Here is a 56,738-nt window from a genome sequence, read left to right on the forward strand (position 1 = left end):
GGCCGCCTCGCCCGGGGCTGGGACGACGCGCGCTCGACGGCGCGTTCCGAGACGGACGGAGCCTACGCCGACCTGCTCTACTCGCCCGCACAGGAGGCGTCCAACCACGCGATCATCGACGCGGTCGGACAGGCCGCCGACGCCCACGACGTCAGCCGCGCACAGATCGCGCTCGCCTGGCTGCGCCGCCAGCCGGTCGTGACCGCACCCCTGGTCGGCGCAGGCTCGATCCGGCAGATCGACGAGGCCGTGGCCTCCCTCGACATCGAGCTCACCGACGACGACGTACGCGCCCTGGAAGCCCCGTACACCCCCCGCTACGACTGGCAGGGCGTCTCCGACGAGGCCGAGTTGGAGGCCATCCGCCGGCGCGTCCCCGGCATGGCCCTGGCATGAACCCTTTCGTCCGCTCCGGCGCCGCCGCCCGCGCCGGAGCCCTCCTCATCCTCCTCGGCCCGCTCGTGTCCTGGCTCGCCGAGTTCATCACCGCCGCCGCATGGCAGGACCCGCCCTACTCGCCCCTGCACCACTGGGTCAGCCACCTCGGCCTGACCGGTCCGCCGCAGACCGCGTTCGGCCAGCTCGCGAACTCCCCCCTCGGCGCCGTCATGGACGTCGGCTGGGTGCTCTACGGCACCCTCCTGATCGTCGGCGCGTTCCTCCTGTTCGACCCCCGCAAGGGCACCCGCCCGGTCGTCGTCCTCATCCTCGCCGTCCTCGCCGGTGTCGGGGTCTCGCTCGTCGGCATCGTTCAGGGCTCCAACGCCAACGTCGAGAGCGGCCTGATCGCGTTTCACACCTTCGGCGCGCAGGGCGTCATGCTCGCCGGGAACATCATGGCGATCGCCGTCGGAACCGGCGGAGCCGGCATCGGTCTCAGCAGGGGCCGGTCGATCGCGAGCATCGCACTCGGCACCGCCGGACTGATCGCGTTCCCCCTCTTCATGGCCGACGTGTTCACCGGCTGGATGTGGAACGTCGGCATGTTCGAGCGAGCCGTCATCTACCCGATCATGATCGGCCACGCCCTCCTCGGAAGCAGCGTGGCCGCCGCCCAGCGGCGTCATACGACGGACCCGCTGCCCCCTCTTGACGCACGACCTGCGAGCTGAGGAGACACAAAATGACACAGGTACTGGTCACCGGAGGGACAGGATTCATCGGGAGCTGGTGCGTCCTGACCTTGCTCGACGCAGGGCACACCGTCCGCACCACCGTCCGCGACCCGCGGCGCGAGCCGGCACTGCGCTCCTGGCTTCACACGGCCGCACCGTTCGACGACGACCGTCTCACGGTCGTACGCGCCGACCTCGAGCGCCCCGACGGCTGGGACGACGCCGTCGGCGACTGCGACTTCGTCCTTCACGTCGCTTCGCCGACCCTGCGCCATACACCGGCGAACGACGACGAACTCGTGGTCCCGGCACGGGAGGGCGTCTTGCGAGTGCTGCGCGCCTCCCGCGACGCCGGCGTGCGTCGGGTCGTCCTGACGAGCGCCTTCGGTGCCATCGGGATCGGGCACCCCCGGCGCTCGACCCCGTTCACCGAGGAGGACTGGACCAACGTCGACAGCGATATCCCGCCCTACCAGCGGTCCAAGACGCTCGCCGAACGCGCCGCCTGGCAGTTCGTCGAAGAAGAAGGTGGCGGACTGGAACTGACAGCAGTTCATCCCGTGGGGGTCCTTGGACCGCTGCTCGGCCCCGACGACCCACCATCCCTGCGTCTGGTCCGCAGAATGCTCGAGGGACGGGTGCCTGCATGCCCTCCCTTCGGTATGGGCTTCGTCGACGTGCGCGATGTCGCGGATCTGCACCTGCGCGCGATGACCGATCCGGCAGCCGCCGGCGAGCGCTTCCTCGCGACCGCCGGGCACAGCCTTCGCGTCATCGAGATCGCGCGCATTCTGCGCGACCGCCTGGGCGAGCGCGCCGCCAAGGCCCCGGCCCGCGAACTGCCCGTGTGGCTCGCGCACGCCCTGAGCACGGTGAACCCGGAACTGCGACTCCTGAGGCACCAGCTCGGCCGGGATCTCGACGCCACGAGCGCCAAGGCCGAGCGGCTCCTCGGGTGGCGGGCACGACCCATCGAGGACACCATCGAGGACACCATCGCGGACACCGCCGAGACTCTCCTCGCCCAGGGCGTCGGTGAACGACCTGCTCGTAACTGACCGATGCGGCAACAGCCCGTCCGGTCCCGGGCCGCGATCCGGCCCGTCTCGTGGCAACGGAACACTGCCCACCGGGTGATGTCGCAGACGAAGCACCGCCGATGGCGGGACAGTCCCACACGGCCCAGTACTCACCCTCTCCCGAACGGTCCAATTGGTGCTGTTCGCGGCGCACTTGGTGTGGGCGGACCCTCAGCTTGATGCTGGCGGACCCCCGGCGGCATCGGCTCCCGCCGCGGGGGCCTGCCGCCCAGCCCCGGGACCAGCACGGCCGCCACTGCCAGATGCATCAGAGCGAGGGATACCCGGGTGCCGCTGTCCATGCCGTCGCCGATGAACGGCAGGAGGGAAACGACCAGTACGGCGCCGGCCACCCCGGTCCAGATGGCGCGGGCCCGCCGCACCCCGAACCGCTCCAGGGAGGCCAACAGTCCCCAGCCGGAAAGCGACGCGAGCAGTGCGACGACGCCCACGGGCACGGCGTGGATGTCGAGACTCCGCTCGCCGTCCTCGATCCGCAGCCGGTGCCCCAGCAGTGGGTCCGCGACCAGCCACATCAGCACCGGGGCCAGGACGGACAGGGCCGTCACCCCCAGGCGCCTTCTCCGCACGCTCACTTGGCGCCCTCCGAGAACGCCCCGTGCAGGAAGACCTCCACCAGCTCCTGTGGGGTCAGGTCGGGCTGGTCCTCCGTACGCGGCTGGGTGAACAGCAGCCCGAAGAAGAGGGCCGCGATCTGCTCCGGCGGCCGGCGCAGGGCGGCCTTGTCGGGCTCCAGCAGTTCTGCGAGGGCTGCGCGGAGACGGGTCGTCGATTCGGTGCGGCCCGCGCCGCGCACCGTGCCGGGGTGCTTGCCGCCGCCATGCCCCAGCGAGCCGGCGATCGCGCCCATCCTGGCCAGGTGTGCCTGCAGCGCCTCGGCCGCCTCCGCGAGCCGGTCGGGCAGCGGCTGGGACAGGTCGATCGCGTCGAGCTCGCGGACCGCGTGCTCGGGGGAGAGCGCCTCGGCCATGCAGGCCTGCAGCAGCTCGTCCTTGTCGGCGAAGACCCGGAAGATCGTTCCCTCGCCGATGCCTGCGGCGCGGGCGATCTTCGCGGTCGTCACCGCGGCGCCGTACTCGGCGATCAGCGGGATCGCGGTCTGGATGATCATCGCGCGCCGCTGCTCCGGCGACATGGCGGGGGCGCGGCGGCGGGTGGTCTGGTTCTCCCTGGGTGCTGTCATGCCTGTGAGAGTACGGAGTGAGTCCTCACTCCGTCAATGAGTGAGGACTCACTCCGGTGGACATCTTCGCGGGCCGGCCTCGTCCTTGACAATAGGCAGGTGAATACCTGCATAATGTTGAGCGTGAGCCTAGAAGCAACAGCGATGGACTCGGTGTTCAAGGCGCTGGCCGATCCCACTCGGCGGCTCCTGCTCGACCGGCTGCGTGAGCACAACGGGCAGACACTGCGCGAACTGTGCGAGCGCCTTGAGATGGCCCGTCAGTCGGCGACGCAGCACCTGGACATTCTCGTGCGGGCCAACCTCGTCACCGTGGTACGGCGCGGCCGGGAGCGGCTGCACTACCTCAACCCGACCCCGATCCAGGAGATCGAGGAGCGCTGGATATCCGGCTTCGACAGGCCCCGTCTGCAAGCGATCAGCGCCATCAAGCACCAGGCAGAGGAGTACGCCATGACCAACGCACCGACAACCGTGCCGGACTACGTATACGTCACCTACATCCGCGCCAGTGCGGAGCAGGTGTGGCAGGCCCTGACCGACGCCGACCTGACGGCGCGCTACTGGGGACACGCCAACGTCTCCGACTGGCAGCCGGGCTCGGCATGGGAGCACCGGCGAGCCGACGGCTCAGGCAAGATCGACGTGGTGGGCCGTGTCCTGGAGGCCGAGCACCCGACCCGGCTGGTCATCACCTTTGATGACGCCCCCGACGCCGAATCGCCGAGAGAGCCGTCGGTCGTCACCTTTCTCGTCGAACCGCATCAGGACATCGTCCGCCTCACCGTGACCCACGAGAAGCTCCCCAACCTGGAGATGCTGGGCGGCATCTCGGCCGGCTGGCCGGCCGTGCTGGCGAACCTCAAATCGCTGCTGGAGACCGGCGAGGTCCTGCCGCAGGCGCCCTGGGAGATGTCCCGCGCCCACGCCTGAGCCGCGACTCTCCCCTCTTCCCCGTACCGCCCAGAGAGGTGCACGACATGCTGGACACTGCCCCACTCCAGGACGCCTACCGAGCACTGCTCGACGCAGCCGCCACCGTGGCCGACGCCGACGACCCCGCCCCACCACACGGCGAGTGGAACGCCGACCAGATCCTTGCGCACGTCTCTCTCATCGGCGCCGCCACCATCGCCGCCGTCGCAGGTATCGCAGCGGGGGCCAACACGACGTACGACAACCGGATCGCCCTCGACGCCTGGACCATCGAGCGAACCATCGCTCACGCCGGCGGCAACGCTGGGCTCCGGGACCGCATCAGCGGCCAGGCAGCCGCCCTGTGTGCACTCGCCGGAGGTGCGGCGCTCAGCGACGCCGAGCTCAGTACCCTCGCGCCCGCACGGCTCCTGTCCAACGACACCCTCCTGGTCGATCAGCCCATGTCGCTGCGCGACATCGTCACTGGCCTGGCGGAGGCAGAACTGCCCGGCCACACGAAACAGCTCCTCGCCCTCCTCCCCACCCGGCCCACGGCCGAGGCCACGCAATCGGTCAACCATTCGTAGGAGGTGCTCAGGCGATGACGAAGCTGGGGCGCAACAGTCCGGCGGGGTCGTACTTACGGGCCAGCTGCAGCAATCGGTCACGACGCTCGGCGTCGAACAGTTCTGCGGCGGCGCGTTGGTCGGGTCGTCCGAGAGTGAAGTTCGGCGAGCTGCCTACGGCGGTCCCGGACCAGCGGGCCAACAGTTCATCCTGCAGCGCCCGCGCACTTGCCGCGTTCGGCTTGGTTGTCGGGGATACCACACACAGCAGGTACATCGCCTCGCGGTGGCTGACTGCGTTCGGCACCCTCGGCGGAGTGGACAGCGCCCCACCGAGATGACGTACCGAAATGATGGAGCGAACCGACCGGCCTGGCGCTGACAGGGCGATGGCGTCGCGGAGACGTTCCTCGTCGATCGCCCGCAGCAGGACATTGTCGGCGACATACGCGTGCGGCTGATCCGGTTCGCTGAAGACGGTGTCGGACCGCCGGTACGGGATCTCCCGCAAACCGTCGTACGCAGGTCTCAACGCCCGCAACGGGGCCACCAACTCGTCTGCCTCCGCAGCCGAACCCAGGTAGGCGATCTGGACATGGGCCATGTGCCGCTTGGAAACCTCAAGCGTGGTCATCGCCGAGGTCATCTCCGAGGGCATTGTCGCCGTCCAATGCAACCAGGTTGAGACAACCTCCGGCGTCTCGCCCAGGTCGAAGATCAGGCCGCCCCCGACCAGCCCGGCGACCGGCATCAAAGCCATCTCCAGCGCGGTCACGATGCCGAAGCTCCCGCCACCGCCGCGGAGCGCCCAGAACAGGTCCGGCTCCTCGTGTTCCGAAACCGTCAGCAGGGAGCCGTCGACGGTGACCAGCTCCAAGCGCGTGACATGGTCCGCGGCGAAGCCGTAGCGACGAGCCATCAGCCCGATGCCGCCGCCGAGCGTGTAGGAGACAGCGCCGACCCCCGGCATGCTCCCGGACAGCGGTGCCAGATCGTGGCGTGCGGCGGCCTCGATCACGTCGCGCCACCGCGCTCCAGCGCCCACCCATGCGGTGCCGGCACCGGGGTCGACATCGACACTGTCCATCCTTCGCGTCGACACCAATACACCTTCACCGGCGAGCGGGTTGGCGAGTCCATGTCCCGTGGCCTGGACCGCGATCGGCATACCTGACTCCGCGGCGTGCCGGACGGCCGCCACGACGTCGCCGGCGGCCCCTGCCGCCACCACCTGGGCCGGCTGATGTTGCTCCCGCAACTGGAAGCCGGCACGGTGCTCGTCGTACTCGGCAGACCCTGGGTGGTACGCCACCGGTGATGCGGCGTCGGTCGTGTGGGCACTCATCGCGAGCACCTTTCTGGATCGGGGGGTGCGTGCGCGTACCCACTCGGCGAACAGGCAGGTGGTAGGTACGCATCCACCAGCCTCACCGGGATATGCGCCGTATCGTGTCGCAATTCTTGAAAAGATCGGTGTGTGACCCCAGACCGCTTCTTCAGCCTGATGCTGCTCCTCGAATCGAGGGATGCCGTGACCACACAGGAACTTGCCTCAGCGCTCGGGGTGTCCCTTCGAACCATCACCCGGGATCTGAACTGGCTCCGCGACGCCGGTCTGCCGGTGACCGCACACCGGGGCCGCCTCGGAGGCGTGACCATGCTGCCCGGATCCGGACTCGACCTCACGCGCCTCACACCGGGCGAGCGTGATCATCTGTCGCTCACCGGGCTGGATGAGAGGCAACGTGCGGAGCTCAACGCATCGGTCGAGAGCCGGCGCGCGCTCTCCAAGATCGCCGCTACACAGCCACGTCGAGTCGATGAGCTTCTGCCGCTCGCCGACGTAGTGCACGTGGACAGCCGTTCCTGGCGTCAGGCCCGAGCTTCCGGCACGACTCCGGCTTCGCTGATCGGCCCAGTGCGGCGAGGTCGCCGGCTACGGATCGCGTACGACAGCCCACGCGCGTCATGCCCACGCGACCTGGTCGTGGATCCCTACGGGCTGTTGGCCAAGGCCGGCATCTGGTATCTCGTCGCCGACTGTGCCCGGGTGCCGCGGATGTACCGACTCGAACGGATCACGACGTGGAAAGAAGTCGACCAGCCACGACGGATCCGCGAGAGCCAGACCCTGGCCACCGTCGCTGCGGCGCTCATTGATCAGTGGGAACACAACCATGCGATAGAGGTAAGCGCCACCATCGACCAGACCCAGATCGAGCGAGCGCAACGGATCTTTGGCCTACGACTCGTCTGGGACGACCATGAAGAATCCGCCACCGGCAGCAAGGTAATAATCCGCTTCCTGCATCTGGAGGACGTGCGAGCACTACTGCCGTTCGGGAACGCCATCACGGTGCACGGCCCCACCGAAGCCAGGGCTCACCTTCGCGACCTCGCCACCAATCTTGCCCACCACTATGCGCCGTCACCAACGTCCTGACCCGCAACACCTAGTCGGCGCCATCCGACGTGGACTGGCTCCAGCGGCTGCTCAACCGAACTACCCGCCCCGGCCGGGGCGTGACCAGCCCGCGGCGGCAGCCACTTTGATGCGGCTGACGCTGCGGCAGCCCGGCGGACTCATGCGCCCAGCCCAAGGGTGATCACTGCGGCGACTGACGCCCTTCCTTGATCATCTTGCGGAGGCTTCCCCGAGCAGCCGCCAAGTCGTCCTGGGTCTCGGCGAGTTGGGCCTCCAAGGCGCGAACTCGCTCGCGGGCCTGAGCGAGATCGCGGTTCACCTGCTGGTTGTCGCCGACGAGTTCATCGACCCGAGCTGTCAGATCCGCCGTGCCGAGGCGGTCGAAGCGGTCCAGCGCAATCTCGGACAGGTACCCCAGTCGCGCACCGCCCGCATCCTGGGTGCGTCCGGTGCCTGGCGGTGGCCGCAAGCCGTCGGCGCTTGGGATGCCCGCGCCTCCGTCTGCCTTTACCTCCAGCACCTCGCGTACATCGTCGCCGAACACCGACCGCTCGGGCTTCAGTGAGGTGCCGTAGGAGCCCTTGAGTGCCTGCTCGGCGATCGCGGCGCGGTGATAACGCTCCTGTTCATACAGCCCGTGTCGGCATGCCGGCGGACGCCGGTCAGCTCCACCTGACGACAGCCGGTGACGCGGCGCCCGGGATCAGTTCCCTGCTTCGGCTTGTGCTTGGAAACCGATCAGTTTACAGTGAGGTGAAGCGAAACCGATCGGTTTCCAAGAGGGGTTGGGAGTGCATGATGGCGACAAATCGACCGGTGGCGCTGGTGACGGGCGCGTCCTCCGGTATCGGGAAGGAAACCGCGCTCGCGCTGGTCGCAGCGGGTTTCGACGTGGCCGGCACAGGCCGGGACACCTCACGTGTCACGCCGCTGGGCGGCGTGACGTTCCTCGACCTCGACGTGGCCGGCGACAAGTCGGTCAGCGCCGTGGTCCAGCAGGTGATCGAGCGGTTCGGGCGGATCGACGTCCTGGTCAACAACGCCGGCATCGGCTCGATTGGTGCGGCTGAGGAAACCTCCGTCGAGCAGGCCCAGAGCGTCTTCGACATCAACGTCTTCGGGGTCATGCGCATGGTGAAGGAGGTCCTCCCGCACATGCGCGCCCAGGGGCGCGGGCGCATCATCAACCTCTCGTCCGTGCAGGGGTTCATCCCCGCTCCCTACATGGCCGTCTACGGCGCGTCGAAGCATGCGATCGAGGGCTACTCCGAGTCCCTGGACCATGAGGTCCGGGAGTACGGGGTCCGGTCGGTTCTCGTCGAACCCGCGTACACCAGAACCGGATTCGAGTCCAACAGTGCGAAGCCCGACACGCCCCTGCAGCCCTACGCTGAGCAGCGGCGCGTCTTCGACCGCCTGATGGCGGATGCGATCGAGGACGGCGACGACCCCGCCGTTGTCGCCAAGGCGGTCGTCGCGGCAGCGACCGACGCGAAGCCGAAACTGCGCTATGCTGCCGGCCCCATGGCAGGACGCGCGCGCCTACTCCGCTTTGTTCCTGCCTGGGTCGTCGACAGGCAGATCCGCAAGATGAACAAGCTCGCCGGCTGACACCCGCCCCCCCCCCGCAGCCCCATCGCGCCGTCGATACCGGGAGAGACCATGTCCGAGACGCTGCACTCCGCCGCCGCCACCGTGGCGAACTGGCGCTCCGCCGAGGAACGCGGTGACGTCGACGCCGCGGTCGCGTGTCTGAGCCGGGACGTCGTGCTCAGCTCGCCGCTCACCGAGCAGTTCCGCTACGAGGGATCCGATCAGCTGCGCTCCTTCCTGACCTCGGCGTTCGCGGCGGTCGAGGGCGTCCGCTACCACACCCAGACCGGCGAGGGAGACACGTACGCGCTGGTCTACCGGGCGCGGGTGGGGTCCCAGACGTTCGAGGAGGTGCAGTTGCTGCGGCTCGACGACGAGGCACAGATCAGGGAGATCACGCTCTTCGGGCGTCCGATGCCGGCCCTCACCGCCCTGATGACCACCCTGGGGCCGGAGCTCGCCCGCCAACAGGGCCGCCGGGGCCTCGCGGCGCTCATGCGCGCCAGCACCATGCCCGTGCACGCGATGGTCACCTTCGGGGACCGCAGCGTGATTCCGAAGACCCGGCCGACGGCCCCGTAGATCTGAGAAGACCAGGTCCACTGGGCGTTTGGCCCGGCCACTCTTCCGGGAGTTGGCGGTAGCCCCGGGCGATGAAGCCGGAAGAGACCGGGTTTCCGGCGCAGCGGAGACGCGGCCCGCACTCGGGCGATCGGTTGACATCTCTGGGAGAGCGGCTGCCGGAGGCGCTGGCCTCCGCCGGCCACCACACTGTCCGGCCATCTCCTCCACGTGCCGAGGTGATGCGGCAACTCGCCGCGCTCTCCGGTGACTTGACCCGACACGGAGACGCTCGCATGAAGCGACGTACGTTCCTTACGGCGACCACCGCGTCGCTGGCCTCCACCCAACTCGCCGGGCCCGCCTACGCCGCCGGTTCAACGGCCAGAAACTACGAAGTCGGAAACCGATCGGTTTACGATGGCGTCGAGTCCGACCGGCTTCCGAGATCGAACATTCCGAGGGCCGCCGCTCCGCAATGAAGCTGTCCGGCCGTCTCCGGATACGAGTGCGTCAACCCAGACCGGAGTAACAAGTCATGAGTGGGATTCCCCCCTTCCGCGTACTGCGCGCCAAACCCTTGTGGATCGCCAACGGCGTGATCACGGGCGTCCTCGCGCTGCTGTTCACCGTGTTCTACGTCGGCGCCAACATCGATCCCGTCGACCACATGAAGAATCTGCCCGTCGGCCTGGTCAACGCCGACAAGGGGGCTGCTGTCGGTGGCAAGCAGGTGAACCTGGGGGCTCGGATCTCGGGGTCGATCACGAGGTCCAGTGCGAGCGAGGACAAGATCGACTGGAAGGTGATGGACGAGAAGGAGGTGAAGGAGGAACTCGGCAAGGGCAAGCTGTACGGCGCTCTCGTCGTCCCCGCCGACTTCACCTCCTCCACCGTCGCGCTGACCGGCGCCGCGACCGCCGGCACCCCGGCCCGCCCGACGCTGACGGTGCTGACCAACCAGTCCGCCGGCAGCGTGGGCTCCGCCCTGGCCCGTACGGCAACGACACAGGCGGCCGAGAGTGCCTCGCTCCAGGTGGGCAGGGAGCTCAACGCGCAGAGCGGGGCAGGGCAGGCGAAGCTGCCCGCCGCGGCACGCGTCCTGCTCGCCGACCCCGTCACCGTCACCGTCAAGGACGGACATCCGCTCGACTCGCACAGCGGCCTGGGCCTGACGGCGTTCTACTACGCGCTCGTCCTGGTGGTCTGCGGCATGCTCTCCGCCAACGTCATCAGCGGCCAGGTGGATCACGCCCTCGGCTACACCCACAACGACATGGGACCGCTGCGCCTGCACCGTCCGCTGATCCGGGCGACGCGGGTGCAGACCCTCGCCATCGCCGGCACCCTCATGGCCGGGCTGTCCCTGCTGATGGGCACGCTGGTCATGGCGGGCGCGGTCGGCCTCATGGGCATGGACGCCTCCCACTTGCCGCTGCTGTGGCTGTACTCGGTGTGCGCCATCGCGGTCTCCGGCATCGGCGCCCTCACTCTGCTCGCCGTGTTCGGCACGCCGGGCATGCTGGTGGTCACTCTGGTCTTCATCGGGATGGCGGTGCCGACGGCCAACGCCACCACGCCGCTTCAGGCACTGCCCGGGTTCTACCGCTTCCTCGCGGAGTTCGAGCCGCTGCGCCAGATCACCGGCGGCATCCGCGCGATCCTCTACTACGACGCCCAGGCCGACGCCGGCCTGACCCGGGGCTGGGTCATGATGGCCGTCGGCCTCGCACTGGCCGCCCTCTTCGGCTTCGGCGTGCTGGGCTGGTACGACCGCAAGGGGCTGCACCGCATCCCCGCCGAGACGGAGCCCGAGAAGACCGCTGCCCCGGCGTAGCGGAACCAACGCGGCTTACTGGGATGGGGTCATTGCCCCGGGTGGCGCCGGTGTGTGTCGCCCCGGGGGGCGTGTGCAGCGTCTGTCCCTCCTCGGAAACCGATCGGTTTCTATTTCGTCCGATTGGAGTTAACCTCGCGGTATGACCACCAAAGTGAAGCCAAGTCCCAGAGAGCGGCTGCTGGAGGCAGCGGCCACGCTCACCTACCGAGACGGTGTCGGCATCGGCGTCGAGGCGCTGTGCAAGGCGGCGGGGGTGTCCAAGCGCTCCATGTACCAGCTGTTCGAGAGCAAGGACGAACTGCTGGCCGCGAGCCTGCAGGAACGCGCCGCTGACTTCGTGGCCGCGCTCCTGCCGCCGGCGGACGACGGCCGATCACCGCGCGAGCGGATCCTGCACGTCTTCGAGCGGGTGGAGTCGCAGGCGGGTCTCCCCGAGTTCCGGGGCTGCCGGTACCTGGCTGTGCAGATCGAGCTCAAGAATCAGAGCCACCCCGCGAGCCAGGTGGCCCACCGGATCAAAGCGGACCTGACCGGCTTTTTCCGTTCCGAGGCCGAACAGGGCGGCGCGAGCGATCCCGACCTGCTGGCCCGGCAGCTCATCCTGGTCTTCGACGGCGCCAGCGCCCGCGCGGGAATCCAGGCCGACAACCTGACCGGGCTCGTCGCGCCCACGGTGACGACCCTGCTCGACACGGCAGGTGTGCGCTGACGCGCCCCGCCCTCGAGCAGGTCCGGTGACCGAAGCGCTCTTGCAGTAGCCGTACGCGTGTAGCCGAGCATTTGCCGTCGGCGAAGAGGCAGACGGCCGTGGAAGCGCGTGAGGACGTCCTGGTCTTCACCACGGAACCGTTCGCCGAGGACCTGGGGGTGACCGGCCGCGTCCGGGTGGTGGTCTTCGCGGCCACGGACGGGCCCTCGACCGACTGGGTGGCCCGCCTCTGCGATGTCGACGAAAGCGGCGTTTTCCGCAACATGTGGTCGAGCGCACGACCCCTCCCGGCCGTCCCGCATTTTGCGCCCGCATTCGATGACCGTCCTGCCGTCCCGGACCTCAGCAGCAGCCTGCCGTATGCGCGCCCGTGGCCGGCATCGTCGTCCCCGAGGGGGTGGCGGCCTCCTGATCCTGGGCGATGCGGCCGCGCAGCATGGTCTCCACGATCTTCATGAAGCGCTGTGCTGTCGAGGTGCCCACGACGAACGGGTTCTCGCGACGGTTCGGCGCGCTGCGCAGCTGCTCCATGCGCTCGAGGCCGTAGTCGGCGAAGCCGTGGTTGCTCAGCTCGATGTCGACGCCGGCCCGCCTCGTCCGGGAGGCGAAGGTGAGGGCGGAGGAGAGGTAGGTCTCCTTGCTCGCGGTGGCCGCGGGCGGGTTGGTCCCGCCCCACAGCATCGCGGTGTGGGTGCGGCCCCGCCAGCGGGCCGGGAAGATCGGCGACACGGTGCCGGGTGTGTGGCCCGGGGAGTGGTTGAGCGTCACGGTGGTGCCGCCCAGCGTCAGCTTCTGGCCGTCGGCGATGTCCAGGTCGCGGGTGGGGGCATTGGCCGGGGACGTGGAGGCGAGGAGGTCCCAGTCGGCCGGGGCCATCATGACCCGGGCGCCGTACTGGTCGGCCAGGTACTGGGCGCCGCCGAAGTGGTCGCCGTGGCCGTGGGTGACCACGACGTACCTGATCGTCGAAGGGTCGGCCCCCAGGCTGCGCAGTCCGGAGACGATGTACTGCTCTGCCTCGTCCGGGTTGTCGAGGGCGTCGACGAGGATGATGCCGCGTGGGGTGAGGATCGCCGTGGCGGACACGAAACCGACGCTGAGCACGGCGACGTTGTCGAAGATCCGCAGGGGCGCGGGGGCGGCGGGCCTCGGTGGGGTGTAACCGGCGGTGAGCGCGCTGACGATGCTCTTGAGGACCGGGTTGTCGCCGGCCAGTTCGGTGGCGCGGTCGAAGTAGTCCTGTGCGGTGGGGTCAGCGGACACCGAGGTGTCGGCGGAGGCGCGTCCGGGAAGCAGCGACGCAGCGCCGGCGGTGAGTGCCGCGGCGGCGCCGAGCTGCCACAGGCGGCGGCGCGTCAGGGCTCCATGAGGGTGGTCTTCGGGCGATGCCTGATGGATGAGGCCGGGTTGCGGCTCGTTCATGCGGGAGCTCCTCGATGTGTGGGGGACGGGAGTGGAGTGGTGGGGCCGAACGGGCCGAACCGCCTTTCGCCATGGCGTGGGTTGCGTCGGCCGGTCCGAGGGTGCTCAGGCGGTCGCGACCGCCTGCTCGTCCTTCTTGCCGGCCTCGGCCTCGGCCTCGCTGAGCGGCGCGTCCTGGCGCTCGTTCAGGACGAAGGTGACGACGAGTCCGATCACCGTCACTCCCGCGAGGTAGACGGCGACGGAGTACACGGTGCCGGTGCCGGACTGCAGGGCTTCGGCGATCATGGGGGCGAAGGCGCCGCCGAGGACGGCTCCGATGGCGTACGACAGGGCCGCACCGCTGTACCGGACGGCGGTGGGGTACAGCTCCGCGAACAGCGCGGCCTGCGGACCGTAAGTGAGCCCCAAGCCGATGCTGTAGAGGACGAGCGCCACCACGACGAGACCGGTGTTCGCCGTGTTCAGCAGCGCGAAGAACGGGAACATCCAGGCGAGTTGGATGACGAAACCGACTCGGTAGACAAGGAGGCGGCCGAACCGGTCGGACAACCGACCGCCCGCCAAGGTGCTGGCCAGCCAGCCGACCGCGGCGACCATGACGCAGATGAGGATCAGCGTCGGGCCCATGCCCAGATGGTTCACGGAGTAGCTCTGGACGTAGCCGCCGGTGGTCATGTAGCCGACGGCGTTGTTCGCGGCGAAGAGCAGGGCACCGGCCACGACGAGCGGCCAGTGGTTCTTGAACAGCACGGCGATCGGGGCACGCGACTGGTGCCCGGACTCCTTCAGCTCCCGGTAGACCGGGCTTTCCTCGACCTTGCGGCGGATGACGAACCCGGCGGCGACGAGGACGACGCTGAGCAGGAAGGGGATGCGCCAGCCCCAGGCGAGGAACTGGTCGTCCGTGGTGAGCGCGGTGACCGCGGCGAGGGCGCCGTTGGCCAGCAGCAGGCCGAGCGGTGCGCCGAGTTGCGGGTAGGAACCGAACCTTCCACGCTGTCCCGGTGGTGCGTGCTCCACGGAGATCAGCGCGGCGCCGCCCCACTCGCCGCCCGCCGACAGGCCCTGGAGGATCCTCAGGAACACGAGGATGACCGGGGCGCTCATGCCGATGGCGGCGGACGACGGCACGAGGCCGATCAGGGTGGTGGAGATGCCCATGAGCAGCAGGGTGGCGATCAGCATCGCGCGGCGGCCGAGCCGGTCACCGAGGTGGCCGGCGAGTGCGGCTCCGACCGGCCGGAAGAAGAAGCTGATGCCGATGGTCGCGAAGGAGATGACCAGCGAGTCCTCGCCGAGCCCGTCGAAGAACTGGCTGCCGAACACCAGTCCGGTGCACAGGGCGTAGATGAAGAAGTCGTACCACTCGATGGTGGTGCCCGCCATGGCGGCGAGCGCGACCGTGCGGTGCTGACTCCGCGTGCCGGTTGTCCGAGCGGATGCCTGAGCGGATGGGGACATGGGGAGTCCGTTCGTCGGCGGGTCGTCGTTGGCCCGGGGGAGTGGGAGGTGCTGGACAGCGCCGTTCGGTAGGGGGTCAGACGGCGTAGTCGGGGGCGATGCGGTCGATCCTGCGGCGCAGCGCGTCGAACAAGGTCCTGCCCGCCTCCGTACGGTCGCCCATCTGGAAGGACTCCTTGGCCGAGCGCACCGCCGCCTCCCGGCTCACCGGGGTCAGTGGCTGCCCGGACTGCTGGGCGGCGAGCTGGATCTCGCAGGCCCGTTGCATCGTCCACAGGGCGGCGAAGGCGGCGGGGACGGTCGGTCCCACCGCCAGCAGGCCGTGGTTGCGCAGGATCATCAGATCGCGGTCGGCGAGGTCGGCCACCAGCCGTGGCTTCTCCTCGGGGTCGACGGTGATGCCCTCGAAGTCGTGGTAGGCGACCATGTCGTGCAGTTGGGCGGCGTAGAAGTTGTCGGGGTCGAGGCCGTCGCGCAGACAGGCGACTCCGGTGCCGGCGGTGGTGTGGGTGTGCATGACGCAGTGCGCGTCGGGCCGATTGGCGTGGATCACCGAGTGGATCAGCAGCCCCGCCTCGTTGATGGGCCACTCCGAGTCCGACAGGACGTTGCCGTCGAGGTCGATCTTCACCAGGTTCGACGCGGTCACCTCGTCGTACATGAGACCGAACGGGTTGATCAGGAGGTGCCCGTCCTCGCCGGGCACCCCGACGGTGATGTGGTTGAAGATCATCTCCACCCATCCGAGGTGGTGGAAGACGCGGTAGCAGGCGGCGAGTTCGAGCCGCGCCCGCCACTCCGCATCGCTCATGTACGCCGGTTTCGCCGTGCTCGTCGGGGTGTCCAGAACGGTCACTGCCGTGCTCCTTGATTGCTGCGTGGGCATCGCCGGTACCGGGTGAAGGCCTCGGTGTGCAGGAGCATGGGTGCGCGACCGCTCGCCGGCCAATGTCGGGATCGACAGTGAATTCGATGGAGCGGTGGCCGATACGACATCAGCCTCTCGTGGGCGGCTCCGACAGGCCGGCCAGGGCCGTCAGTTCCAGCGTCAGCAGAAGGCGCCGTGTCGGATCGGCGAGCGCTACGTCGAAGAGTTCCTCGGCCCGGCGCAGCCGCAGCCGCAACGTGTTCTGGTGAATGTGCAACTCGGCGCTGGACGCGCCGACATCGCCGAAATTCCGCAGATAGGTGAGCAGCGTGGCGCAGTAGTCGGTGGCGTGTTGGGCGTCGTGTGCCCGCAGGCGTTCCGCGATGCCGGTGCGCAGTTCCGCGTCCTCGCGTACGGCGCCGACGAGCCGTCGCAGTACCAGCTCCGGACGCAGGTCCCCGGCGTGGTACGCGCCGGGGTCGGCGCGCCGCTCCCGTAGGTGGTCGAGCGCGGCGTCGATGTCGCGGCGGGCCGCGAGCAGGCCGGAAGTCGTTTCGACCGTGCGGGAGTCGACCGCCATGAACGACCGGTGCAGACTGTGCCGTGCCCGGTCCAGGAGGTGGTCCAGCAGGACACCGGTGGACACGGAGCCGGAACCGGCGGCCGGCAGCAGCACGTAGACGCGGTCGCCGAGCAGGGCCGCCGCGGGTTCGTACCCGAGGGAGCGTCCGTCGAGGACGGCCAGATCCAGCGCCCGAAGCAGAGCGGCGCGGCGTCGGGCCGCGGTGCCCGTTTCCCACGACTCCTCGTCGCCGCGCTCTTGTACCGCCTCGGCCAGCCCGACCAGCACGGCGGGAAGGCGGCCACCGCCGGGCGGGTCCTCCTGCCCCGACCGTCCTTCCAGCGCGTGACGCAGCGCGAGGTCACGGCTCTCCTGCTCGGCGTCGACCTGGCGGCGCAGCGCCAGCATGTGCAGCGCCGCGACCCGGGCCGCCTCCTGCAGAGTGGGTCCGCAGTCGGAGGCCGCGGTCTCGTCGGGAAACGCGACCCAGAGGGAACCGAGTACGTCCTCGCCCGCCCTGATCACCACGGCCATGCGCGGCAGATCACCGGGCCTGTGCCGGCGTACGACCGTGTCGCTCACCCACACCTCACGGTCCAGGTGATCGGCGATCGCCTCCTCGGGCACCCGCCTGCCCAGGATGCCGCGTCGCCGGGTCTCGTCGATGGGCTGGTCGGGCAGGTTCGAGTAGGCGACCACGACCTGCTGGGTGTCCATGATCGCGACAGCGCCGCCGACGATTCCGGCGACCGCGTTGGCCAGGGAGAAGAGGTCGCCGCCCGTCGCTCCGCCACTCGGTTCCGCGACCGCCGCGCGCGCGGCCAGGATGGTCGTGACCAGGCGCTGCACACGCGTCCACGGCATCTGCGGATCGACGGCCAGGACGGGGACGCGGGTCGTGGCGACCTGTGCCGACACCTCCGGCGGTGGGGGAGTGGGGCACTTGACGGCGAGTGCGCAGGACTGGCCTGCCGCCGTGCGAAGCGCAGCGCCCAATGCGTCACGGTCGGCGATGTCCAGGCCGACCCCGAGCAACAGGTGTCCGGGTGCGGTGGTCGCAAGCGCCTCCGGGTGGTCCAGCAACTCGGCGCCGGTGACGTGCCATTCACCCGCACCGCCGTCGGACAGCAGGCTGATGACACCCCCTCGCAGGGCCTCGACGAGCTGCTCGAGAGGCATCGCGGTCATGTCGGCCTCCGTTCACGGTGATGTCGGAATCTACATCACCCAACCCCCGCGACTGGAGGCACCGACATTGTTGCGGGGCCGTGAGGCGGCGCATGCTCGCTGCGAACGGTCACACCGGCCCATGGACCCACCCGAAAAGGAGGTGCGAAGGCGATGTCTCATCCGCCCGCATCCCCGCCGCGCAGCCTGCCACCGCGGATCACCGTCGTGGGCCCGGGTGCCGTCGGCGCCACCCTCGCCGGGGCGTTCGCCGCCTCGGGCGCCGAGGTCTGTCTGCTCGGACGGCCGGGCCCGCACCTCGATGCGATCGCCGCGCAGGGGCTCCTGCTGCGCGGCCGTCAGACGGGAGACGAGGTCCGCCACCGCTTTCCCACGGCATCCGACGCCGCCCGGCTCCCCGTCCCGGACCTGGCCGTCGTCTGCGTCAAGAGCCAGTACCTGCTGTCAGCCGCCCGTAGCGTCCGGACCTGGATCGAGCATGGCGTGGACGTGCTGGTCGTGGCCAACGGAGTGCCCTGGTGGCTGCTGTCCACCGTCGAGCACACCGGTCAGGACCCCGTGCTGCGGTCGGTCGACCCCGAGGGGGAGCTGCTGCGGCTCCTGCCCGCGGAGCGGGCGATGTCCGGGGTGGCGCACTTCAGCAGCGCGGTCGACGGACCGGGCCGGGTGACGCATGTCAGCGGTACCCGCCTGATCATCGGCGATCCGGTGGGCGGCGTCTCCCAGCGCGTCACACAGTGCGCCGAAGCCCTGTCCATGGGTCCCGTCCGCCCCGAAACCAGCACCGACATCCGCCGGGACATCTGGGAGAAGCTCCTGGGCAACGTCAACCTCAACCCCGTCAGCGCACTCACCGGCGCCACCGTCCTGGACATCCTCGACGACCCGGACGTACGGCAGGTCTGTGCCGCCATGTTCGACGAGACGGCGGCCGTCGGCGCCGCTCTCGGCATCGAAAGCGCCATGACGGCCGAAGACCGGCTCGACATCGCCCGCAAGCTCGGCGCGTTCCGCACCTCGATGCTGCAGGACGCGGACCGCGGCCGGCCCCTCGAACTCGACGCCCTCATCGGCGCCGTACGCGAACTCGCGCGCCGCACCGGTGTCCTGTCACCCTCCCTCGACGCGGTGCACGCACTGCTCGCGCTCCGCGAGCGCGTCCGCGGCGGCGGCGAGACGGCCGGCAGCTGAAGGAGTCCCGTTGCCACACCCCCTGGGGAACCCCCCATCGAAGATCATCGCTGTCCACCTCAACTTCCGCAGCCGCGCCAAGGAGCGCGGCCGGACCCCCGCTCATCCCTCCTACTTCCTCAAGCCGCCGTCATCGCTCGCCGGCACCCAGGAGGCGATCGTCCGGCCGCGTGGCTGCCGGCTCATGGGCTTCGAAGGCGAGATCGCCCTCGTCATCGGCGCACGCGCCCGCCGGGTGCGGCCGGAGGACGGCTGGCGCCACGTGCGCTGGGTGACCGCCGCCAACGACGCCGGCGTGTACGACCTGCGCCACGCCGACCGGGGCTCCAACCTGCGCTCCAAAGGCGCTGACGGCTTCACCCCGATCGGCCCGCGGCTGCTGGACGCCACCGCACTCGACCCCGGCGCGCTGCGGTTGCGGACCTGGGTCAACGGCGAGCGGGTCCAGGACGACACGACCGACACGCTGCTGTTCCCGTTCGGGGAGCTGGTCGCGGACCTGTCCAGGCTGGTCACCCTGGAACCCGGAGATGTGATCCTCACCGGCACACCGGCCGGCGCCTCGGTCGTCCAGCCGGGGGACGTGGTCGAAGTGGAGGTGGACGACGGCCGGTTGAGCACCGGAAGGCTGCGCAGCCCGATCACCGACGCCGATCATGCCCTGGAGCCGTGGGGCGCGCAGCTCAGGACGGACCGGGCCGAGGAGGAATCGGCCTACGGGTCCGGGTACGTGCCCGACCCGTTGTTGGACGTAGACCTCGCCGACGGCCTGCGCTCGGTTGCCGTGGCGACGGTCAGCGCGCAGCTGCGGCGGCGCGGCCTGCCGCACATGTCCCTCGACGGGGTGCACCCGGCAGCGCCCGGCACTCGCATGGTGGGCGTGGCACACACCCTGCGCTATCTGCCGCTGCGCGAGGACCTGTTCGAGAAGTACGGCACCGGCATGAACGCCCAGAAGAGGGCCATCGAGGAACTCCGTCCCGGACACGTGCTGGTGATGGACGCCCGACGGGACACCTCCGCCGGAACGCTGGGCGACATCCTCGCCCTGCGCGCCCAGCAGCGCGGCGCGGCCGGGGTCGTGACCGACGGAGGGCTGCGGGACAGCGCGGTCGTCGCCACCCTCGGACTGCCCGTGTTCCACGGCGGAACCCACCCGTCGGTGCTCGGCCGCCGTCATGTCCCGTGGGACACGGGTGTGCCGGTCGCCTGTGGCGGGGCGCTGATCCAGCCAGGGGACCTGATGGTCGGTGACGACGACGGTGTCGTGGTCGTTCCGCCGGAGCTGGCCGGGGAGCTGATCGCCGACTGCCGGGAGCAGGAGCGGCGGGAGCGGTTCATCACCGAGCAGGTGGCCGGGGGCGAGAGCGTCGACGGCCTGTACCCGCTGGGTCCGGCCTGGCGGGATGCATATGAGAACTGGTGCAAGGGAGAGACACAGTGAAGTTCCGTAGCGATCCGTCCATGATCCGCGGCTCGATCGCCCCGGTCGTCACCCCCTTCACGGCCGAGGGAGCCGTCGACCACGAGTCCCTGCGGGAACTGATCCGCTGGCAGTTGGAGTCCGGGTCGCACGGCATCTCGCTGGGTGGCTCGACCGGTGAGCCCAGTGCCCAGTCCGTCGCCGAGCGGATCGCCGGGATGCGTACGGCGGTCGAGGTGATCGCCGACCGGGTGCCGTTCCTGCCCGGCACCGGCTCGCACAAGCTCGACGAGACCCTCGAAATGACGGCGGCCGCACGGGAGTTGGGAGCGGACGCGGCTCTGGTCATCACCCCGTACTACGCCCGTCCCACCCAGGAGGCGCTCTACACCTGGTACGCCACGGTGGCCCGGGAGTTTCCCGACCTGCCGATCGTCGCCTACAACGTGCCCTCCCGCACGGCGGTGGACATCGCGCCGGAGACGGTCAAGCGGCTGTTCACCGACTTCGACAACTTCGTCGGCGTCAAGGAGACGACGAAGGACTTCGAGCACTTCTCCCGCGTGCTGCACGCCTGCGGACGCTCGCTGCTGGTGTGGTCGGGCATCGAGCTGCTGTGCCTGCCGCTACTGGCGCTGGGCGGGGCCGGGTTCGTCTCCGCCGTCGCCAACCTCGCGCCCACCGCCGTGGCGCGAATGTACGAGCTGTGGGAGGCGGGCGACTTCGATGCCGCCCGCGACCTGCACTACCGCCTGCACCCGCTCGTCGACCTGCTGTTCGTCGAGACCAACCCGGCACCCGCCAAGTGGGTCCTCGCCCAGCAGGGCCGGACCGCCTCCGCCCACGTCCGCCCACCGTTGACGACGCCCACCGAGGCGGGCCTGACGAAGATCCGCGCGCTGCTGGCCGAGGGCGGCGACCTCACCGCACAGATCGGAGCATGACCATGAGCATGCCCATCGAGGACCTGCCTCCTGTCATCCGGCACTGGATCGGCGGCGAGTTGGTCGACAGCGCCGACGGGCGGACGATCCCCGTGGCGGATCCGGTGTCCAACACGCCCTACGCCGAGGCCGCGGCCGGCGGCCCCGCCGACGTCGAACGGGCGGTGGCGGCTGCCAGTTCAGCCTTCCCCGCCTGGTCGTCCCTCGGCAACCGGGAGCGTGCCAACGTTCTGGTCAGGGTCGCGGACGCCGTCGAGGCCCGCCACGACCGGCTGGCGTCCTTCGAGTCGTACGACACGGGGCTGCCCATCACCCAGGCGAGGGGCCAGGCCCGCCGGGCGGCGGAGAACTTCCGCTACTTCGCCGACGTGATCGTCGCCCTCGGGGAGGAGGCCTTCCGGCAGGGGGACGAGCAGTTCAGTTACGTGGTGCGCAAGCCGGTCGGCGTGGCCGGACTGATCACGCCGTGGAACACCCCGTTCATGCTGGAGAGCTGGAAGCTGGCCCCGGCCCTGGCCTCCGGCTGCACGCTGGTCCTCAAGCCCGCCGAGTGGACTCCCCTGTCCGCCTCGCTGTGGCCGGAGATCTTCGCCGAGGCAGGAGTGCCCGGCGGGGTGGTCAACATCGTCCACGGCTTGGGGGAGGAGGCCGGGCAGGCTCTGGTGGACCACCCGGACGTACCGCTGATCTCCTTCACCGGCTCCACCGACACGGGCCGCCACATCATCCGCTCCAGCGCCCAGCACCTGAAGACCACCTCGATGGAACTGGGCGGCAAGTCCCCGGCCGTCGTCTTCGCGGACGCCGGCCTCGAAGCCGCCCTCGACTCGGTCGTCTTCGGGGTGTTCTCCCTCAACGGCGAGCGCTGCACGGCCGGTTCACGCGTCCTTGTGGAGCGCCCGGTGTACGAGGAGTTCACCCGCCGGCTGGCGGAGCGGGCGGACGCAGTCCGCGTGGGGCTGCCCTCCGACCCGGCCACCGAGGTCGGCGCGCTGGTACACCCCGAGCACTACGAACGCGTCCTGAACTACGTCGAGATCGGCAGGAAGGAGGCCCGCCTGGTCGCCGGCGGCACTCGGCCGGTCCACCTCGCCGACGGCAACTACCTCCAGCCGACGGTCTTCGCGGACGTCGAGCGTGACGCCCGGATCTTCCAGGAGGAGATCTTCGGCCCCGTAGTCGCCGTCGCCCCCTTCGACGACGAGTCCGAGGCGATCGAGCTGGCCAACGCCACGCAGTACGGTCTCGCCGCCTACATCTGGACCTCGAACCTCAAGCGCGGCCACCGCATCGCCCACGCCGTCGAGTCCGGCATGGTCTGGCTCAACTCGCACAACGTCCGCGATCTGCGGACTCCCTTCGGCGGGGTCAAGGCGTCCGGAGTGGGCCGCGAGGGCGGCGCCCACTCCATCGACTTCTACACCGAATCCAAGATCGTCCACGTCGCCCTCGGCGACGTACACACCCCCCGCTTCGGAGCCGCCTCGTGACCGCGCCGGATGTGATCCGCTCCGCCTACGCCCAGCTCGCCGTCACCGACCTCGCGGCGGCCCGCTGGTTCTGGGTCGACATGCTCGGCTTCCACGTCCAGTACGAGGACTCCGGCACTCTGTGCCTGCGCGGCACCGACGAGTTGACCCACCACTCCCTCGTCCTGCGCAAGGGCGACCTCGCCGCCCTCGACCACATCGCCTACCGGGTCCGCACCCCCGAGGACGTCGACAAGGCGGAGAAGTTCTTCGCAGACCTGGGCCTAGCCGTGCGGCGCCTCCGGAAGGGCGAAGGCACGCCCGGTGTCGGCGACGCCGTCCGCGTCATCGACCCGCTCGGCTTCCCGGTCGAGTTCTTCCACGACATCGAGCGTGCCGAACGCCTCATCCAGCGCTACGACCTGCGCCACGGCGCCGAGGTGGCCCGCCTGGACCACTTCAACATCTGCACCCCGGACATCCCGGCCGCCTACGCCCACTACCGGTCCCTCGGCTTCGGCTGCTCGGAGACCATCGAGGGCGACGAGCACGAGCTGTACGCCGCCTGGATGTACCGCAAGCAGACCGTCCACGACGTCGCCTTCACCGGCGGGGCCGGCCCCCGCCTGCACCATCTCGGTGTCGCCACCCACGAGTCCCACCAAGTGCTGCGCTGCGCCGACCTGTTCGGCTCGATCCGCAAGGAACACCACATCGAACGCGGCCCGGGACGGCACGGCGTCTCCAACGCCTTCTATCTCTACCTGCGCGATCCCGACGGCCACCGGGTGGAGATCTACACCTCCGACTACTACACCGGCGACCCCGACCACGAGACGTACCGCTGGAACGTCAACGACGACCGCCGCCGCGACTTCTGGGGCAACGCCGTCATCGAGTCCTGGTACAAGGAGGCCACCCCCGTCCTCGACCTCGACGGGAAACCGCAGCCCGTCTCCGACGCCGTACTGGACGAGTCCGCAGCGCAGGTCGGAGCGGACGGCCTCGGCTGACCCGGGCGACCACACAGGGCTTTGGCGGAAGTCGTCAGGACGTTACCGGGCAGCAGCGAGGAGAACGGGGCGGCAGGGCCTCGTCCGAGGCCCTGCCCCTATGCGCGGTTCTATCGGTGGCGAGGGTGAGGCGGCTGTACGGCCGTCACGCCAGGCGCGTTTCTCACGTCTGTCCCGCGAGGGGACGCGCGGTCCCGCCGACGCCCCCGTGACCTGCGGCCGCTTCCGCCTGCGGGGTGCGGGGAACCAGCCCGACCAGCAGGGCGCCGAGGACGCCGGGTACGGCGAGTGCGTAGAAGTTCCACTGGAACGCCATCCCGGCTCCGATGATGAGCCCGAGCAGCGGCGGGGCGAGCATCGAACCGAGGCGGCCGAACCCCAGTGTCCAGCCCATCGCCGTGGCTCCCATACGAGCCGGATAGTGCTTGGAGACATAGGCGAGGACGAACGACTGCGTGCCCATCGCCCCGACACCACCCAGTGCGACGGCCACGTACAGCACCGCCGTGGGCAGCCGCAGGCTGAGCAGTATGACGGCCACGCTGGACACCAGGTAGGTGGTGGTGATGACCGGTTTGGAGCCGAATCGGTCGGCCGCCAGAGAGATGATGAGCGTGCCGACGACGGCTCCGATGTTGAACACCAGAAGGAATCCGAGTGAGGAGCCCGCGGAGTGGCCGGCTCGGCGCATGATCTCCGGGAGCCAGGTGTTGAAGCCGTAGATCATGAACAGGCACAGGCACGTCATCACCAGGAAGCAGACCGTCGCCACGACGTAGCTGCGCGAGAAGAGGGCACGTACCGGCGACATGCTGCCCGAGTCGGTACCGGACGGGCTCTGCTCCGGTGCCGGTACGCCGTGCTGTGCGTCGTCCGAGGCGATGTCCCAGCGGTCGGCGATCCTGTCCGCCTCGGCGTGCCGCCCCTTCGCCCGGAGGAATGTGATCGACTCCGGCAGAAACCTGACGGCCGGCGGCAGGACGAGGAGAAGCGGGAGGAGACCTACGAGGAACATCACCTGCCAGCCGAACCGGGGCAGTACGAAGATTCCGGTGAGGGCGGCGATGATGCCGCCTACCGGGAAGCCGCTGAAGAGGGTCGCGAAGACGAGGTTGCGTGTCTTGGGGTGCGAGTACTCACCCACGAGCGCGCTCGCGGTCGGCAGCACGCCGCCGAGGCCGAGGCCGGCGAGGAACCGCAAGAGGCCGAAGACCTGCGGAGAGGTGGCCGTCGCACACAGGCCCGTCATCACCGAGAACCAGATCAGGCAGCCGATCAGCGTCCTGCGCCGGCCCAGGGTGTCGGTGAGCGTGCCGACGGTCGTGGCTCCGATGAGCATCCCGACCAGGGCGAATGAACCGATCAGACCGGCACCTGCGGGAGTGAGGTGCCACCCGGGTTCGTGGAGCAGGGGCGGAATCACCGCGCCGTAGACGACGACGTCGTACCCGTCGGCTATGACGGTGATCCCACAGATCGCGAGGACCAGCAGTGTCACGGGGGGCCAGGTGGCGTTGCCACGACTTCCTCTGCGGCTGTCTTCGTGCATGACGGTTCCTCTCACATGGCTGTGCTGTTGCGGTGAGGGTTCTCTCGCTCGGGTGTGGCGCCTCGATGTACGGGAGACATCGTGTGTGCTCGCCTCGCACCGCTAAGTGTGCACACTGTCACGGGCCTGTAAAGGCTTGAGGGCAAGAAACGGCTCCATGTGTCCAGTTTGATGCGGTGCTATAAACTAAGGTGTATTCACATCGGGGGCTGCTGTGACGCTTCCAGGTCGGCTGCAGTCACCTCGCCACTTGCAGACAAGGCAGGGCCCAGCTCGGTGACGTGGTGCAGCGTCTCCACGACGAAGGTGCGAAGTGGCCGACCGGTGCCTGCGCGCCGGGGCATCCCCATTGACCCGAAGGAACGGTGTCATGCAAGGCTCAGAAGGCTCTGTCATGCGACGGCTGACCGTGGGAATCTTCCCCGGCGCGGGTGCCGTCCATCTCTACCACGCCCTCGACTCCGGGTACTTCCAGAAGGCGGGACTGGAGGTGAACCTCGTCCAGGTCGTCTCCTCCGACCAGCAGATGGCCGGCTGGAACGACGGCGCCTACGACGTCATGCACACCTCTCCCGACCACCTCCTGCGCGGCCTGCTGAAGCGGGACCCGGTGGCCGTCCAGGCCGAGGGCATGGGCGAACTCGCCGTGCACCGACGTCCCGGCCGCCCGGCGGCGACGGACCGATGGGCGGTCGACAACGCGCAGAGCGCCTTCGCGTTCGTCCTGCGTGCCGTACTCGCCGACGTCGCCGGCGCGCCGGTCACCGACGGCCAGCTCGTTCCGGTGGGCGGCACCCTGCAGAGGTTCCAGGCCCTGGCGACGGGCTCCGTCGACGGGACCACACTCCATCCGCCCTTCGACGTCCTCGCCGCGGAGAAGGGATATCCGCGCCTCGGCGGCCACCTTCAGGTGGCACCGGACATCCTCACCGGTGTGGTGGTGGCGCCGCGCACCGACGCCACCAAGCGCCACGTCGGCGCCTACCTCGACGTCTGCCGCCTGAGCACGACGGAGCTCCTGACCTCGGGGGCATCGGGCATCGAGGCGGCGCTGGTACGGCACGGCCTGCCGGAGAGTGCCGCCCGGGCCGCGGCGCCCGGCCTGCTCGGCCCCGCGGGACTGCCCACCTCACCCGACGTGACCCTGCGCCGCCTTGAGGCGGTGGCCGACCTGCGCCGTCGCTTCACTCCGGACTGGCAGCCCTCGTGCCCGCTCGAGTCGCTGATCGGCCTCGGCCCGGAGCGCTGAGCTCCCCGACGGCCGCGCGGCGATTGTTCTGGTAGTGGATACAGTGCGCCCTCATTCCAGGGCGGTCGACATGGGATCGAACCGGCAGGGACTCCTTCCTGCCGGTTTCCGCGTACGACAGCTGCATACACCTGGGTAGACTCCGGGTATGAGCAGGAGGAGGGGCGAGGCCCCTGAGGAACCACGGTCGGAAGCGTCGGCAGCTGATGGCAGCGACGCGTCGCAGGTCCCGGTCGAACCGACGGTCGGGGCACCCGGGCCGGCCGCAGGCGGACGCCGACTCGCCCTTGACGTCCACGGACGCCTGCGGGAGATGATCCTCAGCGGTGCACTGCCGCCGGGATCCGCGCTGCTCCAGGCCGAGATGGCGCGGAAGCTGGGCGTCAGCCGCACGCCGATGCGTGAGGCGTTCCGGCTTCTCCAGGAAGAGGGGCTCATCGACGCACAGCCTGACCAGCGGGCGAGGGTGCGGACCGTGGACCCCGAGGACCTGGACGGCGTCTACGGGGCCCGCATCATGCTCGAATCGCTCGCTGTGAGTGTGACGGCCAAGTCGCTCGCGCCCGGCGACCTGGAGCGCATGAGCGAAGCACTGAAGCGTATGCAGGAACTGTCGGTCGACGACCGTCCCGACGACTGGCATGCGGCACACAGGGAATTCCACCGCATCGCCACGCAGGCGGTGGCACCGCATCTGCAGCGGATGCTCGTCTCGCTCGGCGAGCACAGCGAGCGCTACATCCGGCTGGCGCAACTGGGCCTGCACAACTCGTGGGCCCGGGCGCACTCCGAGCACGAGGCACTGCTGGAGGCGCTGCGTCTGAGTGACAAGGACGAAGCGGTACGCGTGATCTCCCGCCATCTCGCGCGCACCGCCCTGAACGTGCTGGCGGACATCGCCCCGGAGTACGAACCCGCGGCCACGCGCACCGCGCTGGGGATCGCGGGCAACGGCCAGGCTTGAGGTCCGGTCCGCGCGATCAGGCGCGGTTCTGTCCGACGGGAGAGATCGGGCCCGGTAACGCGCCGGTCTGCCTCCCTCCCCAACGTCGGCTGTGCGGACGGGACTTGGATGCTTCCGGCGGATACGATCGCCGCGCGGGACTGGGAACGGGTCGAGAAGCTGGCCCGTGGCGGCGTCGGGGCTACGGGCGCAGGTGCGAGGTGTCGTTGAGGAGCCGCACGCTCGCGTTGCCGTCCGCTCCGGGCACTGCTCGACCGGAGCACGTCACCGGCTGCCCCGGCTGGCGTGACCCGGTCGAACTCAGCCGTCCCACTCGGGGAGCTGCCCGGAATTCTTACGCTTCCCAGTCCCCGGGGCCCAGGGTGAGTGCCACCCGCCCGAGGTTGCTGTCGTCCTCCATGTAGCGGTGAGCGTCGGCAGCGCGGGCGATGGGGAACGTACGGTCGACGACGGCGCGGAATCCGTGCTCGACCTCGGTCCACAGTGCGTTGACCGCGGCGGCGTTTCCGGTGCGTACTCCGATGATGCGGTGGCAGGCGGAGTAGAGGCGCCGCAGATCGACCTGGACCTTGCCGCCGAGGAACGCACCCGAGGTGACCACGGTGCCGCCGTGGGCCAGGGTGTCGAGGGTGGCGTCCCAGATCGCCGGGTCACCGAGGTTGTCCACGGCGATGTCCACCCCGTGCCCACCGGTGGCCTCGCGTACCCGGATCACGAAGTCCGGGTCGTTGGCGTCGAGCACGAGCTCGGCACCCGCCGCGGCCAGAGCCTTGCGCTTCTCCGCCGAGCGCGAGGTGGCGATGATCCTCGCGCCGAGATGCTGGGCGTAGACGGCGGTGGTGGAGCCGAGGGCGGAGGCCGCGCCCTGGACAAGAACCCACTGTCCGGGGCGCAGCCCCGCCTGGGTCAGCTGGTTGGCGGCCACCGCGCCCACGAGCGCCAGGGAGGCCGCCATGGAGGCGGGGATGTCGTCCGGGACCCGGTGGACGTTGCGCGCGGGCACCGCACAGTACTGGGCGTACGCACCGGGGCGGTGGGTGCCTATCACCCCCAGGTCGGGGCATGCCTCCTCGCGGCCCTCCAAGCAGAAGGCGCAGCTGCCGCAGGCGACCGCGGGAAACACTGCCACGCGCTCCCCGACCCGGACGGAGTCCACACCGGCTCCCAGCGCGGCGACGACGCCGGCATGGTCGGCGCCCAGCACGTGGGGCGGCTGGATCTTGGCGTAGGGGTGGTTGCCGGCGCGGGCCGTGAGGTCGAGCAGTCGGCCGATGCCGACCGCGCCGACCTGCACGAGGACCTCGCCCGGGCGGGGCCGGGGCGTGTCGATCGTGGCCTGCTCCAGGACCTCGGGCGGTCCGAACCGGTTGAACACCATGGCCCGCATCGTCCCGGGCACGGGCAGCAGGTCCGGCCAGCCCAGTTCAGTAGCCGTGCTGTTCATGACGCCACCACCGGGTTCTCCAGGCGACCGATCCGCTCGATCTCTACGACGACCTCGTCGCCGGCGGTCAGGAACTCCCCGCGCGCCGCGCCGACGCCGGCCGGTGTGCCGGTGAGGATGACGTCCCCGGGCTCGAGTCGGGTGAGGCGGCTGGCCGCCGCGACCACTTCATGTATCGGCACCATCATCTGCGCCGTCGAGGAGTCCTGCTTGACCACACCGTTGACGCTCAGCCGGATCCGCAGGTTCTGCGGGTCGGGAATCAGCCAGGCGGGAACGACTCCCGGGCCGAGCGGGCAGAAGCCGTCCTGGCCCTTGTGGCCGACCCAGTCGTAGGCGAACGGTTTGCCCACCGGCTTGGGCGCGGTGAGCCGGTCTCTGGCCGAGATGTCGTTCGCCGCCAGGTAGCCGGCCACGTGATCGAGGGCCTCGTCGGGGGAGAGGTTGCGGCCGGTGCGGCCGATGACGACGGCGAGTTCTGCCTCCCAGTCGACGCGCGCGCCCGGGTAGGACGGCAGCGGCACAGGGTCGCCCGGTCCGGTCACGGTCGTCGTGGGCGGCTTGAGGAAGAAGAACGGTTCACCCAGCTCGTCGGGGGGCTCGACGCCCATCTCGGCGCAGTGGTCCCAGTAGTTGGCGCCCGCGCAGAGCACCTTGCCCGGATATGTGAGCGGGGTGGCGAGTCGGGCCTCGGCGATGACGTCCGAAGGCGCGGGAACCCATTCCCGCAGGAGCGGGGCGAGTGAGTCCCATCGGCCCAGCACCTCCATCAGCGTCAGACCTTCCGTCCCGGGTGGCCCCGGTACGACGCTCCCCTCGACGCTCACGCCTACGGAGAGCTTCTCCGAGTCGTCGACCCGGTACTGCACCAGTGACCATTCAAGGCGTTTCATGTGTTCCTCCATCACGCGGCTCTCTGAGGGCAGCAGAACCATAGTGCATACACATTGGACGCGGAAGAGGTGGCCTGCGGGTCAAGAGCTGCAAAATGTCCGCTGCTCCACTAGACGCAGCGCCCGAAGGGTGTACACACTTAAAGAGGTGTGGTGCGTGAGGGACGCGGATCCACCGGAACCATGAGGAGTACAGAATGTTGCGTGTCAAAGGCCTCCTGCACTACGGACTCCAAGTGCCCTCGCTGGATACGGGCGCGAGCTTCTACGGCGCGTTCGGACTGGAGACGGCGGAGCGCGGCAACGCGGTCGTGATCCGTTGCGACGGCCGGGAGCAGGACCAGACAGTGCTCATGGAAGGGCCGGTCAAGCGGCTCCATCACGTGGCCTTCGCGGTCGACCCGGGCTCACTGCCGGAGTGGCAGCGCCACATCGAGGGCATGGGGCTGAAGCTGCTGGACGCGCCCGCCGAGGTGCCCGGCGGCCTGTGGCTGCGGGATCACGAGGGCAACCTGATCAACCTCCGTGACGAGGGAATCGCGTCCTGGCGCGACTTCGGCACCACGGACGCGCAGGATGCCAACGTCGGAGACCGCGTCCGGCGGATCGACCAGGCGCGCTGGCTGACCGCGAGGGAGAAGACCCGCCCCCAGCGTCTGGGGCACATGCTGATCTTCAGTACCGACGTGGGCGCCTCCGAGGCCTTCTACGCCCGCACGCTCGGGCTGCGCCTGTCGGACCGCATCATCGGCGGGCCGGTCTTCATGAATTCGGGGCCCGGCGACCACCATGTATTCGGTTTCGTCCCGGCGACGCACCCCGGCCTGCACCACTCCAGCTGGATGGTGTCCGACATCGACCAGATCGCCCGGGGCGCGCGGAACATGGCCTCCGTGGGCTACCGGAAGGGCTGGGGCCTGGGCCGCCACACCCTCGGCTCGAACCTGTTCCACTACATCCAGGACCCTTGGGGCAGCTGGATCGAGTACTCCAGCGACATGGACTGCATCACCGAGAACTGGCAGGCCAACGACTGGGACTGCCCGGAAGCCATCTGGAGTCCCGAGGTGCCGGCCGACTTCATCACCAACCAGGAGGAGAAGCCCGCCTGATCGGTCGCCTCCCTCGAACGCCCCGCGCTTGTGCCGTTTGCCGGTCCGGCAACTTTGTGTGCGCATCGGCACGGCGCCGAGCACCATCGACAACGCGTCCTGCACGCCGGTTGGGGATGGCTGATCAGCGGGGCGGCGAGGCACAGCATCACGAGCAACGGGAGGCATCCGGTGTCAGGTCACCACGAGCACGGCCGAAGCGGCGAGCAGGACGAGCAGGCGGCAGCCGCGATGTTCGAGCCGGCGGGCTGGGACGAGCGGTACGCGGGACAGGAGCGGTTCTGGAGCGGCGAGCCCAATCCGCAGCTCGTCGCTACCGCCGGTGAGCTCAGCCCTGGCACGGCGCTGGACGTCGGATGCGGCGAGGGCGGCGACGTCGTCTGGCTGGCCGGTCAGGGCTGGCGCGTTACCGGCGCCGACTTCTCGGCCGAGGGCCTGGCCCGCGCCGCCCGCCACGCCGAGCAGGCCGGCGTGGCCGACCGCGTCGACTGGTGGCAGGTGGACGCCCGGACCTTCGATGCCGGCGACCGCTCGTACGGCCTGGTCACCAGCCACTATCTGCACGCCCCCGACGGCGGGATGGTCGAGGTGACCCGCCGGCTCGCCGCAGCCGTCGCCCCGGGCGGATTGCTCCTGGTGGTCGGGCATGCGCCGTCCCATGAGTTCACGCAGCTCTCGGAGAGCCACCGCAAGGCGATGTTCCTGGCCGCGGAACTCCTCCCCGGTCTGCCGGACGACTTCGAGCCCGTCGTCGTGGAACAGCGCACCCGCACGCTCAAGCGGGACAGTGGGCCGGTCGAGGCCGAGGACTCGGTCCTGCTGGCCCGCCGAGCGGAGCGCTGAAACCAAGCCTTCCTCGGCGGGTCGGCTCAGCGGACCCGGATGAAGACCACGTCGTAACCGCTGTTCGTGGAACGGGACTTGACGTAGACGCCGTCGCTGCCGCCGTTGGGGTTGCCGGTGTTGCCCTCGACGGTGGTGAAGGACGACCCCGTGGGCGCCGTGCGCACGATGCCTATGTGCTCGTTGCCACCGGTGAAGTCGCTTCCGCCGTCCCAGTCGAAGGCCACGATGTCACCCGGCTGCGGGCTGGTCGTCACGGACAGGTGGTAGTTGCCGGCCCGCGCCTGCTTGACCCAGCCCGAGACGTAGGAGTTGCGGTAGGAGCTGGCTCCGGTCTGCTTGGCCACCCAGCTCACGAAGGTCGCGCACCAGGCGTAGTTGCTGGTGGACAGTGAGAGCCCCACGGACGCGCCGTAGCTGTTCGCGCGGGCGCTGCCCTCGACCGTGCCCACCTCGGCCGCCGCCACGTCGAGGATCTTGGCGTACCCGCCACCGGGCGGGGGCGACGACGGCGGGGTGACCGCACCGTACAGGGCGGCCTTCGTGTTCGGCCCCACATGGCCGTCGACCGCGAGGCCCTTCTCGGCCTGGAAGTCCCTGACGGCACTGTCGGTGAGCGGACCGAAGTCGCCGTCGACGGCGAGATCGGCACCATGGTGGTTGAGCAGGCTCTGCAACTCGGTGACACAGCCGCTGCGCTGGCCCTGCACGACCTCGTTCGGGCAGGAGGCGGAGTTCAGGTTGATCGGCGCGGGCGCGCCGTTGCCGCCGCCACCGCCGATGTTCGAGTACAGCGCGGCCTTGGTGTTCGGCCCGACCTGACCGTCGGCGGTGAGTCCGCTCGAGGACTGGAACGCCTTCACGGCCGCCAGTGTCTGCGGGCCGAAGCTGCCGTCGACGGCGAGGCTCTGCCCCTTGCCGTTCAGCAGGGACTGGAGCGTGGCGACGCAACCGCCGCTCTGCCCCTCCACGATGTTCGCCGGGCAGGACGCCGACCTCAGGTCCAGGCCCGTCGACGGTGACTCGTCGGTGTCGTACAGCGCTCGCTTGGTGTTCGTGCCGACCTGGCCGTCGACCGTAAGACCGTGGGCGGACTGGAAGCTGCGGACGGCACTCGCGGTCCCTGCGCCGAAGTCGCCGTCCACGTCGACTGTGTAGCCGTGGTGGATGAGCAGCCGCTGGAGCTCGGTGACGCAACCGCCCTTGGCGCCCTGCACGATGTTCGCGGGGCACGAGGAGGAGTTGAGGTTGACGGGGGCGGGCGCCGAGCCGCCGGTCGCGTACAGCTTGCTCTTGGTCGCGGGGCCCACCCGCCCGTCCACGGCGATCGCGGTGGCGGCCTGGTACTCGCGGACCGCGTAGAGAGTGGCCGACCCGAACTGACCGTCCACCACCAGACCGGCGCCGTGCGCGTTGAGCAGGGTCTGCAACTCGGTGACACAGCCGCTCGCCTGGCCCTGCACGATCTCGTTGGGGCAGGACGCGGAGGTCAGCCTGATGGGGGCCGGCGCCGCCGACGCCGGGCCGGCACCGAGCACGATGCCGGCCGAGACCATCGCCGCGGTGGCGGCGAATGTCCCGACGCGGATCCGCCAGCCCGGCGGGGTGCGGCGCGCGGCCGGATGCGGTGGGTTTTTGTCTTGGGCGCGAACGGGGAACGCGAGTCTTCCCATGGCGGCGAGGTTCTCCTTCTCGAGGCGAGCGTGGGGCGTGGGAGCGGGAACACACAGCCGCGGCCCGTCCTTGCCGGGCAAGGACGGGCCGCGGCCGGTCTCTCGACGATCAGCCCGGACAGGCAGGTCGTATCGGACAGGCGGGTCGTACCGGTCGGGCGGGTCCTACCGGTCAGGCGGCGAATCGCTTGAACGCCGCCCGGGTGCCCGAACCGGCGATGCCGTCGATGGCGCCCGTGTAGCCGTAGGAGTCCTTCAGCAGACGCTGCAGCGCCTTGATGGTGTTGGGGCCCGGGTCCCCGTCGATGTCATCCGTGTAGCCCCAGTACGTCTTGAGGCAGCGCTGGAAGGCCTTCCAGCTGTTGGTGCCCAGCTGGCCGTCGATGGCGCCCGTGTAGCCCCAGTGGTCCGCGAGGAAGTCCTGGACGTTCTTGGCCTCGGCCGTGGTCAGACCGAAGTTCTGCGTCGCGGCCACGGCGGCGGGCTGGGCGACAGCCGTCGTCCCCGCCGTGCTCGTGGTCGCCGCGAAGCTGGTACCGGCGGTCGCCACACTGCCGGCGGCGAGCCCGACAACGGCGATGACGCCGGCGATGGTCCTGCCCAGAGCGTTCGGTCGCATGAGTTCCTCTTTCGTTTGTGGGGTCTGCACCTGTCACGCCGAGCGGGCCAGGTGGCGAGACCAAGGTGCAGGGTGCCCGGGCACGGCGGCCACGGCTGCGGCCCAAGTGGCGGTCCAACGGGACGACCACCCTGCTGACCTGCGACGACAGCATCCGGCGGGACGGTGGTGTGGGACACCTGTGACAGATGTGGCGTGCTCATGCAGAATGCGCAGGAGCGGAGGGGGCCGCTGCTCACGCACACGACCATGCTGATGACCGCTTTGGGGGAAACATGCCGCGCTCCAAAACGCTGCCCGCGGAACTCGACCCCAGCGCACGGCAGTTGGTGACCCGCTTACGCCGGCTGAAGGACCACAGCGAGCTGACGATGCGGCAGCTCGCGGTCAAGACCGGCTACAGCGCCAAGTCGTGGGAGCGCTACCTGGGAGGCACGTCGCTGCCACCGCGGGAGGCGGTGGAGGCACTGGCCCGGATCACCGGCACCGACCCCGTCCCCCTGCTCGCGCTGCACGAGATCGCCGCCGACTCCCGGGACGGCCGCCGCGCAAGGCCCGCTCAGCAGCAGGACGAGCAGCGCGAGCGGGAACAGGAGCAACCGGCCAGTCCTACGCCCCCGCACCCCGGGCCACCAGCCGCAGCGACCGCACGCACACCACCCCGTGCGACCGAACCGGCCCCCGGTCGCTCTCCGCACGTCGCGCTCATAGCAGGCACCGCCGCCCTGGCCGTAGCCCTTTCGGCGGCGCTGCTGCTCGTGCTGCGCCTTGACGACGAAGCCGGCCAGGCAGCCGTCACCGCTTCGCCCCGCACCACCGCGGCCTCCCCACCGCCCTCCTACACATGCCGCATCACACGGGTCGACGGCCGCTGGTCGGCGGGCATCAACAAGGGCCGCAACACCGAGATCGTCTACGGCGCCACCGGCGCCGACGTCGCCGAGGCGCAGTGTCTGCTGCGCCGGGCAGGCATCTCACCCGGCGGGATCGACGGCATGTTCGGCCCGTTGACGCTGCGGGCGGTCAAGACGTTCCAGGACCGCGCGGGCCTCACCGTCGACGGCATGCTGGGGCCGCGCTCGTGGAAGGCCTTGCGCGGATGAGAGCCGGCGCATCCTCACCGCCGGGCGCGCGACTGGCCGCCGTACTCCAGCAGTTGCGACAGCGCACCGGACTGAGCCTCGCGCAGCTCGCGAACGAGACCACCTACAGCAAGTCGTCCTGGGAGCGCTACCTCAACGGCAAGAGCCTGCCACCGCGCAGCGCGGTCAAAGAGCTGTGCCGTCTCGCCGACGAACCCGCCGACCATGCGCTGGCACTCCTGGACATCGCCCGCACGGACCGGACGGAGGACACCGGGCCGACACGGGGGACACCGGTTCGACAGCGCACGGCCACCGGGACGGACACACCGGCCCCGGGCTTCACCGCTGTCCTACCCGACACCGCCACCGGCGAGACAGCTCCGGTCCACACGCTCTTGCCCGCCACCGGCCCGAGTGTGACGGTCCCGAGCGACGCCGACCACGCCCGCACCAGCCCAACCGGCCACCGGGCGCGTGAACGTCGTCACCGCCCTCGTGTCGACCTGTGCCGTCGTCCTCGGGGCGCTCGTACTCACCCACCTTCCCCCCACGCACCGCGAGGAGGCGCCGCCGTCGCCCATACCCTCCGCGGCCACCGGGGCGCTCTGCCGGCACACGGCCTGTCAGAACAAGGACCCGATCGCGACGCGATGCGCTGCCGAGCCGCTGACCCTGGCAGAGCACGAGACCGCCACCGGTGCCTTCATCCAGATCCGCTACAGCCAGGAGTGCGGGACGAGTTGGACCCGGATGTGGGGCGCCGTCGTGAAGGACCGCGTCGAGATGCGGGTGGGAGGCCGGCACGGTTCCCTCCACAGCGCCCGGGTCACCACCCGCAACGAGGCGGACACCTACGTCCACACCCTCATGAGCGTGGTCAGCCCCGGAACGCCCGTGCAAGCCTGCTTCAGCCCTGCGGCCGGCGGCGAAGAAGAGTGCTTCAAGGTCCTGGGCCGGGCAGGGTCACCGTCTGCGGGCGCCCCGGGCCGAGCCGCCCGCGCACGTACTGCCAGCGTGAGGGCGTGAACCGGAGCGAGTGGTGCGGCAGCACGAGATCAGGCTGCCGCGTGCCCTCTTCCTTCGACCCACGGCCGGTCAGGCCGCCGCGCTCGGCGAGGGTGGGGAGTTCAGCAGCCGCCGGAGGAGGCCGGGGCGCCGATGCCGATCTGGAGGGTGGCGGGGGCCGCGCAGCAGCCGCCGCCCTCAGCGTCCTGTGCGGCCTCGGGGTCGTCGAAGAGGCCCGCTCCGCCGCAGACTCCGGTCTCCGGGAGGGTCAGCTCGACGCGCTCGGCGGCCTCTTGGTCTCCGGCGATGGCGGCGGCGACGGAGCGGACCTGCTCGTAGCCGGTCATCGCGAGGAACGTGGGGGCGCGGCCGTAGGACTTCATGCCCACCAGGTAGGCGTCCTTCTCCGGGTGGGAGAGCTCGTTCACGCCGTGCGGGTAGACGGTGCCGCACGAGTGCTGGTTGGGGTCGATGAGCGGGGCCAGCGCGGTCGGGGCCTGCAGGCGCTCATCGAGGCCGAGGCGCAGCTCGGAGAGGAAGGAGAGGTCAGGGCGGAAGCCGGTGAGGACGATGACCTCGTCGACCGGGTTCAGGCGGCGACCGTCCTCGCCGACGAGCACCAGGCGGCCGTCGGCGTCGCGCTCAATGGCGTCGGTGCGGAAGCCGGTGACCGCGTCGGCGTGGCCGTCGTCGACGGCGGCCTTGGCGGCGAGTCCGAGGGCGCCGCGGGCGGGCAGCTGGTCGGCGGTGCCGCCGCCGAAGGTGGAGCCGGAGATGCCGCGGCGCAGGATCCACACCGCCTTGGTGCCGGTGCCTTCGTCGGACGTGGCGAGGTCGGCGAGGTACGCGAGCGCGGTGAAAGCGGAGGCGCCGGAGCCGATGACCGCGGTGCGCTTGCCCGCGTAACGGGCGCGCACGGCCGGGTCCTTGAAGTCAGGTACGCGGTAGGCGATCCGGTCGGACGCGGCCTTCTCACCGAGGGCCGGAAGGCCGCTACCGCCGGCCGGACTCGGGGTGGTCCAGGTGCCGGAGGCGTCGATCACCGCGCGGGCGAACAACCGCTCCTCGCGGCCGTCCGCGTGGGCGACGTGGACGACGAACGGCTGGTCCTCGCGGTCGGCGTCCACGACCCGGTCCCGGCCCGCGCGGGAGACACCGGTGACCGTGGCCCCGAAGCGCACCTGCTCGCCGAGGACATCGGCGAGCGGCTGGAGGTACTGCTCGGCCCAGTCCCCGCCCGAGGGATAGGTGGCACCGTCCGGCTTCACCCAGCCGGTGGGGGCCAGCAGCTTCTCGGCGGCCGGGTCGGTGACCTCGTCCCAGGTGGAGAACAGCCGCACGTGCGCCCACTCGCGCACCGCCGCCGCGGCGACCGGGCCGGCTTCCAGGACCAGCGGGGTGAGGCCGCGGTCGACCAGGTGGGCGGCGGCAGCGAGTCCGGCGGGACCGGCTCCGATCACGACGACGGGCAGCTCTGTGGTGGCAGGCGCGTTCACGGTCGACTCCTAGTTGTTTCGACATCTGTCGATGGCTTGCGCGGTCAGCATGGCACCTGATTCGATAAGCGTCAACATAGACATTCATCGAATCTGCGGGTTCTGTGGTGGAGCGGTTCGACGGCGTGGTGTCGCGCTGCTCCGGCCGTCTCACGCTGTTCCCGCCCGCGGGCGGGTGCACCGCCATACCCGAGGCTGACGATGCCGGGCCTCGACCGCTTGGTTCGATGTGTGTCAACATAGACGTATGTCGAATGCCGAGGTGCTGCCGCTGATAGAGCCCGCCGACAGCCAGGCCGTGGCGCCGTGCTGCCCGCCGCTGACCGAGCGACCGTTCAGCGCGGAGGAGGCCGAGGCGGCCGCGCGGATGTTCAAGGCGCTCGGCGACCCGGTGCGGCTGCGGCTGTTCTCCGCGGTCGCCTCACACGAGGGCGGCGAGGCGTGTGTCTGCGACATCTCCGATGTCGGCGTCTCCCAGCCGACCGTCTCCCACCACCTGAAGAAGCTCAAGGAGGCCGGGCTGCTCACCTCCGAGCGGCGCGGGACCTGGGTCTACTACCGCGTCGAGCCGTCCGTGCTGGCCGCGATGGGACAGCTGCTGACCAGCGCGTCGGCTGTGGCCTGACCACAGCACTGTTTACGGCCCATCGCTGGACCTGGGTGGTGAGCAGGCCCCGCCGAACGGCAGGTCAGCCGATCGTGGACGTTACCCCGTCCGGGGCCGGGGCCAAGGTGGTAGCCGGCCGCGAGCCCCGCTTGGCCGCCGCCGATGACCACCACCTGCGTCCTGTTGGTCACTCGGCCGATCGTCCGCGCATGAAGATGAGGGCCACCAGCGCCAGTCCGACCACACCGCCGACGACTTGCATGCCGATGAAGCCCAGGAGCGAACCCGGCGCGATGCCCGCGAAGGTGTCGGTGAAGGCGCGGCCGATGGACACCGCCGGGTTGGCGAAGGACGTCGACGAGGTGAACCAGTAGGCGGCGCCGATGTAGGAGGCGACGGCCACCGGGGCGAAGCGCAGCTGGTCGGTGCGGGCCAGGCCGAAGATGAGCAGGATGAGGCCGGCCGTGGCGACGACCTCGCCCAGCAGCAGGTGCCCCGCCGACCGGTCATGCGTGGACCACTCCACCAGCGGCTTGCCGAACATCGCGTCCGCCAGGATGGCGCCCGCGATCGCGCCGACGATCTGCGCGGGCACGTACACCGCCGCCTCGCGCAGGGTGACCCCGGCGCCGCCGCGTCGGGCGGTCCACCACTCGGCGAGGGTGACGACCGGGTTGAAGTGGGCGCCGGAGACCGGACCGAGCAGGAGGATCAGGATGCCGAGGCCGAAGACGGTGGCCGTGGAGTTGGCCAGCAGTTGCAGGCCGACGTCCTTGGTCAGTTCGGTCGCCTGGATGCCCGAGCCGACCACGACCGCCACCAGCAGCGCCGTGCCGATGAGCTCGGCGGCGGCCCGGGCGACCAGGGGGTTACGAGGCGGGGTGGCACCCGGCGCGGGCTGCGGCTCGGCGCCGGAGGCTGAGGCGGACTCCCCGGCTCCGTCGTGCTCGGTGGCCTCGGTGGCGGTCAACAGGACTCCTTGGTGCAGGTCGCCACAGGGGCGGGGATCAGGGGCAGGACCGCTTGACGTTGTTCTCGGCGGTGGCGCGCGCGGTCTCCGCGAGGTCGGCGAACTGACCGGCGAGGGTGGCGATGACGTCGGGCTTGAGCCGGTAGTAGGTGAACCGGCCGCAGGGTTCCGTCTCCACGACCCCGGCCTCGCGCAGCACCTTGAGATGGTTGGAGAGGTTGGTCTGTCTGGCCCCCGTCTCCTCGATCAGGTGCGTGCTGCAGAGCGTCTCCTTGGCGAGCAGGGTGACGATCCGGAGGCGGAGCGGGTCTGCCAGGACCCGCATCAGATCAGTGTCGACTGACGTCAGCATGCGCTGATACTCTCACATCAGTGGTGACTGACACCATCGGGTGCTGATGCGCCCGTGCCCTCCTCTGCCGCCCGACAGGCGCGAGATCAAGAGAGACCTCCTGATGTCCGACAAGCCCTCCGTGCTCTTCGTCTGTGTCCACAACGCCGGCCGTTCCCAGATGGCCGCCGCGTGGCTGACCCACCTGGCCGGGGCCCGCGTCGAGGTCCGCTCCGCCGGCTCCAACCCGGGTGACAACGTCAACCCGGCCGCCGTCGAGGCCATGGCCGAGGTCGGCATCGACATCTCCGCCGAGGTCCCCAAGATGCTCACGGTCGACGCCGTGAAGGAGTCGGACGTCTGCGTCACCATGGGCTGCGGCGACACCTGCCCGGTCTTCCCCGGCAAGCGGTACCTGGACTGGCAGCTGGAGGACCCGGCCGGCCAGGGCGTCGAGGCCGTTCGCCCCATCCGCGACGACATCGAGCGCCGCGTCCGCGGACTCCTCGACGAGCTCGGCGTCCCGACACAGCACTGACCGCACGCGGAGGACAGCTCGTTGGCCGTACGGATCAACCGTGCTGTGCGGGCAGCCAACGCTCCAGGTAAGCCCGGAGCCCTCCGAGATGTGCACCGCGCGCGACATAGCCGAGGTAGCCGTCAGGGCGTACAAGCCCCTGGACCGCGTCCGGCCACGGGCTCTCCCCGCCAAGCCGGTGCGCGGTGACCAGATCCTCCCGTCCGCGCAGGACCGAGGCCAGGCGTTCGGCGGGCCAGAGCGCGGGCGGTCCGGACAGCAGCAGGTGCCAGCTCGGCCCCGCGCTCCGCGCCTGGAGCCCGCGCGGCAGGTCGGGTAGCCGGTCGCCCGCTCGTGGCCCCTTCCTCGGTGGCCGGGAGCCCGCGGTGGCGGCGGGACTTCGTCGGTAGCCGATGCCCAGCTCGGAGACCGTACGGAAGACCCGCGATCTCAGTCCCGTCGCGCGCAGCGCCAACGGGGCCAGACGCGGGGCGAGTCGGGCGCGGGCGAAGCGGAAGAGCGGGTGGCGGCTGGTGCCGATCGTGAAGGCGCGGTCGGTGAAACGCAGCACGCTGCGGCCGACCGGGGCGCGCTCGATCTCGTACGTGTCCAAAAGCTCCGCCGGCGCCCTGCCCTGGCAGACGAGGGCGAGTTTCCAGCCCAGATTGAGGGAGTCCTGGATGCCGGTGTTCATGCCCTGGGCGCCGGCCGGACTGTGAATCTGGGCCGCGTCGCCGGCGAGGAAGAAGGGGCCCGAGCGGTAGTGGGCGGCCCCGCGGTTGTGGAGCCGGAAGTCGGTCATCCAGACCGGGTCCCGCAGGACCAGCCCGTCAGGGACGTACAAGTCGGCGATCTTCTGCAGGAATCCGAGATTCACGTCGGTGTCCGGGGCGCCCGGCGGACGCATCGCGAGCATCCGCCAGGTCGCCGGCGAGCCGAGCGGGAAGAAGAACAGCATCCCGGACCCGGTCATGTACGTGTGCACGGCATCCGGCTCCAGGCCGTCGACCTCCAGGTCGGCGAGCAGGAACGTCTGCGGATAGGCGTGACCCTCGAAGCCGATGCCCGCCTGGGCGCGGACGGTGCTGTGCGCGCCGTCGCAGCCCACGACGTACCGAGCGTCCACGCTCTCCTCACCACCGTCGCCACGCCGAAGCCGGCAGGTGACGGCCGGCCCCTCACGCTCCAGCCGGACCAGCTCCGTGCCCCGCTCGACGACCACGTCCCGCCTGGCCAGATGCTCCGCGAGGATGCTCTCCGTCTCCGCCTGCGAGAGGAACAGCACAAAGGGATACGCAGTGTCGGCCAGCCCGATGTCGAACAACGGCAACTGCACCACTCGTCGCGGCAGATGCATCCTCAACCGCATCGCGGGGTTGCCACGTGTGACCAGCTCATCCGTCACCCCGAACCCGGCGAGCACTTCCAGGGTGCGCGGCTGGATACCCAGTGCGCGCGACTCATGGACCCGGTCGGGAGATCGGTCGACGATCCGGAATGACACGCCGTACGTACGCAGCTGTGCGGCGAGCGCGAGCCCGGTGGGCCCCGCGCCGACCACCAGCACGTCCAGGGGCGCCGTCATGGATCCACCGTAGTGCTAGACCGCCTCCGGGAGCCTGAGCGGGGGCTCGTCCTCGCCGAGCGCCGCCACCCGAGCCCCGTCTTCAGCCGCGAAGCGAGCCCGAGGGTTGAGCGAGGATCTCGCCGCACAGCGTGGCGCCGTCGGTGCAGATCCACACGTCGGGGCGGGCGGCCAGGCGGCATCCGGCCCGGTCACCGAGCCCCGGCGACGTCTGCGCCACCCGTGTCGGTCTCGGACGTGGGGTCTGTCCGTACGCGGTGGCGGCGAGCGAGGCGTCCACCGGCAGCGACGTCGTGCCCTCCGGCGGGGACAAGGGCATGCTGCCGGGCCACGCGAACACCGGCGTGATCGGCCATGGAGACGCCGTTGCCCTGCGCGGCGGTCAGGGTTTGCGGGCGAGGGCGGCGGCGATGAGGTGTTCCCAGACCGTGAGTTGCCGTTCCCCGCTGTTGTTCCACGGGGTTTCGGTTTGGTCGGGGCGCCACAGCGGTGCGGGGACGATACCGGGTTCGAGGATCTCCAGGCCGTCGAGGAGGGAAGCGATCTCGGCGTCGGTGCGCCACCGGCCGCGACCGAACGTCTGCTGGAGGACTGCCTCGGCCTCCCGTGTCTCCGGGTTGTTCCCTGAACGGAAGTGGCTGATGAAGAAGTAGCTTCCGGAGGGCACATGGTCGCGCCAGTAGCGGACGATGCCGGCCGGGTCCTCGTCGTCGTTGACGTGGTGGAGGATCGCGCTGAAGATCACGGCGACGGGACGAGTGAAGTCGATCATGTCGAGGGTGTCGGGGTGCGTGCGGATGCCTTCGGGGTCGCGTACGTCGACCGCGACGACCCGGGTCCGCTCGTCCTTCTCCAGCAGCGCCCGGCCGTGGACGAGGACTTGAGGGTCGATGTCGACGTAGACGACGCGGGCCTCGGGCGCGTGGCGTTGTGCGACCTGGTGGACGTTGTCGGCGGTCGGCAGGCCGCTGCCGAGATCGATGAACTGCCGGATGCCGGTGGTTTTCACGATCTCCCCGACCGCGCGGGTCAGTGCTGTGCGGTTGGCGAAGGCGATGGCCACCGAGCCGGGCAGGTCGCGTTTGAACACGTCGCCGATCTCTCGGTCCACGGCGTAGTTGTCCTTGCCGCCCAGCAGGTAGTCGTACACGCGGGCGATGCTGGGCTTGGACGGGTCGATGGGGGAGCCTTCGTACGTCATGGCGCCATTTTCCCCGCAACACCGCCCGGTGACCATGGTTTTGGGATGCTTGGGCCGTAGTCCCGCGTCCACCATCGCGGTTCTGCCCGAGCGAACCTGCCCGCCACCCGAGCCAACACCGACGCCAACTCGGCGGCTCAGCAGGCGACTTCAGCTACCCCCTTCCCCCCAGCGCCGGCACACCGGCGGCAAGCGCTGGGGAGTGCGGTCATCATCGGAAGGACTGCACAGGACGTCAGGAGTTCCACGTCACCTTGAAGACCCAGACGTGCTGTCCCGCTTTGCGGGCCGCCGCGGGAACGTCGATCACCAGCGCTCCCTTGCTGACGGTCCAGGTCAGTGGCCGGTCGTGGCCCAGCATGGTCACTGTGTCACCGTTGCGGATCGGGATCGGCGCCTCAATGGTGAGCCGTGAGCCCGGCTGTGCCAGGGAGTGGATGTAGAAGGCTCTGTTCGGGCGGACGGTGAAGCGGATGTCGTCGCCGAGTTCGGCCATCTTCGACCAGTACGTGGTGTCGTAGACGGCCTCGCCGTTCGTCCGCAGCCATTGCCCCGTCTCGCGCAGTCGCGTCTGCATGATCTCCGGGACGGTGCCGTCGGCGCGTGGGCCGATGTCGAGCAGGAAGTTGCCGTTCTTGGAGACGATGTCCACCAGGCTCTGCACGACCTGTTCCGTCGTCATGTAGGAACCGTCCGGGGTGGCCTGGTTGTAGCCGTAGCTGAAGGGGTCCAGGCCGCGGCTGGACTCCCATTTGGCGATCACGGTGTTGTCGTACGTCGTGTACTCGGGCGTCGTGAAGTCGTGGAAGGAGATGCCCGAGCGGTTGTTGACGGTGACGTCGATGGGGCGGGACCGGTTCTTGGCGTGGTTGAAGTACTCGGCGAGCACGTGCACGCTGTCGTTGGCGCCGCCGATGTCGCACCAGATGAGCTCCGGGTCGTAACCGTGGATCAGCTCCAGCATCTGCGGGGCCTGATAGTCCTTCACGAAGTCCTTGCCCGCGCTGTATCCGGTGTAGGGCACGGGGGCGAGGGTGTACGGGTTGCGCGGGGCGTGGCCCATCCAGGGGTTGTCCGGGTTGAACCACTCGGGCATCGAGAAGTAGAGGCCGCGGTGGAGCTCGGGCGTGTAGCGCCGGGACGCCTCGAACAGCTCCTTGACCAGGTCCCGCTTCGGGCCCATCTTCACGGCGTTGCGGTCGGAGACCTTGGTGTCCCAGAGGGCGAATCCCTCGTGGTGCTTGGAGGTCAGCACGTGGTACTGGGCACCGGCGTCCCGGAACAGCTCGACCCAGGCTCGCGGGTCGAACCTCTCCGCCGTGAAGCGCGGGATGAAGTCGTCGTAGGCGAAGTCCTCGCCGTAGGTGTCCCGGTGGTGGGCGTACGTGGGGTTGTTCGGGTCCTGCATCTGGTCCCAGTACCACTCGGCGTACTGCGTGCCGACCGGCGCCCAGGCGGGCACCGAGTACACGCCCCAGTGGATGAAGATGCCGAACTTGGCGCTGTGGAACCAGTACGGCGCCTGGTGACCGGAGAGGGAGGTCTCGGTCGGCTGGTAGTCGGCGACGCCGAGGGACAGTCGGCTGCGCTGGGTGGCGGCCGTGGCGCCGCGGCCGGTGACGGTCACCACGCCGTCCTGGGAGGTGCCGGGTGCCGTCCCCGTGCGGTTGCGGATGCCGATGCGGACGCGAGCCTGCTCGCCGGGGTCGAGGCGGCGGACGGTGCCGGGCTCCACGGTTCGGGCGCCCGGCACCGTGACCTGTACCGACACGGCGTCGCCGGCCAGGACGGCGGCGGTACCCGCGTTGACGACGGTGGCCTCGACGCTCTGGGCGCCGGTGGACGGCAGGAGCGAGTTCGTGGAGTGGGCGTCGCGCAGGATCAGGGCGCGTCCCTGGGCGACCGGCTGGAGGGACAGTGCGAACACGTGCAGCGAGGTCTGGTTCGGCGCGGGTGTGTTGGTGGTCGGCAAGGTGATGGCGATCGCCTCGCGCTGCGGATCGACCCACACCTCCGATGTGCCGATGCCGACGCTGTGTTCGTCCTTCGCGCCGCTCGGACCGTAGCGGTACGGCGCCGACAGGGAACCGCCCGCCGCGTACCAGTCGGCTCCGGTGAGGCCGGCCGTCGTGGTCGAACCGTCCGCGTAGTGCACCGTTGCCTTGCCCGAGGCGTTGCCGTAACTCCCCGAGGTGAGGAAGTAGGCCGCCATGTAGCGGCCCTTGGGCAGGTCGATGCGTTGACCGAGCGCGACGACGTTGTTCTTGGCGCCTGCGGCCGAGGACGGGAAGGCGAAGGGGACTCCGTCCACCTCCACCTGGCCTGCCGGGAGTTCCTCGCCCGGGAACGTGTAGCCGGAGCCGTCGAAGTCGCCGTCTCGCGCGGAGGCGGTGTCGATGCCGTCGTTGTCGTAGAGGCTGTCGAGGGGGACGGGAACCGGTGCGGGCACGGGCGCCCATGTCCCGCTCTGCTCTGTGCCCGCCTCAGCAGCGTGGGCGTCGGTCGTGGAGGCGAAGGAAAGAGCGGCTGAGGCAGCGACACCCGCCGTGACGCCGAGGACATGACGTCTTGGAAACGTACTCATGGCGGCTCCCAATCATCGGATGTCTTGATGATTGGGGAGGCGTAGGGGAGTGTCAATGGGGGGTGCGTGGAAGAAAGTCGAAGCAGAGGTCGGATGGATGGGTGTCTCTGGAAGAGGTGGCCTCAGACCTACCGGGCGCGGGCGAGAGTGGCGGCTCGACATCTTCCAGCTCTTCCGTTACTTCAAGGAGGAGTTCTGGCTGATCCTCGGCACCTCGACCGCCGAGCCCGCGGTTCCGGGGCTGATGCGCAAGCTGCAGTTCATGGGGGCCGAGCGGTCCACGGTCGGTCTCGTCGTGCCGACCGGCTACAGCTTCAACCTCGACGGCGCGGCGATCCACCTCTCGCCGGCCACCCTGTACATCGCCCAGGCCACCGACACCTCCCTCTCCCTGGGGCAGCAACTCGGGCTGCCGGCCGTCATGTTGCTGACGTCCAAGGGAGCCGCGGGCGTCGCGGGTGGCGGTTCATCGCGCTCACCGCGACCCTGTCGACGGTCGGCTCCGTCCCGGCGGCGGGCATCATGCTCATCTTCGGCATCGACAAGTTCATGTCGGAGTGCCGGGCGCTGGTCAACTTCTTCGGCAACGCCGTGGCCACGCTGTCCGTCGCCAAGTGGGAGAACGGCCTCGATCTGGAGCGGGCCCGGGCGGTGCTGTCCGGCAAGGCGGGCGAGCCGCCTCTGACAACCGAGGCCGAAACCGAGGCCGAGACCGAAGACGTACGGCCGGTCGCCGCGTTGCCCGCCCCGCAGACCGCCGAGGTGCCGTCCTGATGGTGTCCGTACTGATATCCCCGGACAAGTTCAAGGGCTCCCTCAGCGCCGACGAAGCCGCCCGCGCACTGGAACGCGGCCTGCTGGAGGCCGCTCCCCGGATCCAGGTCGACCGACTCGCGCTCTCGGACGGGGGAGAGGGGAGCGTGGCCGCTGCCTGCGCGGGCCGGTTCAGCCCCGAGAAGATCACGGTGACCGGGCCGAACGGCAGGTCCGTCACGGCCGAGGTCGCGGTGCACGGCCGTATCGTGCTCATCGAGGCGGCGGCCATCTGCGGACTCGCCATGCTGCCGGGTGGGCGCAAGATGCCGCTCACGGCCACGAGCCGCGGCATCGGTCAGACCACCGACGGCGCCGCGGGCATGCTGCAATCCCTCGGTGCGATGCTGGCCCGGGAGGACGGCACACCGATCGGCCCGGGCGGCGCCAAGTTCGTCCTGCGCCCCGAGGACCTCTCGGTCGTCGTCGCCTCCAACCTCAACGCCGACATCCTCTCCGACCTCGGCAGCGCACTGGCCGGCAGCCTGGGCCTGGCCGCCAGCGCCAACCTCAACCCCGAGCGCCGCTTCCCCAGCATGTTCGAGCCGGTCCACGGCTCCGCCCCGGACATCGCCGGCCAGGGCCTGGCCAACCCGATCGGCGCGGTCGGCAGCGCCGCGCTGATGCTGGAGCACTTCGGTCTGCCCGACCAGGCGGCGCGTCTGAACAAGGCGATCGAGGCCACGACCGGTGCGGGCATCCTCACCCGCGACGTCGGCGGCACGGCCACGACGGACGACGTGGTCAAGGCGCTGATCGACGCGCTCGAGGCCTGACGGTCCGAAAGGGAGCGGACTTCCGGTACTCGGGGATGCGGTGCCACGAGACGTCACAGACGTTGCCGCGCCTCGCGCCGCCGCCGCTGTTCGGTCGGGTCCGCGACCGGGGCGGCGAGCAACAGGCGTCGGGTATAGGGGTGTTCGGGGGCCGTGGTGACCTCGCCCGCCGGTCCGGTCTCGACGATGTCGCCCCGGTGGATGACGCTCACGCGGTGGCTGACGTGCCGGATGACCGTGAGGTCGTGCGAGATGAACAGGTAGGCGACGCCGGTGCGCCGCTGGATGTCGACGAGGAGATCGAGGACGAGGGCCTGGGTGGTGAGGTCGAGAGCCGAGACGGGTTCGTCGCAGACGATGAGCCGCGGGGCGGGTGCGAGGGCGCGGGCGATCGCGACGCGCTGTCGCTGACCGCCGCTGAACTCCCGCGGCAGCCGCTGTGAGGCATCCCTCGGCAGCCCCACCTGGTCGAGCAGCTCCGCCACCCGGAGCCGGGCCTCACCCGCCGCCGTGCCCTGCACGACCAGCGGTTCGCTGAGGATGTCCCCGATGGTGAGGGCCGGGTTGAGGGAGGAGTACGGGTCCTGGAAGACCACCTGGATGTCCCGGGCCAAAGCACGGCGTTCCTTGCGTCCGGCGCGGGTGATGTCGTTCCCCTGGAAGCGGACGGTGCCGCCGCTGGGCGCGACCAGGCCGAGCACGGAGCGGCCGATGGTCGTCTTCCCGGAGCCCGACTCGCCGACGACGCCCAGCGTCTCGCCCTGCCCCACGGTGAGCGACACACCGTGCAGGACCTCGAGCGGGCGGGCTCTGAAGCCCCGCCCCGGGTAGGCGACGCGCAGGTCGCTCACCTCCAGCACTGATGTCATCGCCTCTCCGTTTCGAGTGCGTCCGCGGAGGCGGCCGGCGGGTCGGTGCGCAGCGTGGTCTCGTCGAGGATGGAGTTCAGGAGCCCCCGCGTGTACGGGTGCTTCGGCGCGGCGAACAGCTGCTCCGTCGCGCCTGTCTCGACGACCGTGCCCTCCCGCATGACGGCCACGCGGCCGCAGATGTCCGCGACCACACCGAAGTTGTGGGTCACGAGCAGTACGGCCATGTTCAGCTCCTTCTGCAGGTCACGCAGCAGGTCGAGGACCTCCGCCTGGACGGTGACGTCGAGGGCGGTGGTCGGTTCGTCGGCGATGAGCAGCCGGGGCCCGCCGGCGACGGCGCCGGCGATGAGAACGCGCTGTGCCATGCCGCCGGAGATCTGGTGGGGATACGAGCGGAAGGTGCGTTCGGGGTCGGGTATGCCGCACCTGGCGAGCAGCGCCAGGACCCGCTCGCGGGCCTCACCCCTGGACATGGGCGTCGCGGCCCGCACGCCCTCGACGAGCTGGGCGCCCACCGTGCAGGACGGGTCCAGGTTGGACATCGGTTCCTGGGGGACGTACGCGATGGACGTGCCCCGCAGTGCCCGCAGTTCGCGCTCGCTCAGGCCGAGCAACTCGCGGCCGTCGAGCCGGATCGAGCCACGGGTGACGACCGCTTCGGCGGGCAGCACCCCGAGCGCGGCGAACGCGGTCTGTGTCTTGCCGGAGCCGGACTCGCCGACCAGGCCGAGGGTCTCCCCGGCGGCCACGCTCAGGGTGACGCCACTGACGACTTCCTTCAGTTCGCCGGTCGGGGTCGGATAAGCGATCGCCAGGTCGTCCACGCTGAGCAGTTGGGTGACGGCCTCGCCCTCCGCGGCCGGTGGCCGGTACCCGGTGGCGGTCACGATCCGGACCGGCTTGGGACGCCCGCCCTCCAAGGCGTCCCGCAGCGCGTTACCCAGGAGTACCAGCGAAGCGGTGATGATCCCGAGCACGAGGCTCGGCCACAGGAACTGCAGTGGCTCCTCGTACAGGTTGGTGAAGCCCTCGGAGATCATCGCGCCGAAGCTGGGCACGGTGCTCGAGCCCAGGCCCAGGAAGGCCAGGCCCGACTGGACGGCGATGGAGGAACCGGCGAGGAACGCGGTGGCGATGATCACCGGGCCGCGCACCACGGTGAACACGTGCCGTCGCAGGATGCGCCGGTCGGGCAGTCCGGAGACCCGGGCGGCGTCGACGTAGAGCTCGTTCTTCACGCCGAGGACGAGATTGCGCACGAGCCGGTAGATGCCGGGAGAGAGGAGCACCCCGAAGACGACCATCGTGGCCCGGTAGTCGCCCTTGGTGACAGGCATCAGAATGATGAGCAGGAGAAGCCCGGGGAACGTCATGATCAGGCTGAAGAGCCATTCGGTGACACCGCGGACCCGCCTTGCGAAGTATCCGCCGATCAGCCCGGACGTGATCCCGATCGCGAGGGCGATGCTCGCGCCGATGAGCGCCGACACCACGCTGGTGTTGATGGAGTACAGGAGCCTGGCGAGGATGTCGCGGCCGCTTTTGTCCCCGCCGAGCAGGTAGCCGTGGTCGCCGATGCCTGCGTTGACCGCGTCCAGGTTCGCCTGGTTGGCAGTGTGATCGGTGAGGACCGGCGCGAGCAGACCGAGCAGGACGACGACGATCAGCAGGCTCGCGCTGACCACTGCCTGGGGGTCGGTGAGGAGGCGCCGCAGGGCCGGCCTGCGCCGCGCATCCGTACGCGCTGTGGTCAACGGACCATCCTCGCCTTCGGGTTGAGCCAGCCGCCCAGCAGGTCGACGACGAGGTTGACGAGCACGACGAGCAGCACTCCGAACAGGCTGATGCCCATGATGATCGGCACGTCGCCCTGCAGGGAGGCGTTGAACGCGTACTGACCGAAGCCGGGCAGTGCGAAGATCTGCTCGATGATCAGGGCTCCGCCGAGCATCTGGATGAACTCCAGGGAGAGGACCGTGAGGGCCGGTCCCGCGGCGTTGCGCAGGGCGTGCCGCAGGACGATGGAGCGGGTGGGGATACCCCGGGTGCGCAGCGTGCGGACGTAGTCCTTGCGCAGTTCGCCGATCATGGCGCCGCGGATCTGCGAGGTCAGACTGGCGACTCCGCCCATCATCAGGGCGACCACCGGGATGGCGATGCTGCCGGCCCAGCGGCTCGGGCTCTCGCTGAAATCCGTGTATCCGGTGGCCGGGAACACATGCAGCTTGATGGCGAACACGTAGACCAGAGCGATGGCGACGAGCAGACTCGGGACGAGATAACCGATCATCGCGGCGCCCTGCGCGAACCGGTCGACGGCGCCGCCGCGCGCGGCGGCGGCCACGCCGAGCGCGACGCTGATGACCGAGGTGGCCAACAGGGCGACCACGACGATGGACAGGGTGACGCCCAGCCGGGCGGTGATGGCCGAGCGGACCGGTTCGCTGGTGAAGTAGGAGGCGCCGAGGTCGCCGCTGACGGCGTGCGTGAGCCAGTCGGCGTACTGGACCGCCACGGGCCGGTCGAGGCCCATCTGTGCCTTTTGCGCGGCGACTTGATGCGGAGTGGCGCCGTTGCCGAGGACGCTGCTCGCGACGTCGTCGAAGGACGTGCTGAGCAGCAGAAACGTGATCATGGTCACCAGGACCGCGAGCACGAGGCCCGCGGTCAGGCGCCGCAGCAGATAGACCGTCATGGGCGCGGACTCACTCTCCGGACTGCTGCGAGGAGCCGGCCACGCCGAACTGGCGGATGGTGGACATCGTGGAGGAGCCGTCGCCGAGGTAGGTGATGCCCTTCTTGGTGGCCCAGTCGCTGCCGAGATAGAAGACGGGCGCCAGCCAGGCGTTCTCGACGCCGAACTCGTTGATCTCCCGGTAGATTCCGGCGGCCTTCGCCGGGTCGAGTTCCCGGGCGGCCCGGCCGAGGAGTCCGGTCAGCTTCGGGTCGGTGGTGCGGAACACGTTGCGGAAGCCGGTCGGGGTGTAGAAGCTGCGGGTCATGATCGCGTCGGAGGCGAGGCCCTCCACGAGCAGGAACATCGGGTACTTGCCCGACGCGACGGCTGACGCGGTCTGCTGCGCGGGCACCGGCTCCCAGGTCACCTTGATGCCGATGTCGGCGAGCGCCTGCGTGAAGATCGGCTCGAAGCTCTTGGTGAAGACCAGGCTCGGCATGGTGACGGAGAAGCCGTTCGGGTAACCGGCCTCGGCAAGCAGCTTCTTGGCCCCGGCGACGTCGTAGGGGTACAGCTTGTTGAGCGTTTCGTCATAGGCCCCGCTCTGGGGATTGAACAACTGGTCGGTGGCCTTGCCGGAGCCTCGCAGTACCTGTGTGACGATCTTCTGCCGGTCGAAGGCCATGTTGATGGCCTTGCGGACGCGCAGGTCGCCGAGTGGCTTCAGCTTGGTGCCGGCGCGGTCGGCGAGGACGAGGAAGGCGCCCGCGGTGGCCTTCACGTGCGTGATCCGGAAGCCGGCCGCCTTGAGGGCGGGCAGCTGGGAGACGTCGGCGGTGCCGGCGTTGGTCTCGCCCGCCTTGAGGGCGTTGGCCGAGGCGGTCGGGTCGGTGATCACGCGGATCTTGACCGTCCGGAACGGATAGGCCTTCTTGTTCCAGTAGTCGTCGCGCCGCTTGAGGACGTAGACGGAGCCGTTGACCGTGGCCTTCGTGTCCAGGGTGTACGGGCCCGAGCCGACCGGGTTCAGGGTGGTGCTCTTGTTCGTCATCGTCTTCGGGTCGCCGATCACGCCGGGCGACGTCGACAGGGCGCCGAGCAGCGAGGCGTCGGGCTGCTTGAGCTTGATGACCACCGTCGAGGCGTCGGGGGCTTCGACCGCGGAGACGGAGGCCAGCGACAGCTGGCTCTGACCCGGCGTCGACCGGATGCGCTCCAGGGTGGCCTTCACCGCGTTCGCGTCCACCGGATCGCCCGAGCTGAACTTCATGCCCTGGCGGATCTTCAGCGTCAGCGTGCGCCCGTCCTTCGTGTACGACCAGCTCTGCGCGGCGCCGGGATGCAGCTCGCCCTTGTTGTCCTGGAGGAGGAGCGTGTCGAAGATCGAGTCCCAGACGTAGGTCTGCTGGCCCTCGATGAGCTGGGCGGGGTCGAACGAGTTGGGTGTGCCGAGGATGGACAGTGCGAGGGTCGCGTCGGTGCCGGAGCCCGACGTGGCGGCCGGGGTGCTGTCGCACGCCGCTGTTGCCGTTGCCAGCAGGGCGACGGCCACAGCGGCCGTCAGGGCCTGCGAGCGGTGTCGCGGCCGTGGGCTGGGCCGGGAGTGCGAGGAGCGGATGCGCATGAGTGGATTCCTTCGTCCTGGAACCTGAAGAGCCGAGGCCTTCGTCAGTGCGTCGGTGTGTCGGTGCGGTCATGCACGGGTGCACGAGAGGGCCGGTGCACGTGTGGGGATGTGCGGCGGAGCCCGTGAGGCCGGCATGCGGGTGGGTCGAGGACGCTGCGGCGGTCGCGGATCCGCCGATGGGTCCAGTGGCGTGAACAGTTACCACGTGGTTGGATTTCACTCGGAAGGTAAGCCCCGGCGGGAGGTGCGGGAAGATGGGAGACTCTGTTCGTAATCAGAGCGTTACCTGGCGCGAAATCGCCTCGGTGTGCCCCTTGCGCTCGCGACGAGTGCCACCCACACTGCCGAGCAGGCATCGAAATGCTAAGCCTTGGAAGGTTTTGAGATTCGTGATGCGGGATTCGAGAAGAGGAAGCGCACTGTGACCCAGGCCAAGGCCCGCGGCCCGTACACTAAGACCCCCGCCAGACGGGCCGAGATCGTCCGGGCGGCTCGTGAGAGCTTCGCGGAACACGGATTCACGAAGGCTTCGCTGCGCGACATCGCCGAGCGGGCCGGCATCACCCACGCCGGGCTGCTGCACCACTTCCGCAACAAGGACGACCTGCTGGCCGCCGTGCTCGCCGAACGCGACGCCGAGGAGCGGCAGTACGCCGAGTCACAGGTGCCGGACATGGACCATCTGGCGCCCTACCTCGGCGACCTGCTGCGCCACCACCAGAAGGCCCCCGAACTGATGCGCCTGTGGATCGAGCTCGCGGCGGCCGCCTCCCGCCCGGAGCACCCCGCGCACGACTACTTCGCGCAGCGCTATGCCTGGGGACGCGAACAGTTCGCCCAAGGCATGAGCGGGAAGGCCGAGCGCGGAGAACTGAACGAGGCGCTCGCCCCCGAACATGCGGCCACGCTGCTCCAAGCCGTGCTCAACGGCCTGCAGTTGCAGTGGCTGCTGGACCAGGATCTCGACATCGTCGGGCCGGTCCGGGCCTTCATGCGGATGACCTTCCCGCAGGTCGCAGAGCCAGAGGCCGAAGAATGAGCCCCGGCCGGCCCGGCGTCCAGCCGTACAGCGTGATCGCGGCTCTGGACGCCGACCGCGCGGTGGCACACGTCCCCTGACGAACTGGTCGCGGCCGCACGTGCGTTACGCGCGGATCTGAGTGAGGCCGGTCCCGGCGTCAGCTCCGTGCCCCGCCGACGGGCCCGCTGGAGGCGTCACCGTCGGCGGTTACGTTCCCCGGCCGTCTCAACTCGCCTTCCCCACGCGTCCGGTGGCGCTGAACCTGCCGGGGCCCACAGGCTCCTCGATCGTGCCGTCGGGGAAGACGACGCGGGCGGTGGTGGCCGGGGGGACGTCGACCGTGATGGTGAGGGTGTCGCCGGTCGTGCGCCACTCGACGGCGATCGTGCCCTGCGGGGACTCGTGGGTGCCCCGGGCCCACGGCACGGACGGGTGCGGGACCGGCGCCACCTCGAAGGACTCCCAGGCGATCGATCCGGGCGTCTGCCGCAGCCCCAGGGTGTGGGTGTGGAGGAAGCGGATCGCGGCGCCCTTGCTGTAGTGATTGAGGGAGTCGTGGGCGGTGCCGGTGTCGTCGATGCCCTCCCAGTCCTCCCAGACGGTGGTCGCGCCGCGGTCGAGCATGTACAGCCAGGAGGGTGCGGTGCGCTGGAGGAGCAGCTCGTAGGCGACGTCGGCGTGGCCGGAGTCGGCCAGGACGGGGAGCAGATCGCCGGTCGAGAGGAAGCCGGTGGTGAGGTGGGTGCCGGCGGCGCGGATCAGCTCGACCAGCCGCGCGGCGGCGGCCTCGCGCAGTTCCTCGGGGACGAGCCCGAGGGACAGCGCACGAACGTAACCGGCCTGAGTGTCGCCGGCGGTGCGTCCGTCGGGGGAGAGGAACTCCGTACGCCAGGCGTCGCGGACCCGCTCGGCGATCACGGCGTAGCGGTCCGACTCCTCGCCGAGCCCCAGCACCCGGGCGACGCGGGCCACAGTCGCCGTCGAGCGGTACAGGAACCCCGTGCCGACCTCGCCCTTGTCGGCCATGAACCAGGCGACGGGATCGTCCTTGACCGGGTCGACACGGGTGCCGTCGGCCGCCCTCGCCTTGGGCTCGGTCCACTCTCCCCAGTGGAAAGAACCGTCCCAGAGGTACTGCTCGTGCGGCAGCGGTGCAGCCGAACGCTCGACCCGGGACGGATGGCGGGCGGTGCGGGCGGTCGTGAGGGCCCACTCCACCCAGCGGACCATCGCCTCCCAGTTCTCGGCGAGGATCTCCCGGTCGCCGTACGACTCGTACAGCTCCCACGGGACGGCGACGACGGCGTCCCCCCAGCCGGCCGAGCCGGTCATCATGGCGAACTGGTCGTCCAGGTGGTGTTTGATACGGCGCCCGTCCGGTGAGAAGTTGGCGACCCGGCCGTCGGGCAGCTGGTCGTCGCGCACGGAGCGCAGCCATTTGCGGTTGAACCCCAGGACGTCGTACAGGCGTGTCGCGGTGGGGGCGAAGACCTGGTAGTCGCCGGTCCAGGCGAGGCGTTCGCGGGTCGGGCAGTCCGTGGGCACGTCGACGGCGTTGCCGCGGAAGCTCCACTCGGCGATCTCGTGGAGGCGGTCGAGGTCGGCGTGACCGCACGCGAAAGTGCCGGTGCGGCGCAGGTCGGAGTGGACGACCCGCATGACGAGGCTCGCCGGGTCGAGCGGGGCGCCGTCGCGCCGGAGGCGGGCGTACCGGAAACCGTGCACGGTGTGACGCGGCTCGAACGTCTCGCCCCCTCCCGCGGAGACGGCGACATCGCGCTGGACGAAGGGGATCGGGGCCTGGCCGGGGCGTGTGGAGTCCAGGTGAGCGGTCGTCAGGTCGCCGTCGGGGCCGAGGTGTTCGCCGTGATCGACGATCGTGCGGGTGCCGGCCGGTCCGAGGTCGCCCAGCGCGATCCACCCCGAGGCGTTCTGGCCGAAGTCGGCGATCCACACGCCGTCTTCGAGCTGTTCGACCGACTGCGCCGGGCGGGACTCGACCACTCGCACCGGGGGTGCCGGCGACCAGTCGACCGGGGGTGCCTCCACCTGGTCGACGAGGACTGGTAGCCCGGTCCCGGGGCGCACGCGGAAGTCGGTGGTCTGCCCGTCCATGAGGTCGGCCCGGGTGATGGCCGACTCGGCGCTCGTCCACGTCCCGTCGGTGCGGACGACCTGCCGAGCGCCGTCCTCGTAGAGAAGGTGCAGTTCGGCCCGCGCTCCGGGCACCGTGCCCCAGCCGGCCGGGAGGCGGAAGGCGCCGACCTGGCCCCGGTACCAGCCGTCGGACAGCAGGAACTCCAAGCGGTTGTCGCCCGCTTTGAGGGCGGACGTGACGTCGGACGCCTGGGCGTAGAGCGTGCGGTCGTACGAGGTGGACCCCGGCGACAGTTCCGCGGTGCCGGCCCGCACGCCGTTGACGTACGCCTCGTACACCCCGAGCGCCGTCGCGTACAGCCGCGCCGAACGCACCCCGGAGCGTGCCGCGAACCGGGCCGACAGGACGTACGCGGGCCGCCTGCCGTAGCCGCGGTCACCGGACTCGGCGGGACTGATCCACCGCGCCCGCCAGTCGGCGGCCAGCAGACCGCTCTCGAACGTGTGCCATCGCGACCAGGGCGAGCTGCCGTCGGTGTCGAGCGCCCGGACCCGCCAGACCACTCGGCGCCCGCTGTCCAGCGCCGCCCACGGCCAGGGGAGGAAGCGGTGCCCGCCCACGGCGGTGGTCACGGCGGGATGCGCCTCGTCGTCGACGGCGCACTCCACCTCGTACGACACCGGGCGTGCCGCGTCCGACGGCGGCTTCCACGACAGCCGGGGCGTGGGCCCGGACACGGGGAAGGCGTCCCCGCCGCTGTCGATGGCCAGGTCGTACGGTGCGTCGAGCATGGGGTGCCTTCTCGGAACTCGGTGGAACGGGATGCTTCTCAGGACGCCGGGACGCCGGGACGCCGGGACGCCGGGACGCCGGGACGCGCGCGGCGGCTACCGCACCGACTTGATCTTGAACTTGACGATGAGGCCGCCGACCAGGGCCAGGACCGCGCCGATCAGATAGAGCTGGGTGTAGTTCTTCTCGCCCCCGGCGCCGACGCCCAGGGTGATGACGAGCGGGGCGATCAGCGGGGCGACGGCGCTGGGGATCTTCTGCGCGAAACCGACGACGGCGAGGTAGCGGCCCGCCTCGGCCCGGTCCGGCAGGACGGCGAACACGATCGCCTGGTCGACGGCGCCGAACACCGCGATGGCAAACTGCATCAGTACGGCGCCGACGACCAGTTGGGGCAGCGAGTGGGCGAACGCCTCGGTGACGGCCCCGGCGACGAACACCGCTGAGCCGATCAGGGCGAACAGCTTGCGCCGGCCGAGCTTGTCGGAGAGGAAGCCGCCCCCGATGGCGCCGCCCGCCGCGGCCACCACGCCGATGGTCCCGATGACCGCCACGATCCCGGCGACCTCCTTGACCGGCAGGTCGAGCCGCTGCGCGTAGAAGAAGGTGCCGAACGTCGTGTTGAAGTACAGCCCCATGAAGAACACGAAGCGGCCGAGCCAGTTCCAGCCGAAGTCCGGGTACTTGCGCGGGTTGAAGCCGTAGCTGGTGACCATGCTCCGCAGCGTCACGCCGGCGGTGTGCACCAGCGCGCGGGAGTCGCCCTCGGGCCTGAACACCG

The 56,738-nt window shown here is 70.0% G+C and carries 51 protein-coding genes and 4 pseudogenes (2 of these 55 only partly in view); 29 read left to right on the top strand and 26 right to left on the bottom strand.

Translation table 11 applies throughout. The annotated features are described in order from the left end of the window. The 3 genes in view from M2157_RS45920 to M2157_RS45930 are tightly spaced (at most 11 nt apart) and all read left to right on the top strand, a layout consistent with a single transcriptional unit that may run on beyond the window. Positions 1-396 carry the 3' end of an aldo/keto reductase gene (locus M2157_RS45920; RefSeq protein WP_280859578.1) on the top strand. Its footprint begins 654 nt before the window's first position, so the window shows 396 of its 1,050 coding nt (coding positions 655-1,050); its start codon lies beyond the left edge, outside the window; it ends in the stop codon at positions 394-396. Then, positions 393-1,112 (top strand): DUF998 domain-containing protein, encoded by a 720-nt coding sequence (locus tag M2157_RS45925; protein WP_280859577.1) that lies wholly within the window; start codon positions 393-395, stop codon positions 1,110-1,112. Before M2157_RS45920 ends, M2157_RS45925 begins: the two co-directional genes overlap by 4 nt. 11 nt (positions 1,113-1,123) lie before the next feature. After that, on the top strand, positions 1,124-2,173 hold the full coding sequence (locus M2157_RS45930; protein ID WP_280868414.1) for an aldehyde reductase: 1,050 nt from the start codon (positions 1,124-1,126) through the stop codon (positions 2,171-2,173). A gap of 131 nt (positions 2,174-2,304) precedes the next feature. Here M2157_RS45930 and M2157_RS45935 read toward each other — a convergent pair whose 3' ends face one another. Together M2157_RS45935 and M2157_RS45940 are read right to left on the bottom strand one after the other, a co-directional pair. Then, positions 2,305-2,763, bottom strand: coding sequence for a DUF6069 family protein (locus M2157_RS45935; RefSeq protein WP_280868415.1), 459 nt, complete (start codon positions 2,761-2,763; stop codon positions 2,305-2,307). Between the two features lie 23 nt (positions 2,764-2,786). After that, complete coding sequence (locus tag M2157_RS45940) at positions 2,787-3,398, bottom strand: helix-turn-helix domain-containing protein (protein ID WP_280868416.1); 612 nt, start codon at positions 3,396-3,398, stop codon at positions 2,787-2,789. Positions 3,399-3,542: 144 nt separating this feature from the next. On the opposite strand from M2157_RS45940, the gene M2157_RS45945 reads away from it, so the two are divergent. Together M2157_RS45945 and M2157_RS45950 are read left to right on the top strand one after the other, a co-directional pair. Then, on the top strand, positions 3,543-4,331 hold the full coding sequence (locus M2157_RS45945) for a metalloregulator ArsR/SmtB family transcription factor (protein ID WP_280859658.1): 789 nt from the start codon (positions 3,543-3,545) through the stop codon (positions 4,329-4,331). 47 nt (positions 4,332-4,378) lie between these two features. Beyond that, positions 4,379-4,903, top strand: a complete 525-nt coding sequence (locus tag M2157_RS45950; RefSeq protein WP_280859573.1) for a hypothetical protein — start codon at positions 4,379-4,381, stop codon at positions 4,901-4,903. A 7-nt stretch (positions 4,904-4,910) separates the two neighbouring features. Here M2157_RS45950 and M2157_RS45955 read toward each other — a convergent pair whose 3' ends face one another. After that, positions 4,911-6,227 carry an FAD-binding oxidoreductase gene (locus M2157_RS45955; RefSeq protein ID WP_280868417.1) on the bottom strand — a complete coding sequence of 439 codons (1,317 nt, stop codon included), beginning with the start codon at positions 6,225-6,227 and terminating at the stop codon, positions 4,911-4,913. Between the two features lie 132 nt (positions 6,228-6,359). On the opposite strand from M2157_RS45955, the gene M2157_RS45960 reads away from it, so the two are divergent. Further along, positions 6,360-7,325, top strand: a complete 966-nt coding sequence (locus M2157_RS45960; RefSeq protein ID WP_280868418.1) for a WYL domain-containing protein — start codon at positions 6,360-6,362, stop codon at positions 7,323-7,325. A 163-nt stretch (positions 7,326-7,488) separates the two neighbouring features. Here M2157_RS45960 and M2157_RS45965 read toward each other — a convergent pair whose 3' ends face one another. After that, a complete protein-coding gene (locus M2157_RS45965; protein WP_280868419.1) occupies positions 7,489-7,851 on the bottom strand; it encodes a hypothetical protein in 363 nt (120 codons plus the stop codon). Positions 7,852-8,105: 254 nt separating this feature from the next. Here M2157_RS45965 and M2157_RS45970 point away from each other — a divergent pair, with 254 nt between their 5' ends. From M2157_RS45970 to M2157_RS45990, 5 genes are all read left to right on the top strand, one after another. Beyond that, entirely contained in the window at positions 8,106-8,918 is an 813-nt protein-coding gene (locus M2157_RS45970) for an oxidoreductase (protein WP_280868559.1), read from the top strand. Positions 8,919-8,969: 51 nt separating this feature from the next. Then, positions 8,970-9,482 carry a nuclear transport factor 2 family protein gene (locus M2157_RS45975; RefSeq protein WP_280868420.1) on the top strand — a complete coding sequence of 171 codons (513 nt, stop codon included), beginning with the start codon at positions 8,970-8,972 and terminating at the stop codon, positions 9,480-9,482. Between the two features lie 517 nt (positions 9,483-9,999). Continuing rightward, a complete protein-coding gene (locus M2157_RS45980; RefSeq protein ID WP_280868421.1) occupies positions 10,000-11,298 on the top strand; it encodes an SNG1 family protein in 1,299 nt (432 codons plus the stop codon). Positions 11,299-11,440: 142 nt separating this feature from the next. Further along, positions 11,441-12,010: a TetR/AcrR family transcriptional regulator gene (locus M2157_RS45985; protein WP_280868422.1), complete on the top strand. Its 570-nt coding sequence runs from the start codon at positions 11,441-11,443 to the stop codon at positions 12,008-12,010. Positions 12,011-12,108: 98 nt separating this feature from the next. Further along, the gene (locus tag M2157_RS45990; protein ID WP_280868423.1) at positions 12,109-12,468 is read left to right on the top strand and encodes a CocE/NonD family hydrolase C-terminal non-catalytic domain-containing protein; all 360 of its coding nucleotides are present in this window, start codon (positions 12,109-12,111) and stop codon (positions 12,466-12,468) included. Here the strand turns inward: M2157_RS45990 and M2157_RS45995 are convergent. From M2157_RS45995 to M2157_RS46010, 4 genes are all read right to left on the bottom strand, one after another. Beyond that, the gene (locus tag M2157_RS45995; RefSeq protein WP_280868424.1) at positions 12,353-13,432 is read right to left on the bottom strand and encodes an MBL fold metallo-hydrolase; all 1,080 of its coding nucleotides are present in this window, start codon (positions 13,430-13,432) and stop codon (positions 12,353-12,355) included. The genes M2157_RS45990 and M2157_RS45995 overlap by 116 nt on opposite strands. Positions 13,433-13,537: 105 nt before the next feature. Then, positions 13,538-14,896, bottom strand: coding sequence for an MFS transporter (locus M2157_RS46000; protein WP_280868425.1), 1,359 nt, complete (start codon positions 14,894-14,896; stop codon positions 13,538-13,540). Between the two features lie 76 nt (positions 14,897-14,972). Next, entirely contained in the window at positions 14,973-15,752 is a 780-nt protein-coding gene (locus tag M2157_RS46005) for a class II aldolase/adducin family protein (protein WP_280868426.1), read from the bottom strand. A gap of 139 nt (positions 15,753-15,891) precedes the next feature. Next, on the bottom strand, positions 15,892-17,514 hold the full coding sequence (locus M2157_RS46010; RefSeq protein ID WP_280868427.1) for a helix-turn-helix domain-containing protein: 1,623 nt from the start codon (positions 17,512-17,514) through the stop codon (positions 15,892-15,894). A gap of 153 nt (positions 17,515-17,667) precedes the next feature. On the opposite strand from M2157_RS46010, the gene M2157_RS46015 reads away from it, so the two are divergent. The 5 genes from M2157_RS46015 to hpaD are packed head-to-tail and all read left to right on the top strand — an operon-like array spanning position 17,668 to position 23,554. After that, the gene (locus M2157_RS46015) at positions 17,668-18,705 is read left to right on the top strand and encodes a 2-dehydropantoate 2-reductase (protein ID WP_280868428.1); all 1,038 of its coding nucleotides are present in this window, start codon (positions 17,668-17,670) and stop codon (positions 18,703-18,705) included. Between the two features lie 10 nt (positions 18,706-18,715). Next, complete coding sequence (locus tag M2157_RS46020; protein ID WP_280868429.1) at positions 18,716-20,149, top strand: fumarylacetoacetate hydrolase family protein; 1,434 nt, start codon at positions 18,716-18,718, stop codon at positions 20,147-20,149. Continuing rightward, positions 20,146-21,072, top strand: a complete 927-nt coding sequence (gene dapA / locus M2157_RS46025) for a 4-hydroxy-tetrahydrodipicolinate synthase (protein ID WP_280868431.1) — start codon at positions 20,146-20,148, stop codon at positions 21,070-21,072. Before M2157_RS46020 ends, dapA begins: the two co-directional genes overlap by 4 nt. 2 nt (positions 21,073-21,074) lie before the next feature. Next, a complete protein-coding gene (gene hpaE, locus M2157_RS46030; RefSeq protein ID WP_280868432.1) occupies positions 21,075-22,562 on the top strand; it encodes a 5-carboxymethyl-2-hydroxymuconate semialdehyde dehydrogenase in 1,488 nt (495 codons plus the stop codon). Next, on the top strand, positions 22,559-23,554 hold the full coding sequence (hpaD, locus tag M2157_RS46035; RefSeq protein ID WP_280868433.1) for a 3,4-dihydroxyphenylacetate 2,3-dioxygenase: 996 nt from the start codon (positions 22,559-22,561) through the stop codon (positions 23,552-23,554). Before hpaE ends, hpaD begins: the two co-directional genes overlap by 4 nt. A gap of 163 nt (positions 23,555-23,717) precedes the next feature. Here hpaD and M2157_RS46040 read toward each other — a convergent pair whose 3' ends face one another. Beyond that, positions 23,718-25,103 carry an aromatic acid/H+ symport family MFS transporter gene (locus M2157_RS46040; protein ID WP_280868434.1) on the bottom strand — a complete coding sequence of 462 codons (1,386 nt, stop codon included), beginning with the start codon at positions 25,101-25,103 and terminating at the stop codon, positions 23,718-23,720. Positions 25,104-25,497: 394 nt separating this feature from the next. Between M2157_RS46040 and M2157_RS46045 the strand changes: the two genes are divergently transcribed. The 3 genes and pseudogenes from M2157_RS46045 to M2157_RS46055 all read left to right on the top strand — a co-directional run. Beyond that, positions 25,498-26,352 (top strand): hypothetical protein, encoded by an 855-nt coding sequence (locus tag M2157_RS46045; RefSeq protein ID WP_280868435.1) that lies wholly within the window; start codon positions 25,498-25,500, stop codon positions 26,350-26,352. A 148-nt stretch (positions 26,353-26,500) separates the two neighbouring features. After that, positions 26,501-27,316, top strand: coding sequence for a GntR family transcriptional regulator (locus M2157_RS46050; protein WP_280859556.1), 816 nt, complete (start codon positions 26,501-26,503; stop codon positions 27,314-27,316). Next, positions 27,313-27,526, top strand: a pseudogene (locus tag M2157_RS46055) (keto-deoxy-phosphogluconate aldolase); the annotation flags it as partial. The gene M2157_RS46050 and the pseudogene M2157_RS46055, both read left to right, overlap by 4 nt. 124 nt (positions 27,527-27,650) lie before the next feature. On the opposite strand, the gene M2157_RS46060 reads toward M2157_RS46055, so the two are convergent. Together M2157_RS46060 and M2157_RS46065 are read right to left on the bottom strand one after the other, a co-directional pair. Next, the gene (locus M2157_RS46060; RefSeq protein ID WP_280868436.1) at positions 27,651-28,760 is read right to left on the bottom strand and encodes an alcohol dehydrogenase catalytic domain-containing protein; all 1,110 of its coding nucleotides are present in this window, start codon (positions 28,758-28,760) and stop codon (positions 27,651-27,653) included. Beyond that, positions 28,757-29,653 carry a fumarylacetoacetate hydrolase family protein gene (locus M2157_RS46065; protein ID WP_280868437.1) on the bottom strand — a complete coding sequence of 299 codons (897 nt, stop codon included), beginning with the start codon at positions 29,651-29,653 and terminating at the stop codon, positions 28,757-28,759. Before M2157_RS46065 ends, M2157_RS46060 begins: the two co-directional genes overlap by 4 nt. 197 nt (positions 29,654-29,850) lie before the next feature. On the opposite strand from M2157_RS46065, the gene M2157_RS46070 reads away from it, so the two are divergent. Together M2157_RS46070 and M2157_RS46075 are read left to right on the top strand one after the other, a co-directional pair. Further along, entirely contained in the window at positions 29,851-30,765 is a 915-nt protein-coding gene (locus tag M2157_RS46070) for a VOC family protein (protein WP_280868438.1), read from the top strand. A gap of 171 nt (positions 30,766-30,936) precedes the next feature. Further along, the gene (locus tag M2157_RS46075) at positions 30,937-31,608 is read left to right on the top strand and encodes a class I SAM-dependent methyltransferase (protein WP_280868439.1); all 672 of its coding nucleotides are present in this window, start codon (positions 30,937-30,939) and stop codon (positions 31,606-31,608) included. 26 nt (positions 31,609-31,634) lie between these two features. Here M2157_RS46075 and M2157_RS46080 read toward each other — a convergent pair whose 3' ends face one another. Further along, positions 31,635-33,281: a peptidoglycan-binding protein gene (locus M2157_RS46080; protein ID WP_280868440.1), complete on the bottom strand. Its 1,647-nt coding sequence runs from the start codon at positions 33,279-33,281 to the stop codon at positions 31,635-31,637. A 172-nt stretch (positions 33,282-33,453) separates the two neighbouring features. Next, positions 33,454-33,900 (bottom strand): peptidoglycan-binding domain-containing protein, encoded by a 447-nt coding sequence (locus tag M2157_RS46085; RefSeq protein ID WP_280859550.1) that lies wholly within the window; start codon positions 33,898-33,900, stop codon positions 33,454-33,456. Positions 33,901-34,175: 275 nt separating this feature from the next. Here M2157_RS46085 and M2157_RS46090 point away from each other — a divergent pair, with 275 nt between their 5' ends. The 3 genes and pseudogenes from M2157_RS46090 to M2157_RS46100 form a co-directional block, all read left to right on the top strand. Continuing rightward, entirely contained in the window at positions 34,176-35,003 is an 828-nt protein-coding gene (locus M2157_RS46090; RefSeq protein ID WP_280868441.1) for a peptidoglycan-binding protein, read from the top strand. Then, positions 35,000-35,146 (top strand): annotated as a pseudogene (locus tag M2157_RS46095) (helix-turn-helix transcriptional regulator); the annotation flags it as partial. The gene M2157_RS46090 and the pseudogene M2157_RS46095, both read left to right, overlap by 4 nt. Positions 35,147-35,480: 334 nt before the next feature. Next, positions 35,481-35,831: pseudogene (locus tag M2157_RS46100) on the top strand (DUF2690 domain-containing protein); the annotation flags it as partial. Positions 35,832-36,112: 281 nt separating this feature from the next. On the opposite strand, the gene M2157_RS46105 reads toward M2157_RS46100, so the two are convergent. Beyond that, positions 36,113-37,486, bottom strand: coding sequence for an NAD(P)-binding domain-containing protein (locus M2157_RS46105; protein WP_280859547.1), 1,374 nt, complete (start codon positions 37,484-37,486; stop codon positions 36,113-36,115). A gap of 247 nt (positions 37,487-37,733) precedes the next feature. Between M2157_RS46105 and M2157_RS46110 the strand changes: the two genes are divergently transcribed. After that, entirely contained in the window at positions 37,734-38,111 is a 378-nt protein-coding gene (locus M2157_RS46110) for a metalloregulator ArsR/SmtB family transcription factor (protein WP_280859546.1), read from the top strand. Between the two features lie 169 nt (positions 38,112-38,280). Here M2157_RS46110 and M2157_RS46115 read toward each other — a convergent pair whose 3' ends face one another. Beyond that, entirely contained in the window at positions 38,281-39,063 is a 783-nt protein-coding gene (locus M2157_RS46115; RefSeq protein WP_280859545.1) for an MIP/aquaporin family protein, read from the bottom strand. A 37-nt stretch (positions 39,064-39,100) separates the two neighbouring features. After that, positions 39,101-39,415, bottom strand: coding sequence for a metalloregulator ArsR/SmtB family transcription factor (locus M2157_RS46120; protein WP_280859544.1), 315 nt, complete (start codon positions 39,413-39,415; stop codon positions 39,101-39,103). A gap of 103 nt (positions 39,416-39,518) precedes the next feature. On the opposite strand from M2157_RS46120, the gene M2157_RS46125 reads away from it, so the two are divergent. Then, entirely contained in the window at positions 39,519-39,932 is a 414-nt protein-coding gene (locus tag M2157_RS46125) for an arsenate reductase ArsC (protein ID WP_280868442.1), read from the top strand. Positions 39,933-39,966: 34 nt separating this feature from the next. On the opposite strand, the gene M2157_RS46130 is transcribed toward M2157_RS46125, so the two are convergent. From M2157_RS46130 to M2157_RS46145, 4 genes are all read right to left on the bottom strand, one after another. Next, entirely contained in the window at positions 39,967-41,496 is a 1,530-nt protein-coding gene (locus M2157_RS46130) for an FAD-dependent monooxygenase (RefSeq protein ID WP_280868443.1), read from the bottom strand. Positions 41,497-41,578: 82 nt separating this feature from the next. Next, positions 41,579-41,815 carry a hypothetical protein gene (locus tag M2157_RS46135; protein WP_280868444.1) on the bottom strand — a complete coding sequence of 79 codons (237 nt, stop codon included), beginning with the start codon at positions 41,813-41,815 and terminating at the stop codon, positions 41,579-41,581. 63 nt (positions 41,816-41,878) lie between these two features. After that, positions 41,879-42,697, bottom strand: a complete 819-nt coding sequence (locus M2157_RS46140) for an SAM-dependent methyltransferase (RefSeq protein WP_280868445.1) — start codon at positions 42,695-42,697, stop codon at positions 41,879-41,881. Between the two features lie 235 nt (positions 42,698-42,932). Next, positions 42,933-45,281, bottom strand: coding sequence for an alpha-L-fucosidase (locus M2157_RS46145; RefSeq protein ID WP_280868446.1), 2,349 nt, complete (start codon positions 45,279-45,281; stop codon positions 42,933-42,935). A gap of 151 nt (positions 45,282-45,432) precedes the next feature. On the opposite strand from M2157_RS46145, the pseudogene M2157_RS46150 reads away from it, so the two are divergent. Next, positions 45,433-46,055: pseudogene (locus M2157_RS46150) on the top strand (cation:dicarboxylase symporter family transporter); the annotation flags it as partial. Next, positions 46,055-46,870 (top strand): isocitrate/isopropylmalate family dehydrogenase, encoded by an 816-nt coding sequence (locus tag M2157_RS46155; RefSeq protein WP_280868447.1) that lies wholly within the window; start codon positions 46,055-46,057, stop codon positions 46,868-46,870. The pseudogene M2157_RS46150 and the gene M2157_RS46155, both read left to right, overlap by 1 nt. A gap of 53 nt (positions 46,871-46,923) precedes the next feature. Here M2157_RS46155 and M2157_RS46160 read toward each other — a convergent pair whose 3' ends face one another. From M2157_RS46160 to M2157_RS46175, 4 genes are read right to left on the bottom strand one after another with little or no spacing between them, the layout of a single operon-like run. Next, the gene (locus M2157_RS46160) at positions 46,924-47,739 is read right to left on the bottom strand and encodes an ATP-binding cassette domain-containing protein (RefSeq protein WP_280868448.1); all 816 of its coding nucleotides are present in this window, start codon (positions 47,737-47,739) and stop codon (positions 46,924-46,926) included. Next, positions 47,736-49,496 (bottom strand): dipeptide/oligopeptide/nickel ABC transporter permease/ATP-binding protein, encoded by a 1,761-nt coding sequence (locus M2157_RS46165; protein ID WP_280868449.1) that lies wholly within the window; start codon positions 49,494-49,496, stop codon positions 47,736-47,738. The genes M2157_RS46160 and M2157_RS46165 overlap by 4 nt, the downstream gene beginning before the upstream one ends. Next, positions 49,493-50,437 carry an ABC transporter permease gene (locus tag M2157_RS46170; protein WP_280859535.1) on the bottom strand — a complete coding sequence of 315 codons (945 nt, stop codon included), beginning with the start codon at positions 50,435-50,437 and terminating at the stop codon, positions 49,493-49,495. Before M2157_RS46170 ends, M2157_RS46165 begins: the two co-directional genes overlap by 4 nt. Positions 50,438-50,447: 10 nt before the next feature. Beyond that, a complete protein-coding gene (locus M2157_RS46175) occupies positions 50,448-52,043 on the bottom strand; it encodes an ABC transporter substrate-binding protein (protein WP_280859534.1) in 1,596 nt (531 codons plus the stop codon). A 424-nt stretch (positions 52,044-52,467) separates the two neighbouring features. Between M2157_RS46175 and M2157_RS46180 the strand changes: the two genes are divergently transcribed. After that, a complete protein-coding gene (locus M2157_RS46180; protein ID WP_280859533.1) occupies positions 52,468-53,085 on the top strand; it encodes a TetR/AcrR family transcriptional regulator in 618 nt (205 codons plus the stop codon). Between the two features lie 207 nt (positions 53,086-53,292). On the opposite strand, the gene M2157_RS46185 is transcribed toward M2157_RS46180, so the two are convergent. After that, the gene (locus M2157_RS46185) at positions 53,293-55,956 is read right to left on the bottom strand and encodes a family 78 glycoside hydrolase catalytic domain (protein ID WP_280868450.1); all 2,664 of its coding nucleotides are present in this window, start codon (positions 55,954-55,956) and stop codon (positions 53,293-53,295) included. Between the two features lie 96 nt (positions 55,957-56,052). Continuing rightward, on the bottom strand, positions 56,053-56,738 hold the 3' portion of the coding sequence (locus M2157_RS46190) for an MFS transporter (protein WP_280859531.1). Its footprint extends 667 nt past the window's final position; the window shows 686 of its 1,353 coding nt (coding positions 668-1,353); the start codon falls outside the window, past its right edge; the stop codon is at positions 56,053-56,055.

Origin of the sequence: Streptomyces sp. SAI-127, assembly GCF_029894425.1 — a bacterium.
In the GTDB taxonomy this organism is placed as follows: domain Bacteria; phylum Actinomycetota; class Actinomycetes; order Streptomycetales; family Streptomycetaceae; genus Streptomyces.

Bases quoted from the DNA above. Each gene is read 5' to 3' on its own strand.
- hpaE (WP_280868432.1), top strand. From the start codon at position 21,075: ATGAGCATGCCCATCGAGGACCTGCCTCCTGTCATCCGGCACTGGATC.
- M2157_RS46155 (WP_280868447.1), top strand. From the start codon at position 46,055: ATGGTGTCCGTACTGATATCCCCGGACAAGTTCAAGGGCTCCCTCAGC.
- M2157_RS45925 (WP_280859577.1), top strand. From the start codon at position 393: ATGAACCCTTTCGTCCGCTCCGGCGCCGCCGCCCGCGCCGGAGCCCTC.
- M2157_RS45955 (WP_280868417.1), bottom strand. From the start codon at position 6,227: ATGAGTGCCCACACGACCGACGCCGCATCACCGGTGGCGTACCACCCA.
- M2157_RS46065 (WP_280868437.1), bottom strand. From the start codon at position 29,653: ATGAAACGCCTTGAATGGTCACTGGTGCAGTACCGGGTCGACGACTCG.
- M2157_RS46010 (WP_280868427.1), bottom strand. From the start codon at position 17,514: ATGACCGCGATGCCTCTCGAGCAGCTCGTCGAGGCCCTGCGAGGGGGT.
- M2157_RS46070 (WP_280868438.1), top strand. From the start codon at position 29,851: ATGTTGCGTGTCAAAGGCCTCCTGCACTACGGACTCCAAGTGCCCTCG.
- M2157_RS46015 (WP_280868428.1), top strand. From the start codon at position 17,668: ATGTCTCATCCGCCCGCATCCCCGCCGCGCAGCCTGCCACCGCGGATC.
- M2157_RS46185 (WP_280868450.1), bottom strand. From the start codon at position 55,956: ATGCTCGACGCACCGTACGACCTGGCCATCGACAGCGGCGGGGACGCC.
- M2157_RS46130 (WP_280868443.1), bottom strand. From the start codon at position 41,496: ATGACGGCGCCCCTGGACGTGCTGGTGGTCGGCGCGGGGCCCACCGGG.
- M2157_RS46175 (WP_280859534.1), bottom strand. From the start codon at position 52,043: ATGCGCATCCGCTCCTCGCACTCCCGGCCCAGCCCACGGCCGCGACAC.
- M2157_RS45940 (WP_280868416.1), bottom strand. From the start codon at position 3,398: ATGACAGCACCCAGGGAGAACCAGACCACCCGCCGCCGCGCCCCCGCC.
- M2157_RS45970 (WP_280868559.1), top strand. From the start codon at position 8,106: ATGGCGACAAATCGACCGGTGGCGCTGGTGACGGGCGCGTCCTCCGGT.
- M2157_RS46045 (WP_280868435.1), top strand. From the start codon at position 25,498: ATGCGACGGCTGACCGTGGGAATCTTCCCCGGCGCGGGTGCCGTCCAT.
- M2157_RS46050 (WP_280859556.1), top strand. From the start codon at position 26,501: ATGAGCAGGAGGAGGGGCGAGGCCCCTGAGGAACCACGGTCGGAAGCG.
- M2157_RS46145 (WP_280868446.1), bottom strand. From the start codon at position 45,281: ATGAGTACGTTTCCAAGACGTCATGTCCTCGGCGTCACGGCGGGTGTC.
- M2157_RS46110 (WP_280859546.1), top strand. From the start codon at position 37,734: ATGTCGAATGCCGAGGTGCTGCCGCTGATAGAGCCCGCCGACAGCCAG.
- M2157_RS46040 (WP_280868434.1), bottom strand. From the start codon at position 25,103: ATGCACGAAGACAGCCGCAGAGGAAGTCGTGGCAACGCCACCTGGCCC.
- M2157_RS46080 (WP_280868440.1), bottom strand. From the start codon at position 33,281: ATGGGAAGACTCGCGTTCCCCGTTCGCGCCCAAGACAAAAACCCACCG.
- M2157_RS46125 (WP_280868442.1), top strand. From the start codon at position 39,519: ATGTCCGACAAGCCCTCCGTGCTCTTCGTCTGTGTCCACAACGCCGGC.
- M2157_RS46140 (WP_280868445.1), bottom strand. From the start codon at position 42,697: ATGACGTACGAAGGCTCCCCCATCGACCCGTCCAAGCCCAGCATCGCC.
- M2157_RS45950 (WP_280859573.1), top strand. From the start codon at position 4,379: ATGCTGGACACTGCCCCACTCCAGGACGCCTACCGAGCACTGCTCGAC.
- M2157_RS46120 (WP_280859544.1), bottom strand. From the start codon at position 39,415: ATGCTGACGTCAGTCGACACTGATCTGATGCGGGTCCTGGCAGACCCG.
- M2157_RS45975 (WP_280868420.1), top strand. From the start codon at position 8,970: ATGTCCGAGACGCTGCACTCCGCCGCCGCCACCGTGGCGAACTGGCGC.
- M2157_RS45980 (WP_280868421.1), top strand. From the start codon at position 10,000: ATGAGTGGGATTCCCCCCTTCCGCGTACTGCGCGCCAAACCCTTGTGG.
- M2157_RS46135 (WP_280868444.1), bottom strand. From the start codon at position 41,815: ATGCCCTTGTCCCCGCCGGAGGGCACGACGTCGCTGCCGGTGGACGCC.
- M2157_RS46090 (WP_280868441.1), top strand. From the start codon at position 34,176: ATGCCGCGCTCCAAAACGCTGCCCGCGGAACTCGACCCCAGCGCACGG.
- M2157_RS46060 (WP_280868436.1), bottom strand. From the start codon at position 28,760: ATGAACAGCACGGCTACTGAACTGGGCTGGCCGGACCTGCTGCCCGTG.
- M2157_RS46160 (WP_280868448.1), bottom strand. From the start codon at position 47,739: ATGACATCAGTGCTGGAGGTGAGCGACCTGCGCGTCGCCTACCCGGGG.
- M2157_RS45995 (WP_280868424.1), bottom strand. From the start codon at position 13,432: ATGAACGAGCCGCAACCCGGCCTCATCCATCAGGCATCGCCCGAAGAC.
- M2157_RS45945 (WP_280859658.1), top strand. From the start codon at position 3,543: ATGGACTCGGTGTTCAAGGCGCTGGCCGATCCCACTCGGCGGCTCCTG.
- M2157_RS46170 (WP_280859535.1), bottom strand. From the start codon at position 50,437: ATGACGGTCTATCTGCTGCGGCGCCTGACCGCGGGCCTCGTGCTCGCG.
- M2157_RS45930 (WP_280868414.1), top strand. From the start codon at position 1,124: ATGACACAGGTACTGGTCACCGGAGGGACAGGATTCATCGGGAGCTGG.
- M2157_RS46085 (WP_280859550.1), bottom strand. From the start codon at position 33,900: ATGCGACCGAACGCTCTGGGCAGGACCATCGCCGGCGTCATCGCCGTT.
- M2157_RS45985 (WP_280868422.1), top strand. From the start codon at position 11,441: ATGACCACCAAAGTGAAGCCAAGTCCCAGAGAGCGGCTGCTGGAGGCA.
- M2157_RS46000 (WP_280868425.1), bottom strand. From the start codon at position 14,896: ATGTCCCCATCCGCTCAGGCATCCGCTCGGACAACCGGCACGCGGAGT.